Source organism: Aquabacterium sp. NJ1 (genome assembly GCF_000768065.1).
GTDB lineage: Bacteria > Pseudomonadota > Gammaproteobacteria > Burkholderiales > Burkholderiaceae_C > Aquabacterium.
Map to the genome: position 1 here is coordinate 3,712,060 of NZ_JRKM01000001.1, position 57,671 is coordinate 3,769,730.

Sequence of the window (57,671 nt, forward strand, 5' to 3'; positions counted from 1 at the left end):
GTCCATTCGAGACTTCTCGATTGATGCCAGCCATGTGAACTGGATCGCCACTGCCAACAGTGCGGACAACATTCCGGCGCCGCTGTTGTCACGCATGACGGTGCTGCAGGTGCAGGCCCCAACAACTGAGCACGCGGCTCACATTGCCCAACAGATTTATGGGCGCATGCGGGCGGAGAGCCCTTGGGGTTCGGCCTTCTCGCCGAGGCTGGATGAGCAGGTGGTGAACCAGTTGAAGAACTTGCCACCAAGAAGCGTGGGCTTGGCGATCAAGCGCGCGCTGGGGCGGGCTGCGCGGGAAGAGCGAGATTACATTCGAGTTGGAGACTTGCCATCCATGCCCAGCCCAACTCGCAATCCAATGGGATTCACGGCATGAGCCCATGCAGTGCAAAACAGAAAAATTCTTCAGCGGTCGCGCGGGATACGAAATGAAGCCAGATCTCTAACCTTTCGACTGTTGCCGATGTGCGCAACACAACCATTGAAAGGTCCAGTATGTCCAAGTCTTCTGCCAAGTCCACTCCCATGACCAGCCAAGCTGCTGCACGCATCCAGTCGTCAACCGCAAAGTCCAACGGCGGGCAGGTGGCTGCTGGTAGCTTCGCTTCGCGGGCACAGAGCTCGGCTGCCACGAATCAAGGTGGCTCCAAGGGCTCGAAGTAAGCTCAGTTGAGCCCGGCGCCAGTGATGGTGCCGGGCCCGAAACTGCCAATGAGATACAGCAACGACAAGACGGTGTCCGCCTTGGTGCGAACACGGGTCAGCTCAGGTTGGAAGTAGGTGAACGGGAAAACGCATGGCAAGCTTGTTGCGCCGAATGGCCGGAAGCTTGCAGTGCCCGGAACTCCAAGCGACTGGCGGGCCAGCCTGAATTTCCGCAGGGACATTCGCCGCATCGGCGCGATCAAATGACCATGACAAAACAATTACCCCCGTATCCGAGATTCGGCGAGTGCATCTCGGCCTTGGCCGGAGCAATAGATGCCAACAAGGCCGGAAGTGATGTGGGACGCTTGGCCAGAGAAGGCGATTTCGATTGGCGACGGCTGGATATGGTCATCGCCGAGGTACTCGTTGACAACAGCGCAACTGTCATTGGAGATATCGCTCATCAAATCTTCGCACGCTGGGTATCCTCAGTTCGGTCCGCCTATACCCATCTGGTGCTCGGCGTGTCACTGGATGCCCTGGGGCGAAACGAAGCACTTCCGGTCTTGGTTGAGCATTTCTTTGCCCCATTCGGCGGACAACTGCTGCTGCAAGTCAGCGCCGAGCTGCCAGGTCCTGACTTGCAGCGGTTGCTTGCTGACAGCGAGCAGCCGCTGCGGGTGACATTCGAATGGTTGGACGGAGCCGTCGGAGGCCCTGTAGAAAAACTGCTGTATCCGGGGAGCACAGGATCGGCTCGGTTTGAGCAGGAAAAAGTACGTAAGTGGCGTACCGGCACCGACATTCCTTCAGCGCAGAGCATCAAGCTGTTTTACCGAAAGCTGGTCGAGTGCTGGAAGCCTATCCCCGCTTGCCCTGTTTGGCTGCTGATTGCCTCTGCCCTGTCACGGCTAGAGAGGCAATGGCCGGGATCACTGCGGTCTTTGATGCTCCTTCAGGCGCGAGGGATTGCATCTCCAAGCAGACCTGTTGAGGATGTTCTCTCCGAGTTGGTCGTCCGCGCCGGACAGGCATGGCCCGAGCTCGCCCAAGCTGGCTGTTACCTGTGGCACGACTTGCGTCGAACGTCAGCAAAGCAACCCGGGGATCGGGACCGCACCTGGCAGCAAATCGAAGCACTGGAGCAACTGGCAAAACGCCTTGACCCAGAGGGACATACCGCCTACCACTACAGCTGGATGAAGGGCCGTTGGCATGCGCTGTCCGGGCAGTACCAAGAAGCACTCCCGCACTACAAGCAAGCCTTCGAGCAGGCATGCTACCGAGCGGGACACCAGATCAAAGACATTGTTTCCGAAGCGTCCTGCCTCTCGGCCTTTCTGCCGAAGGAGCGGGTGTTTCTGAAACAGCTCAAGCACGTCGGCATAGTCCTCGGGCTCTACCGCAAACCTGAAGCAGGAACGGTTCTTGAAGATTGGGAGCTTGATCAGCTTGCGCTGCAGTTGCCGGTCGAATTCCCAGCTTGCGGACGGTTCGTTGAATGTCAGCAAGATCTGACCGATGAGCCCATCCAAGGATGGCTTTTCCTTGACCGCGACGCCATCTCAAAGATGAAGCCCGATCTCAAGGCGCCGAGCCGCGTGCGGGCAGTGCACTCGGCGGATGGGCAGGTTCGGCGCTGGCCACAGTTGCGCCTCTTTGCTTCCTTCGGACTTTTTGAACAAGTCCAAGCGCTGCTTGACGCGGGCGCCTCGGTAGACGACCTGGACAGCTCAAACGCCTCCCCACTGCTCTGCGCAATTCAGCACGCAGAGCAGACGGGCAGGTGCGAGGTGCTGGACCTGCTTCTTGTCCACCCCCATCAACCAGCCACGATCAATGCGTTGACCCAGCGCAAGCGACTGACGCCATTGATGTGCGCGATCGATCTTGGTCTGCCTGATGTCGTGGCTGCCTTGGTCGAGCAAAACGCAGATGTTGAACAGCGAGCTCTGACCGACAACCAGTCGCCGCTGTACTACCTGGTGACCCAGTTGTCCGGGAGGGTCAACCCAACCCAGATGCTGTGCACGCTGACTGCTCGAATGATGCAAGAGCCCGATTCGGTGCTTAAAGACACGTTGCGTCGATTTGGTGTCGGGCTCGCAGGCGCATTCGGATCAAACACAACCGCTCTGGGCTCGCATCAAGAACTGGCCATTGCTGTGGCCAAAGCAATGGTTGACCGGCACGTTTCAAGGCACTCAGTTTCCAAGTTGATGAGGATCGCCGCAATACTTTTGGAGGCTGGTGCCAAGCCAAACGCAACTCACAGATACCCGGTTCCTGGCCGAACACCGCTGATGTTGGCGGCCGAGAGTGATTTGCCCGAGCTGCTTGATTTGATGATCCAACGTGGTGGTGATCCACTCATGCCAGATGCACACGGGCAAGACAGTTGGCAGATCGCACGTGCCTTTCATTCAAGGCGAGTACTGAGCTACCTGAGCCAAAGGTACCGTTGACGACAGGCCCGTGGCGTTTGTCCGTGCAGGCTTGCAACTGCAGCCGAGTGTTCATCAGGCGATTACGATAATTACTGTAATCGTCTCGTGCTCTCAGCCGCGTTGATGCGACTGACCACACCCATGGCAGAACCATGTCTTCCGCCACTGGTCTTTGGCAACGCTGTAGTCTTTGGCCTGGATGTGCCAGGCCTTCATCAGCAGCCATCCCACTGCAATGAGGCCCATGCCAGCAAGCGCCTCTTTCCAGTTGTGGGCGAGCATGGCGACCGCTGACATGTCCAGCCTGCAGCTCCGCTCGAATACGTCACAGCTTGTCGATGCATGGTAAACGACCGCGCAGCCAAGTCCGAGGCTCACCACAAAAGGCATAGGCGATGGTGGCGAGGGTGGCGCGCAATGCTGAGCAAGCAACGTGGCCTGTGAGCCGTGGCTGCTCCCTTGCGCAAACTGGCCATTCGACGTGAAGGCGATGTGCTCAGCTTGAAAGTGCTGTGTTCCATCAGCATGCGCCACAGTCATCCGCTGAATGTGGGGGCTGCCGCAACGAGGACATTGCATCGACATGTTCATCCCTCCGTTCCTTCTGTGTTGATGGTGCAGGTCAGCGTGGGATCGCGACCCTCCATATCAGCAGAGAGCACGCCGACTTTGGTCAATCGGCCATAGGTTCTGCCGTCCTTGCCCAGCTGCAGTGCGGCCGCCTTCACCACCTGCTGCAAGCTGACACCGGACATGAAGCTGCGATAGACGTGCTCGCCACCATCGCGAGAGACTGCGATCTTGTGCACGGTGAGCCCATGAACCCTGAGGGGCTGGGTCAAGGTGACCGGGGTGATGCCTTGGCCTGGTCGCCATCCCGACAACCTGAGTGCGGCCTCTGCTTGATCAAAGCGTTTGCTGATCGAGGCGCAAGACAGCGCCTGCTCAAGCTGGGTCTTGGCCTTACTTCTAACTGGCTGCGTAGTTGTGCTGGCGCCATAACCGACCAGCCACAGATTCGTTGGCGCGCCCGGTTGCCAGCCGGTGTCGCGCACCAGTTGCTGAATGAAGCCCTGGAAGGCGAGCTGTTGCCGCTCGCTGATCGGTTGCCTGTCGGGAATGGCCAGCATTGGCGGCTTGGGCCCGGATGTGCGCAGGTTGCCGCTGTGCTCAAGGGCGGTTTGCTGCATGAACAGATGCAGGTTGGCGGCGTTGTTCACCGCATAGCCGACCGATTGCCCCCAACACACGGAGAAGGCGGGCACAGCTTCCGACTTGCTCATGCTCCACCAGATCGTGGCAGTTGCCGACCAACAGTCGTTCCGGGCCCAGTCCGTCACTGTGACTGCCACACGGGGAAAGTACGTCTTTGCCGTCCCGTCGTAGGGATGCTTGCTGAAGACACCGGCCAAACGCGTCGTGCGGACGCTTGGCAAGGCGGCGCCTTCTTGGCGCTCGAAGTTGTTGAGGGTGGCGGTTTGAGCAGACTGGGCCTGGGCGCCCAGTGAGAGCCGCACCTTGGTTGATCCGTCCGGTTGCGCTTGGGTGGTTACGCACCCTGAAAGCGTCTGAATCAGAGCCAGTACGCAGATGGACGCCTTGCAATGACTGCGTGACGTCACGCAGCCTGTGGTGTGGAGTCGTCGCAAGCCTTCCATGATCTCATTTTCCTCTCGAATGTTATCTATAGACACGTGTCAATAGTGTACATATTCGGAAGACTCGCTGTCCATGAGACCGAGTCGAAACCAGTCGTTGATCGAAGCCTTGGGGGTGGAGATCAAGGTGCGCCGCTTAGAACTCGGCTTGTCGCAGGAGGACCTGGCTGGGCGCTGTGAGTTGGATCGGCCCTATATCACCTTGATCGAGAGCGGGCGCAAGCAGCCCACCATCAGCGTGCTGCACCGGCTGGCAGGAGCGTTGGAGTGGTCGCTTGCGGAAATGTGTGGCCGCGTCGAGGTGCGCTACCAGGCAATGGCAGCGTGATGGGCGTGACCAGACTGTGGCGCGATGGGTGGCGTCAGAGCTTGAGCAGCACGGCGTAGGCACCAATGGCGGCAAGGGATGCCGCGCATGCCACGGTCGCCAAGGTCACCTTGACCCTGTCGAGGATGGACACTGGTGAGTCATCGTCATCGGATTCAGACGATGTGGAGAGGGGCAGGTACAGAAGCCCCCCCAAGCCCAGTGCGGCCAACAGGTGCGTCTTGTATGGCCAGCCCGCGTGAAACATGCACGCCGTCAGAAGGCAAAGCCCAGCGCAGCAAGCAGCGATGATCGCCCAGGCCCGCAAACGCTCACCCTGTGAGGCGGGCGCGAGGGGAATATCGGACGTGAGGCGCATCGACATGATGATCGCTGCCACCATGGCAAAACCTTGGGTCGCGGCAATCACGGCAAGCTGATTCAATGCGCTGTCTCCGGCCAGAAGTAGTCAAACGAGGAGGATGCGCCTGTCGCCCCGACCGCAGCCCCCACGAACATCATGACACCGACCACCCAACCTGCTGGGTTGCTGACCATCGCGACAACACCGACCGTCGCCAACGCACCACCCGCTACGCCACCCGCAACCGTGGCGCCCTCTTTGGCTGCCTGACGAGGCTTGTCTTCAGCGGTGGCAACGTTGTAGACGGCGAAGGCGAGCGTCGCCACCAGGAAAACGCGCCCTGCAGCGCCGTACAGCTTCACGCGCATATTGACGCCATGATTGGACTTGCCTGCGCTATCGACGATCTGCACCCAAACCTTTTCTTTTTGCACGGAGGTCAGCGACTCGAACGGCCGTCCGAACATTTCATTGGCTTTCAGGCTCTGCATGTAGTCCAGTGGCCGTCCGGATGCTTTCATGTCTTTTGACAAGGCCAGGCCGAAGTCGGTGAGCTTTGCGCGTGTCAGCTCCATGATCTGATTGCGGATGGCATTGGCCGTCTTGGCCGCTTCGTGCGGGGTGATCTTGTCCTCTTTCACGAGCTGGATCAGTTCTGCTCTGGCGGCGGCTGTCTTGCGGGTGTAGTCGGCGCGCGCAGCTGGGTCTTTGATGATGCTCTCGGCAAACGCAGCAGAGGCCGTTTCCATGCCCTGAAGCGCCATTGCAAGCTCGTTGCCTTGTGCCTGCGCTGGCGTCGTGTCGCTCTTGACGGTGGACTGAGATTTTTGGGTCGTGATGACCCTGAGTGCTGGGCCGTTAGCCATCGATTGCTTCCCCGAGAATTTCACAAGTCACTTCGGCAGCGGAGCTGCCTGTGGGGATCGCGGAGGTTTGCCCCTTCTCATCGGTCACGCCCTCAACGACCTGATCCTTCCAACGCAGACGGTACGGCTGCTTGGTCAGGGGCATGTCGGTCAAATCGCACCTCAGCACAAAGCGATGGTCGAACAAGGCCTTGATCGCTTCGTTGACGGCTTCGGCAGCCGCCGCACCTGAGCTCGCAGTCACGGCTTGCGCACCATGGCTTGTGTTTGATGAGCCACTACCGTCACCCACACGAGAGACAACCTGGCTGGAGATCAGCACAGCGCCACATGCGCACAGATCGCCGTGTCGAGCCACTGGGGCACCATCCACGATCATGGTCGGGTCACCCGTCACGATGACGGTGGTGCCATGGCCCTTCTTCGGGCAAGTGACTTGGTCACCGACGCGAGCCAAGCGCTTGCCATGGGTGTCTGTGGTTTGCGTGGACCCGATGACCACGCCACCATGGCTGGTCTGGTCGCCCATCACGATGAATGGCCTCATTGCTTCCCCTGTGATTTTTGGGAGCGAATCTAGCAGGCCCGACTACCGCCTCAACGTCTTGCCGAGTAACAAAGCGTTGCCCAACTGCCGCCATTTCGCTGTCCTGTGGCTTGTCCACAGAAGTGGCCCCACCCACTACCAGTTGAGCTATCTGAACGCTATCAGAACCCCTATCTGTACAGAGCAGGGGCGATCTATCGAACACGATCGGGGTGATCTATCGAGGAAAGGCTGCCGTCAGCAGGGGTGATCTATCGAGATCTGGCAGGGGCGATTTATCGTGGACAACTTCGGCTGTCCACGACCTTGTCCACATCAACCGAGCTTCTTGGCCAGATCTTCGGCGCGGGGGTGGTAGTAACGCTTGAGCATGCGCAGGTCTTTGTGGCCAGTGACCGCCGACAGCTCCAGGACGTTCGTCAGCTTCTCGGCCAAGCGCGAGGCGGCCTCATGGCGCGTGTCGTGGAAATGAACGTCTTCGAGGAAGCCTACAACAGGGCGACGCTTGGCTTGTTTGCAGTCGGCACGGTATTGCTCTTGAGCGCGCTCAATGGCTCGGGCAAAGCCCTTGCGTAATGCCAATGCAGTGGTTGGAAAGACGGGGCCGGTCCGTTGGGGGGCTTCGATGTCGCTGTCCTCTTCGTCGACCTCAGGCAGTGGCAGCGCCTGAAGGATTGCGACGGCGCGCGTGGATAAGGGCACCGTTCTCGGGTCACCGTTCTTGGTGTCTGGCAAGTGGGCGGTCTGGCGCTTGAGGTCCACGTTCTCCCAAGTGAGCGACAACAACTCACCACGTCGCATGGCGGTCTCGATTGCCAGTTTGACCAATGGCAGCAGCCAGGGGTTGCGGGCGCCCTTGCTGAACGTGCCATCGGCCAAGCGCTCACCACCTGTCAGGGCGGCTAGGAGGTAGGTTTCTTCCTCGGCTGAAAACCGGCGATCACGAGCCCGCGCCTTCTCGGGGCGCTTGATCAGTGGGATCGGGTTTTCGACATGCACATCCCATTCACGGCGGGCATGGTTGAACACGGCAGACAGCACATCGATTTCGCGATTGACGGTGGCGCCACTGACCTGCTTGAGACGCCGATCTCGCCAACTGGCCACCGCACTGCTGGTGACCGCCGACATCTTGAGCTTGGGCAGGGTCGCATCCTTCAGGATGACGTCGATCTTCACGGATTCGATGTCGGCCGATTTCTTGGATGGCGTGACCTCCGTTTGATAGCGGCGCAGAATGGCTCCCAGCGTGTTTTTCTCAGCCTCGCGCCGATCCACCACACCGCCCGTGTCGGCCGCCCGCTCCAAGTCACGAACCCACTTCTCGGCATCCTCCTTGTAGGAGAACGTGCGTGACTGAGCGGGGTAGCCCTTGCGCCGGACCTTGGCCTGCCACTGCAGCTCGCCTCGTTTCGTGATGGTGCCCATGCGTCTTGTGTCCCAAATTTGTCCCAATTAATGATGGGACAGCTTAGAGCACCAGCAAACACGGCACAAGAGCTAAGCGTTCGGGACGTAGAGGCCGGAGGTTCGAATCCTCTCACCCCGACCAACAGATTCAAGCAAAAAGGCCGCAAGGAATATGTCCTGGCGGCCTTTTGCTTTTATCGCTGACGCTGCCTGCGTCTTGCCCACATCATCGACACCAGCCCCAGCGCTTCGAGATACAGCGCGCCCGGCTCCGGCACCGCCTGCACCGCGCTGGCAAATGCCTGCCCCAGGATCCAATGCCCCGTGTTGGTCGGGTGGACGTTGTCCCAGAACAGGTATTGCTCCTGGAAGCTGCACACGGATTCCAGCTTGGTGTCGTAGCAGGCGTCTGTCACGTCCAGGCCTGCGGCAGCCAGTGTGGGCACTGTTTTTTGCATGAAGGCCGGGGTGTCGAACACCACGATGTTGGCGCCGGTCAGGCTGCTGCTCAGTGACTGCAGGCCGGCACTGAGCGCGCCGTTGTACTCCTGGGTGCGGGCCAGCGCGGCGCTTTGGTAGCTGGCCGTGCCATTCAACGCCTCGGGTGTCTGGCTCAGATCCGGCATCAGGGGGACGAAGAAATCGCGCGCACCATGGTTGTACAGGTTGCGGATGTTGCTCAACATGTTCGACGATGACGTGAGGTACGTGGTGGTCGAGTAGATGTTGTTGCCGGTGTAGAAGTCGTTGGCACCCGCCCACAGGAAGTACAGCGCGTTGGTGTCCAGCCTGTTGTGGCTGGCCTCGTAGCGCTGGATCTGGCCGCTCACGCCGGTGCCGTACAGCACGGCGCCGCCTTCGTTGCCCGGGCCGGTCTGGGCGCCGCCGATGGCCTGGCTGGTGAGCGACAAGCCCAATGCCGACGCCATGGATTCGACGGCGACAAGGCCATTCGAAAAGCGACCCTGGTAGTAAGGCGCGCCGGGTATGCCGCCGGTTGGCAGGAACGAGGTCAGCTTGAACAGGTTGCCTGTATCAGACAGGCTGTCGCCAAAGGCGATGATCTGTGAGTAACTGGCCGCCGCCGGTGCGGCCAGGCAGGCCAGCAGCATGGCGCCAATCAGCGAGCGAAATCCGGTAATGCGATTTGCCAAGGTCAGACCTTTCACATGGCGATATCGCCAATCATAGCCAGCTTGTGGCCATTCAGCGTGCGCTGGCCCGCAGCGTTTGCCCCAGTTGCATGCGCTGGCCCAACAGGCGCGCGCCATCCTGACTATAGTGCCCGAAGTCTCGGTAGAGCGGCACCTGGTCGATGACGGTGACGCAGCGCCGGGCATCGCAGTTGAAGGCGGCCAGATCGATCATGTCGATGTTGGCCAGTTGCATGGCTTCAGACAGCATCGCTTGCACGATGGCCTGCCGCGCGTCGAGTTGCGCCCGATCGAAGGCGCAATCGGTCTGAAGCGCGCTCATCACGGTCAGCAAACCTTGTGCCGCACGCTGGCCACACAAACCCAGGTCGACATCGGGGCCCAGCAAGGCGGGCGGTGACACGAGCACAACCCGTTTGTGCATGGCTTGCAGTTGCCGGACGACGCGGGCGAACGAAGCCGCGATCGCATGGGCATCAGGGTGAATGAAACGCCCTTGCGCATCGACCACCGGGTCGTCGACATAGTATTGCCAGCGGCCGGACAAGGCGACCACGTCGATCTCGGGATGCTGGCTCAGGTAGGCCAGCACCGACCGGTTGAACGCGATGCACTGCTGGCCCCGATCCGGCGGATCCTTGGGCGATTGGCGGGCCATGTCGAGCGACGGGCCGCAGGCACTGCGTGTCGCCTGGATCACACCGCCTTCAGGCGGCGAAGCCTGCAGCGCGGGGATGAGGTGCATGGCGTAGCTGTCACCCCAGACCATGGTGAGTGGCCTGGGTGCATTTCTGCAGGCGGGCAGCGGCTCGAAGTCGTGATCCTGGTCGCAGCGCGCATCAAAGCCGTAGACGGGCGCATGGCGTTGCGCCGCGCCACCTGCCTGCGCGTGCCGGTGCATGTGCAGGGCCAGGGCGCCCATGGCCAGCAGCAACGGGATCAGCAGCCATGCCAGTTGCTTGAACAAGGCCCCTGGTGTGGCCAGCGTGCGGTAGCGTTGTTCGACGTATCGGTAAGACAACTGGGCCAGCACGAAAGCCAGCGCCAGCAAGGCCCACAGCACGTGGCCGGGCACCGCCTGCAGCCAGATGTTCTTGGCCAGCGCGATCAAGGGCCAGTGCACCAGGTACAGCGAATAGGAGATGTCACCGATCCATTGCAGCGGGCGCATCCACGGGCGCGTGGACTGCAGCATGGCCGAGGGCTGCAGGATCAGGCCGGCCGTGCTCAGGCAGACCAGCAGGGCATCGGTGCGCGGGTGCGTGCTGTCCACGCCGCGCAGCAGGCACCAGCCCATGATCGGCAGCCATAACCAGCCACTGTCGAAGCCCTTGTTGGGCGCGTGCTCCTGGCCTTGCTTCAAACCTGACTTCAAACGCGCAGACAGCCCAGGCAGGGCGCATACCGAGCCCAGCAGCAATTCCCAGGCGCGGGTGGGCAAGAGGTAGAACGCGCCGGATGGATCCCGTACCAGCCACCATTGGCAAGCCATCAGGCTGGCCAGCAACAGGCCGACCAGCCCCACCGCGCGCCAGCGGCGCCCGATCAAGGCCAGTACCAGGGGCAGCACGAAGTAGTACTGTTCCTCCAGCGCCAGCGACCAGGTGTGCAACAAGGGCTTGAGCGTGGCCTGCCCATCGAAATAGCCGCTTTGTGCCCACAGCACCAGGTTGGCGCTGAAGGCCAGGGCCCCCAGCAGTTGCTGGACGTAGTCATGCAGGGCGCCCATGGTCAGCGCGAAGGGCACCACGGCCGTGACCACAGCGAACATGGCCATGGCGGCCGGCAGCAGGCGGCGTGCGCGGCGGAAGTAAAACGAGGCCGGGCTGAAGCGCCCTGCGTCCATCTCGTCGATGATGACCCGCGACATCAGGTAACCCGAGATCACGAAGAAGATGTCGACGCCCAGGAAGCCTTTTTGCAGGCCCGGCAAATCAAAGTGGAAGACCAGCACGGACAGGACCGCAATGGCCCTCAGAATCTGGATGTCTGTTCTCAAGATGCGCATCGGCGGGATTATCCCAATGGGGGCGGGTCTGCCCGAGGGCATAGTCGAACACCTTCAGATAAACGACATTCATTCAATCGGAGAGCCCCATGCGTGCACGCCCCTTGTCCTTGAGTCGCCTGGCCAGTCTGGCCGGTTTGATGCTGTTCAGCCAGGTGGGGTGCGCGGTCACGCCCGTGCCGCCAGGCGTGCCCTCGGCCGATGGTGAGGTGATCCCGGCAGGCGAGGCGGCGGCCACGGCCAGCATCGTCACGGCCATCCAGACCTCGGTGCAGGCTGGCTTCGACAAGAACGGGCATGCGTTCCGTGATGCCCATCGCAAGTCGCATGGTTGTGTGCAGGCTACCTTCAGCGTGCTCGACCAGTTGCCGCCCAAGCTGGCGCAAGGGCTGTTTGCCACGCCCAAGTCCTACAACGCCGTGGTGCGTTTCTCCAACGGCTCCGGCTCATCGCAGGACGACCACACCAACGATGCGCGTGGCATGGCCGTCAAGGTGATGGGCGTGCCAGGCCTGAAGCTGCTGGATGACGAGCAGACCGCCAGCACGCAGGACTTCCTGATGACCAATCACCCGGTGTTCTTCATCCGCAACGCGGTGGACTATGGCGCCTTCCAGAAGGCGGTCAGTGGCGGTGGCTTGAGCCTGGCGGGCTGGCTGACCACGCACCTGTTCCACGAGACGTCCATCATCCTGGCCTTCACCGGGCACAAGCTGCTCAACCCCTTGAACTCACGTTACTGGAGCACCACGCCTTCCAAGCTGGGCACGGAGCAGATGAAGTTTTCGGCCCGGCCTTGTGCGGGCAGCAGCTTCTATGAACAGTCCGACACGGCCGATCGCCTGGGCGAGAACCTGCGTGCCCAACTGGCACAAGGTGGGGCCTGCTTCGATTTCATGGTGCAGACACGCACTGTGCCCGCCAAGATGCCGATCGAAGATGCCACCGTGGAATGGCAGGAGGCCCAGTCACCTTTTGTGCCTGTGGCCCGCATCACCATCCCGGCGCAGACGCCCGAGGCCGCGGAGGTGTGCGAGGCGCGCTCCTTCACGCCTTGGCACAGCATCCCCGAGCATCGTCCGCTGGGTGGCATTTCCCGGGTGCGCAAGGATGTGTACCTGACCGTCTCCAAGTTGCGCCATGAACTCAACGCACAGCCGCGTATCGAGCCTTGAGCCGCCCAGCCCGCCCGCGCCCGTCGGCTTCTGGGAGGCCTTTGCCTTCTGGCTGAAGTTGGGCTTCATCAGCTTTGGTGGGCCCGCCGGGCAGATCGCGATCATGCACCAGGAGCTCGTGGAGCGCCGCCGCTGGATCTCTGAAAAGCGCTTCCTGCATGCGCTGAACTACTGCATGGTCCTGCCTGGCCCCGAGGCGCAGCAACTGGCGACCTACATCGGCTGGCTCTTGCACCGGACATGGGGCGGCCTGGTTGCGGGTGGCCTGTTCGTGCTGCCCTCGCTGTTCATCCTCATCGCGCTGTCATGGGTCTACATGGCCTTTGGCGAGGTGCCCGTGGTGGCAGGCCTGTTTTACGGGATCAAGCCTGCGGTGGCCGCCATCGTCGCGCAAGCCGCGCACCGCATTGGCTCGCGCGCCCTCAAGAACCGGGTGCTGTGGGGCATCGCCGCCGCATCGTTCGTGGCGATCTTCGCCCTGAACCTGCCGTTCCCGCTGATCGTGCTGGGTGCGGCCGCCGTGGGTTATGTGGGCGGGCGGGTGTCCCCTCAGTGGTTCAAGCTGGGCGGTGGGCATGGCGGGGCGGACAAGTCCTATGGTGCGGCCTTGATCGATGACCACACGCCCACGCCCGAACACGCCCGGTTTCGCTGGTCTGGGCTGATGGCCATCGTGCTGGTCAGCGGGCTCTTGTGGCTCGTGCCCATGGGCTTGCTGACAGCCTTTTATGGCTGGACGCACCCTTTGACGCAGATGGGCTGGTTCTTCACCAAGGCGGCGCTGCTGACCTTTGGCGGCGCGTATGCCGTGCTGCCCTATGTGTACCAAGGCGCGGTGGTGCATCACGGTTGGCTGACGCCCACGCAGATGATGGATGGCCTGGCACTGGGTGAGACCACGCCCGGGCCGTTGATCATGGTGGTGGCCTTTGTGGGCTTCGTGGGCGGCTACGTCAAGGCGCTGTTCGGGCCCGAGAGCCTGTTCCTGGCCGGCGCCGTGGCAGCCAGCCTGGTGACCTGGTTCACCTTCCTGCCGTCCTTCACCTTCATCCTGGCGGGCGGGCCGCTGGTGGAGTCCACCCACAACGAGTTGCATTTCACCGCACCGTTGACGGCCATCACCGCGGCGGTGGTGGGTGTGATCCTGAACCTGGCGCTGTTCTTTGGCTACCACGTGCTGTGGCCGCAGGGCTTGGCGGGGCGCTTTGACGTGGCTTCTGCCGTGATCGCCGTGGGGGCCGCAGCGGCCTTGTTCCACTACAAGCGCAATGTGATTCACGTGATCGCGGCTTGCGCGCTGGTGGGGCTGGGGCTCAAGCTGCTGGGGCAGGCCCTGGCCTGAAAAAAGAAAAGCGCCAAGCCTCTTGCAAGACTTGGCGCTGTTCGGGGGTGTGGTGGAGCCGGGGGGAATTGAACCCCCGTCCGTAAGCCATCATCGAGCAGATCTACATGTGTAGCTGTCTGATTTGAATCTCACCGACCTGATCGCGCAGCAGCACGCTACCAGGCCAGCCAGTCACTTAATCTCGATCCCTACCGAGTGACCCGGCAGGAACCCAGCCAATGTGAATGACCTCGCAGCTATCGTCTTGCGACTACAGCCCAGCCCATCGGCCAACTGTTGCGAGGCTCACCGGTATTAAGCGGCGAGTGCGAACGATTCGTCGTTTGCAGTTAGTTTTTTTCCAGATGGATTTACGAGGTGCCTGGCCCTCGACATGCCCTGTCCCGAATCCGCACCCACGTCGAAACCAGGTCGGCCCCAGGAAAGTCTGGCCATTGTAGGTGTTCTTGCGAATCCGCGCTGGCCTTGTTGATCGATATGCGGACGCCTGGCGGGTTTTCAAGTCCCCCCATGCATCCATTCAGCGCTTAGATGGAGCCGGGGGGAATCGAACCCCCGTCCCCAAGCCGCCTCAGCTGCGGTAATCCGCGTTGATCGTCACGTACTCGTGCGACAGGTCGCAGGTCCACACCGTGGCGGTGGCGGTGCCGCGGGCCAGGCCCACGCGGATGGTGATCTCGCTTTGCTTCATCACGCGCTGGCCGTCTTCTTCGCGGTACTCGGGGCGGCGGCCACCCTTGGTCACCACGTGCACGTCGTCCAGGTGCAGCTCGATCAGGCTCTGGTCCAGGTCGTCGATGCCGGCGTAGCCCACCGCAGCCAGGATGCGGCCCAGGTTGGGGTCGCTGGCGAAGAAGGCGGTCTTGACCAGGGGCGAGTGGGCGATGGCGTAGGCGGCCTTCGCGCACTCTTCTTCGTTGCGGCCACCTTCGATGGTGATGGTGATGAACTTGGTGGCGCCTTCGCCGTCACGCACGATGGCCTGGGCCAGTTGCTGCGACACGGCGATCACGGCGGCGCGCAGGGCCTGGCCGTCGGCGCTGTTCAGATCGGTGATCTCGGCATGCTGGGCCTTGCGGGTGGCGATCAGCACAAACGAATCGTTGGTGGACGTATCGCCATCAATGGTGATGCGGTTGAACGAGGCATTGGCCGCTTCGGTCACCAGGGCCTGCAGCAGACCGGGGGCGATGTTGGCATCGGTGGCCACATAGCCCAGCATGGTGGCCATGTTCGGCTTGATCATGCCGGCACCCTTGCTGATGCCGGTGATGGTCACGGTTTGCCCGCCGATGCTGATCTGCTTCGAGGCAGCCTTGGGCAGCGTGTCCGTGGTCATGATGCCTTCGGCAGCCACGGCCCAGTTGTCGGCCTTGAGGTCGGCAATCGCGCCTGCCAGGCCGGCTTCGATGCGCTCGACCGGCAGCGTTTCCATGATCACACCGGTCGAAAACGGCAGGATCTGTTCGGGCGACACATGCAGCTGGCGGGCCAGGGCGATGGTGCTGGCGCGGGCGCGCACCAGGCCGTCTTCGCCCGTGCCGGCGTTGGCGTTGCCCGTGTTGATCAGCAGGGCGCGGATCTCGTTGCTGGCGGCCAGGCGCTCGCGGCACAGTTGCACGGGGGCGGCGCAGAAGCGGTTCTTGGTGAACACACCGGCCACGGCGCTGCCTTCATCCAGTGTGATGACGGTCAGGTCGCGGCGGTTGACCTTGCGGATGCCCGCCATGGTGATGCCCAGCTTGACGCCGGGCACGGGGTGCAGATCGGATGGGTTGGGGGCGGTCAGGTTGACGGGCATGTTGTGTAGGCTCCGGGTGGGCTTCAGCCGTGAAGCCCGATCAAGGAGCCAGATTGTGCCGCAGCATGCGCTTTCGCCCCGCGGAAAATCGCGTGTCAGGCCATGGATTCGCTGGTTTGCGGGATGGTGGCTGGTACGCCGGGCATGGGCAGGCCGAACGCGGTCACGAAACCATGCCAGGCGAAGAAGCCCCAGCTCAGGGTGAGCATCCCGGTGGTGATGGTGTCGGCCGGCCAGCCCGTGAAGGCCAGGCCCAGCGCATACGGCAGCCACACAGCCGGCGTGAGCCCGTTCATCAGGCCCAGGATGCGCCAGTTGGTCTGCTCGCGGCTGGCGCCTCGCCACAGCATGCCGGCGATGCTCCAGGCCAGGCTGCAGGCCCCGAAGGCGGCCCAGTAGAAGCGGTGCCCGATCTGGTTGAGGCTGTGGCCCTGGATCTGGCCGGCGATCAACAGGGCTCCACAGGCCGCAGTGGCCATGAGCAGCAGCGTGCGGGCCTGCATGGGGCGGCCTCGCAGCACCTCCGGCAATTCGCTCAGCAAGCTGGGCAGCAGCAAGGCGCTGCTCACGGCCCAGATGCCGGCGATGCCGGGCAGGCGCACCTCGGCACCGCGCCAATGGGCCAGCGCATCCAGGCCCCAGGGTGCCAGCAGGCCTTCGTGCAGCACGGCGGCCACGCCCACCCACACCAGGGCACGCAAGGCTCCGGGCAACATGCTCAGCTGGGGTGGCAGCAGGGGCATGTCGTGTCGGCCCACGCGCTGCATCCACCAGGCCATCAGCAACACGGCTTGCGGCATCAGGATCACGGCCAGCCCGGCGGTGGTCTGGGTCAGGTTCAAGGGCAGCAACCAGCCAACGATGACATCCCCGATGCGCAGCAGCGGTGCGGTCATCAGGCTGGCCATCATCAAGGCCATCCAGCCCATATGGGCCCGGATCTCTCTGCGGCGGATGCTCGCCACCGCCAGGCCCAGCGCGAGCAGGGTGGTCACCGCTTGCAGCCACAAGGCCGCTGCGAATGCTGCACCCGATACCGTGTCAGTCGCCGGCGTGATCCACAAATACGCCATGGCGCCCACCATGGCGCCAGCGGTGCTGGTCACCGCCACCATGCCCACGGCGCGGTGCACCCGCGGGTGGCGGCGTCGCAAACTGGGGATGAATTGCAGCGAGCAGGCGCTCAAGGCCAGCCCACCCAGCGCGGTGTGCGCGCTGATGCCCAGGAAGCCGCGCGTGTAGTTGTGGATGACCTGCTGCATGGTCTGCGGGTCGCCTATGACGAAGTCGCGAGAGAGCAGCGCGGCCATCAGCCGGCTGACCAGTGGCCACTGCCCCTGCAGCATGTTGATCGGGTAGACCATGCTGGCCAGCCCGAACAGGGCGGCCACGAGCAGGGCCAGCATGGCCAGCAGGCGTACGGGGGTGTGGGGCGCAGTGCGCATGAGCGGCTCCTGTTTTGGTAGATGCCGCCATCTTGGAAAGCGCGCGAGGCCCTGGCAAGGCGGGTGAGACGAATGGCTGTGTGCCTTGCGCCAGTGGCCGGATACGGTCGCGAATGACGGAGGGCTCAGCCGCGTCTTCGGTGGCTCACATGGCCTTGAACAGGTGCGCGTACATGCGGCTCACATCCAGCGTTTCGCGCCGGCCGCGCAGGTGCACGCGCAAACGCTGCTGCTGGCGGCTGACACGTTCAATGGCCCGCACATTGACCACATGGCTGCGGTGGATCTGCCAGAAGAGGCCTTGGTCCAGCCGTGGCAGCAGTTCCCGCAAAGGTGTGCGGATCAGCATCTCCGGGCCACCGGCTTCCTTGTCGAACGTGATGATGCGCACGTACTTGTCGGCCGCCTCGAAGTACAGGACGTCTTCCACGGGGATGACGTAGACCGAGTTGCCCACGGCCGCCTGCAGCACGCGCAAGGGCTCTTGTTGCGCCACCGCTGACGTGCGCAGCGACAGCATCTTGCCGATGGTGGCCTCGTCATCCTCCATGGGCCCGGGGCCCGAGCCTTGCCGCGCGGCCAGTTGCGTCTGCAGGCGCAGGCAGGTGATGGCCAGGCGCTCGGGGCGGATGGGCTTGAGCACGTAGTCCACGGCGGCGCGCTCGAATGCGGCCACGGCGTACTCGTCAAAGGCCGTGATGTAGACGATCAGGGGCAGCGGCTGCTCGATGGGCCACTCGTCGATCACCTGTTCGGCCACTTCCAGGCCGTTGGCGCCGGGCATGTGGATGTCCAGGAAGAGGATGTCCGGGTGCATCGTCAGGGCCGATTCACGGGCCTGGATGCCGTTGCTGGTCACGCCACGAACCTGCAGCTCGGGCCACAGCTTGTGCAACTGGCGCAGCAGCGCATCGGCCAGCACGGGCTCATCTTCGGCGATCAGGGCGGTGGGCTGCGCGTTCATGGGGTGATCAAGGGTGACGAGGTGGGCAGCGTGTGAACCAGCGCAGGCATCTGCACCGGCAGGCGCAGGATGGCCACGGTGCCGGGGCGCAGGTGGGCCATCCTTGCGCCAGGGCCTTGGCTGCCCGGCTCCAGAATCAGCCGCGCATCCGGGCCATAGCTGGTCTGCAGGCGCGCTTGCACGCAGCTCAGGCCAAAGCCACTGTTGCTGGGCGTGGCCCGGGCGGCATCCAACCCCTGCCCATCGTCGCGCACCGTGATCTCCAGCATGTCGCGATCGCGTTGGACGAGCACGTGCAGGGTGCCACCGTCAGGCAGCGGGTCCAGGCCGTGCTTGATGGCGTTCTCCACCAGCGGCTGGATCAGCATGGGCGGTAGGGCCACGTCACGCAGGTCGGCCGGCACGTCCGTGATGACGCGCAGGCGCTCGCCCATGCGGATCTGCATCAGCGCCAGGTAGTCCTGCACGCGGGCCATCTCGTCACGCAAGGGCACGGCGCCCGTCCGGCTGGCGCTCAAGGTGGCGCGCAGGTAGTCGATCAGGTGCGACAGCATGTCCTGCGCCTTGCCAGGCTGCGTCTCGATCAAGGCATGCAGATTGGCCAGCGTGTTGAACAGCATGTGCGGCTCCATCTGCGCTTGCAGGCGCTGCAACTGCGCCTCCACATGCAGGCGCTGGGCCGTCTCCATGCGGATGCGCAGCATGGCCGCGCGCACCCTGAAGTAGTCGATCGAGAAGATGCCGGTGGAGTACAGCAGTGATATCAGCAGGTTGCCGCCCAGGTTCATCTGTTTGCGCATGGTGGCCCACTCATTGGTGCGTGCCATCAAGGCTGACCAGGCCTCGTAGGTCAAGGCACTGCCAATCAAGCTCAAGCCGATCATCAGGGGCAGGAAGAGCTTCCAGGGCAGCAGGGCGTACATGCCTTCGGTGGCATAGCGCTGGCGCGCGTCTTCGTGCTTCAGCCACCACCGGCTGGCGACGGCATACCAGCCCGTCAGGAGGACGACATAGTTGATCAGGCCACCGCCCAGGTTGCCGCTCAAATAGAGCCACAAGCCGTATTGATGGGCGACCTCGAGCCCTTGCTCTTCCATGAGGCGCGAATACACCGCCATCAACACGGCCCACACCACCATGGTGACGAAGATCCGCCGGGCGTTGGGGACCAGCAAAGTGCGAAGCAGGTGGCCTTTGTCCTGGCAGGCTGGCGAACCCGGTGGTGCCTGGTGCGGGGGCGGATCAAGGGATGGGTTCGGCGACATGGAAAGGGCAGCCCCGTCTGGCTGGCGGACTTCAAAGCGGCCACGATCATGGGCTGATCAGTGGCCAGCGTCAATCCGGGTGTGATGGGCGGTGTTGGGCCGGCGCCAGTGGTTGCGCACGTTCGCGGGCGGCAAAAAAAGAGAGCCCGCTCGGGGCTCTCTCGGATAGGGCGTCAGGGCCCGCTGTCAGGCCCACCCTACTGGGTGGCCAGGGCTCAGTGGAACAGGTGCGCAATGGGCTTGAAGAAGTCCACGCGCTGCACCAGCAGCGGGCCATACGCCACGATGGCCAGGCTGATGGACATCACCAGGCAGGGCAGGATCCAGCGTTCGTAGCGGCGGTAGAAGGTTGCCCCCGCGACCTCCGCATCGGACTTGTCGATCTCTGCCTCACCCACCACCTGCCGCGTCAGCAACTGGTTCAGGGCCACAGGCGGCAGCAGGTAACCCAGCTCGAAGGCCACCAGCACCATCATCCAGAAGTGCACCGGCTCGATGCCGTTGGCATAGGCCATCGGGGCCAGGGTGCTGGACACCAGCACGATGGCGCCCAACGGCTCCATCACCATGCCCAGGAGCACCTTGGCGATCACCAGGAAGGTCATCGCCCACCAGACGTTGGGGAAGACCTGCGGGGCCATGTTCATGACCTCGGAGCGCTCGACCACACCGCTGACCAACTGCGTGAACAACATCAGGCTGATGTAAGCCCCCACGTGTTCGACCGTCTCGATGGTGGCGGCGCGGATGGCGCCCGAGGCCGTCTTCTGACGCTGCGCGGCGTAAGCGGGCTCCACATGAGTGGGCTCGCCAACCGGCTCGGACATGGGCATGGCCTGCACGGCGGCGGCACCCACCGGTGCGAAGTTGCGCGCGGCGACATCACGGGCCTGCAGCTTCTTGTCGAACACCAGCACCAGCACCATCATGATGGGCAGGATGCTGGGGGCCGAGATCTCGTTGAAGGGCGTGTCCAGCACATGGCTGTAGAACATGGCGATGGCGCCCACCACCAGCACGTAAGGGATCACGGCCTTCATCTCGCGCAGCATGGCTGGCACGGCCACCAGGGGCGAAGCCACGGCCGCACGCTGATGGCGGTTGTGGCGGTGGATCTGCGAGGCGATGAAGAAGGCTGTGGACGTCAGGGCGAACACGAAGAAGCCCCAGTAGAACAACTGGGACGTGGTGACCTGGCGGTTCAAGGCCGCGATGCCCACCACCAGCAGGCTGGGGCTGAGCACCACGCCCAGCGAGCCCGACATGGCCGTGGCGGCCAGCGCGTACTGGCTGGTGCCGCCCACCGCGCGCACCTCGTGGTACACGATGGCGCCCGCTGCGATCACGAACACGCTGGACACACCGGCATAGGCCGTGGGCAGGCCTGCGGCCAGCAAGATGATGTAGGTCAGGGCCTCAGGCGAGAGCTTCCAGGGCCGCAGGATGTTCATGAACAGGTCGACCATGCGGCTCTGCTTGAACAACATGCCGGCCCAGATGTGCAGGGCCAGCGCCAGCGGCAGGCTGATGAAGTCCAGGATCTTGTTGGCGTAGATGGCCGGGCCTGACGGGTGATCGTGCAGGAAGAAGTACACGCTGGTGAAGATGCCCAGGTTGGCAATCAGCGGAACGGCCTCCAGCGCGTGCAGCCAGCTGCCCTTGGTGGGCTCTTGTGATTGCGGCGGGCGCACGATGCGGAAGGCGCTGACGGCCGACATCACCGCGAACAACACGATCCACATGTAATAGACGCGCGGGTCTTCCAGCGGCACACCCGAGTCGACCGAGATCTGGTAGTAGCGCACCGACGAGTACATCATCATGCCGCTGCAGATCAGCATGGCCCAGGCCTGGGCCTGGTAGTCGCGCAGGTAGCGGGCCGGGCGCAGGCTGATGTGGTGGAAGCCCAGCGTGGTGTAGCCCGCCGTGATCGTCAGCAGGATCAGCAGCGTCAAGGCGCGGTTGTCGGCGCCGAACTTGAACAGGGTGAAGAAGCTGGTTTCCAGCCCGCGGTAGAACCTCAACTGCGGCGTGATGTGCGCGCGGATGTGGTCGTACATCACATAGCGTTCTGCGCAGTTCTTGACCGTGGCCGTCAGCGATTCGCGCACGGCCTCGGCGTTGAACTTGCGGGCACCGAACAGGTCGTCGATGTCATCGCTGGCGCCGCTTGAAGGGGTGCCTTTGGCGGCCTCGGCTTCCTGGCGCGCCACTTCCTGCTCCACATTGAGGTGGGCATCGCAGGTGGGCTTTTCAGGGTCGGCGCGCAGCAGGAAGTACTGCACCTGTTGCTGCGGGTCGCTGAACAGTACTTCGCCAAACTTGAGCAGCTGGCCATGCATCATCTCGCCGGTGCTGATCACCAGAATCATGATGAGCAGGAACAAGGTGGAGATGTGGGCAAACCAGCCCACCAGGCCGCGACCTGGTGATGAGGCGTTTGACGAGGTGCTCAAGGGTGTCTCCTGTTGCGGCGCATCAATGCGCCGTCATGACATGTGTGCAAAAGTGACGCCACGCTAGGTGGCTACCCTCGCATTGTCAATTCGTGCGCGATGGGATGTGCTTAGGGTTCGCCATTGGGTTCCTGCATTCGTGGGTGAATTTGCGGCGCCTTTTGCGCCCCCTTGGGCAGCTTGTGCGACAAAAGGATTCCCAAATGACAGAAGGCCCCGAGGGGCCTTCTTTTGGTGCATCCCGTGATGCGGCTTCAGCGGGGCTGAATCAGGCCAGCTTGCCGTGGCAGTTCTTGTACTTCTGGCCACTGCCGCAAGGGCAGGGGTCGTTGCGGCCCACGCGGGGCACTTCGGCGGCCACGGTGGCCGGGTCGGTTTCCTGCGCCACGCTGCCATCCTCGTTGGGGTGCGTGTAGGTCACGTTCATGAAGCTCTCGCCCTGGTTCTCGATGGCCTGGGCGGCCTGCTCGGCCTCTTCCTGTGACTTGATCTGAACCGTCATCAGCACGCGGGTGACGTCCATCTTGACCACGTCCAGCAACTGGCCGAACAGCTCGAAGGCTTCGCGCTTGTATTCCTGCTTGGGGTTCTTCTGGGCGTAGCCGCGCAGGTGGATGCCCTGGCGCAGGTAGTCCAGCGAAGCCAGGTGCTCGCGCCAGTGTGTGTCGATGGACTGCAGCAGCACCATGCGCTCGAAAGAGGCGAACTGCTCGCGGCCCACCACGCTGGTCTTGTCCTGGTAGCGCTGGTTGGCGGCTTCGATCACGCGGTTGAGCACGTCTTCGTCGTCGGCGGCCGTCTGGCCTTCCACCCACTTGACGAGGTCCACCTCCAGCTGCCATTCGTCCTTGAGCACCTTCTCCAGTGTGACCAGGTCCCACTGCTCTTCCAGGCTCTCGGCTGGCACGAAGGTGCGCACGACGTCGGTCATGGCGCCCTTGCGCAGGTTGGTGATGGCTTCCACCACGTCCACGGTTTCGAGGATCTCGTTGCGCTGCTGGTAGATGACCTTGCGCTGGTCGTTCGACACGTCGTCGTACTCCAGCAACTGCTTGCGCATGTCGAAGTTGTGGCCTTCGACCTTGCGCTGGGCGCTTTCGATCGAGCGGGTCACGATGCCGGCTTCGATGGCTTCGCCTTCGGGCATCTTCAGGCGGTCCATGATGGCGCGCACGCGGTCACCCGCGAAGATGCGCATCAGCGGGTCGTCCAGCGACAGGTAGAAGCGCGAGGAGCCCGGGTCACCCTGGCGGCCGGCACGGCCACGCAGCTGGTTGTCGATGCGGCGGGATTCGTGGCGCTCGGTGGCGATGATGCGCAGGCCGCCTGCGGCCTTGACCTGCTCGTTCAGCGCAGCCTGCTCGGCCTTCATGGCGGCGATCCTGGCTTCCTTGGCGGCGTGGTCCAGCGTCTCATCGGCTTCGACGGCCTGGATGTCCTTCTCGATGTTGCCGCCCAGCACGATGTCGGTACCGCGGCCGGCCATGTTGGTGGCAATGGTGATCACACCGGGGCGGCCTGCCTGGGCCACGATCTCGGCTTCACGGGCGTGCTGCTTGGCGTTGAGCACCTGGTGCGGCAAGCCTTCGCGCGTCAGCAACTGGGCGATCAGTTCAGAGTTCTCGATGCTGGTGGTGCCCACGAGGGTAGGCTGGCCACGCTCGTGGCATTCCTTGATGTCCGCAGCGATAGCTTGATACTTTTCCTTGGCGGTCTTGTAGACCAGGTCGAGCTGGTCTTTGCGCGCAAGGATGCGGTTGGGCGGGATGACGATCGTTTCCAGACCGTAGATTTCCTGGAATTCATAGGCTTCCGTGTCGGCCGTACCGGTCATGCCGGACAGCTTGTTGTACATGCGGAAGTAGTTCTGGAAGGTGATCGAGGCCAGGGTCTGGTTCTCAGCCTGGATCTCGACGCCTTCCTTGGCTTCAACTGCCTGGTGCAGGCCATCGGACCAGCGGCGACCGGCCATCAGGCGGCCGGTGAATTCGTCCACGATGATGACTTCACCGTTCTGGACCACGTAATGCTGGTCCTTGTTGAACAGGTGGTGCGCGCGCAGGGCGGCGTACACGTGGTGCATCAAGGTGATGTTGGCCGCGTCGTACAGCGAGGCGCCTTCCGCCAGCAGGCCCGCTTCAGACAGCAGGCGCTCGGCGTTCTCGTGGCCATCTTCAGTCAGGAAGATCTGGCGGGATTTTTCATCGGCGGTGAAGTCACCAGGCTCGATCACGCCTTCACCGGTGCGCGGGTCAGCTTCACCGATCTGCTTCTTGAGTTGCGGCACCACGGCGTTGATGCGCACGTACATCTCGGTGTGGTCTTCTGCCTGGCCGGAGATGATCAGCGGTGTGCGGGCTTCGTCGATCAGGATGGAGTCCACCTCGTCGACGATGGCGTAGTTCAGGCCACGCTGCACGCGGTCTTCCACCTCGTAGACCATGTTGTCGCGCAGGTAGTCGAAGCCGTATTCGTTGTTGGTGCCGTAGGTGATGTCGGCGGCATAGGCGGCCTGCTTTTCTTCACGGGGCATCTGGGGCAGGTTGATGCCCACGCTCAGGCCCAGGAAGTTGTAGAGCTTGCCCATCCACTCCGCGTCGCGGCGTGCCAGGTAGTCGTTGACGGTGACCAGGTGCACGCCCTTGCCGGTCAGGGCATTGAGGTAGACGGGCAGGGTGGCGGTCAGCGTCTTGCCTTCGCCCGTGCGCATTTCGGCGATCTTGCCGTTGTGCAGGGCCATGCCGCCCAGCATCTGCACGTCGAAGTGGCGCATCTTGAAGACGCGCTTGGAGCCTTCACGCACCACCGCAAACGCTTCAGGCAGGAGGGCGTCGAGCGATTCGCCCTTGGCGATGCGTTGCTTGAACTCTTCGGTCTTGGCGCGCAGCTGGTCGTCGCTCAAGGGCTCGAAAGTGGGCTCCAGCGCGTTGATCTTGGCCACCGTGCGCCGGTACTCTTTGAGCAGGCGTTCGTTACGGCTACCAAAAATCGAAGTCAGTATCTTGGGCAACATGGAGCGATCAATCCAATCGGAGGCAAGCGGGGGCTCAGGCACCAGGGACACTTTCCCCAGTCAACCAAAGCCAAAAAGTGTAGCACCCGGGGGTGACGCTTCCGCGACGCGGTTGCGCCCACCCTAGGAGGGGCTTTCCCCGCCCTTATTCAAGGGAGGCGGCGGGGGCAGGTGTGTCAAGGCGTTTCCGGGTCAGGCTGCTCAGGGTGACGCAAACCAGCGCCATCATCAGCACCACCACGGCGCCGGAGGGCATGTCCAGCATGGCGGACAAGGCCAGGCCCCCCGCGTAGGCCAAGGCGCCCGCGCCCCAGGCCAGCGGCAACTGCCGCCCGGGTGGCGCGTTGCGCACAGCCAGCGCCGGCATGATCAGGCTGCTGAACACCAGGTAGACCCCGACGAGTTGAACGGAGGCCGTCACGGCCAGCGCGAACAGCAGGTAAAAGCCCGCGCGGCCCAGGCGCTGGCCCAGACCGAACCACAAGGCCAGTACCAGCGCCGACAAGCCTGCCACCGCCCACAACTGCCCCGGTGTCACCCACAGGATCTGGCCAACCAGCAAATCCTTGAGGTGCTCGCCGCCATGCGGGTTGCCGGCCAGCAGCAGGATGCCCACGCACGATGCCAGCACGAACAGCGCGCCGATCAGGGCCTCCTGGATGTCGGGCCAGCGCTTTTCCGTCCAGGTCAGCAAGGCGGCCCCGGCCAGGGCGGCCAGCACGGCGGCACCTTGTACGGCCCAGCCCTGCGGCTCCCAGCCCAGCGCGTCAGCGGCGATCACGCCCAGCCCCGCGATCTGCGCAATGGCCAGGTCGATGAAGACGATGCCTTTGCGCAGCACTTGGAGGCCCAGCGGCACGTGGGTGGCCAGCACCAGGAGGCCGGCGATAAGCGCCGGCCCGACGATGGACCAGTCCACCGCGTGCAGCGTCAGGCTGGTGATCAGGTTGTGGCTCATTTGCTGGCCTTCAGCAGTTGCGCAAGCGTGTCGTCGAACAGCCCGAACAGGTCTTGCGCCTTGTCGCTGCCGCCCACGGTGAAAGGCAGCACCGCCACCGGGATGTGCGCGCGTTCAGACAGCCATTGCGAGCCACGGCCATCGTTGTAGGCTGCGCGCAGGATCATCTTGGCGGGCTGTTTCTGCAATTGCGTCAACACCGTGGACAGGTAGGCGCTGCTGGGCTCCACGCCCGGCTTGGGCTCCAGCGAGATCACCTCGTTGAGGCCCAGCCAGTTCTCCAGGTACGGAAAGCCCTTGTGCTGCACCACGATGGGCATGCCCTTGAGCGGCGCGGCCAGCTTGTCCCAGCGCTGCATGGCCTGGGCCCAGCGGATGTTGAAGTCCGCCAGGCGGTTGTGGTACAGGCTGGCGTGGGCCGCGTCCACTTCAGTCAGCCGTTTGCTCAAGGCCTGGGCCACTGCCGCGATGTTGCGCGGGTCGGTCTGGATGTGCGGGTTGCCGGAGGCATGGACGTCACCATCGGCGCGGTCCAGCCGGGTGGGCACTTCCAGCTTCTTGACGTAGTCCGCGGCGTTGAACTGGCCAGGCTGGCCTGACTGCACGGCCGGGTTGCCAGCCTGCCGCAGCAGCACAGGCAGCCAGCCAATCTCCAGTTCGGCGCCTGTGCACACGAGTAAATCGGCATTGCGCACAGCCGCGATCAGGCTGGGCTTGGCCTGTACCTGATGCGGGTCCTGCAAGGCATTGGTGGCGGTGTAGATGCTGGCCTGGTCGCCGGCCAGCTCTTTGGTCAGGGCAGCCCATTCGGGCTCGCAGGCAAAGACCTTGAGGGCATGCGCGGGCGTGCTCAAGGCGCTCAGCAGGGTCAAGGCGGGCAGGGCGATGAAACGCAAGGTGGTGGTGTTCATGTTCGGGTTCCTTGGTCGGCTTGATCAGTAGCTGTGCGCGCCATGGGCGCCCAGGCTCATCTGGTATTGCAGGAAGAGTTGGCGGTCATTGACGCCCACACGCGAACGGTCGTTGTTCAACTGCAGCCGCACGCGGCTGAACTCGCTGGGTGACCAGTCCAGCATCACGCTGTCGCGCTGGGGCTTGTAGCCGGTGGCGATGAAGTTGATGGCATTGCCGGCGTAGTCCACGTTGCCGCTGTCGAGCCGGTCATGGCGCAGGCCCACGCGCCAGGCCGGCATGAACTGGTAGATGCCTTGCAGGTACCAGCCCGATTGGGCGCTGCGGTAGGCGTCGGTGTTGGCGATCAAGCCAAGCTGGTCCGGGTCTGCGTACGCATAAGTCAGCTGGCCGGTTTCGGTGCGCCTGAAGTACTCGCCTTGCAACTTGAAGTTGGTGCGTGTGCCGTTGCCGTGCGGTGCCCACTTCCACACGCCATCAAGCGCCCAGATGCGGCTCTGGCCGGTGAAGGCATTGGTCACGTTCTGGTCGGCGCTGTTGGTGTCATCCCAGGTGCGAAGGCTGGCTTGCGTGCGCAACCAGGATGCGCCAGCGCGCCAGCTGTGGCTGTCCCCGATGTCGCCGCCCGTGTGGGCAAACAGGGCCACGGAGCCCGCTGAATTGCGGTTGCGGTCATTGCCAGGGAAGCCGTGGCCATTGCCCAGTTCGGCGCCCAGCTCGATGAAGCGGTCCGTGGGCAGCAGCCACTTGGCCTGCAGCCCTTCCTGCTTGTACTGGCCGCCGAGAAAGGCTTGGTAAACCAGCGGTGCGTCGACAAAGTCCCACGTATGGGCATGCTGCTCGTTGAGGTAGCCCAGGCCCGAGAAGAAGCGCCCGGCCTTGACTTTCAGGCCGTCGGGCAGGGCGGTGGTCTGCACAAAGGCTTCTTCGGCGGAGACCTTGTCGTCCGGGGCCACCGACATGGTCAAGGCGCCATAAAACCAGGGGTCGATGTTGGCGCTCAGGCCCAGTTCGGATTCGCCCAGGCTGAAGCCGCGGCCGCCCGGGCCGATCTCATCGCCACTGGGCACGAAACCACTGAGCTTCCAGGTGGTCGGGTCTTTGGACAGGCTGGCATACGTGCCGCTGAGGATCACGGACACGGCAGGGTTGAAGCCGTTGACGCTGACCTGGGTGTCGCCAACAGGGCCTGCTGTGGCGACTTCGGCGGCGGGCACGGGCGCAGCAGGTGAGTCGGTCGCGGTGCGGGCGGAGGCTTCTGGCGTGGACGATGCTGGTGCCGGTTGAGCGGGCTGGGCCTGCCGGTCCTGCTGCAGCTGTGCCAGCTTGCTTTCCAGCTCCTTGAGCCGCGCCTCGTACTGCGCGCGCATGTCATCGAGCTGCTGGCGCATCTCGCGGAGCGCGGCCTGCTCGGGCCTGGTTGCGGGCGCCTTGCCTGCCGCATGGGCTGAAGGCAAGGCGCTTACCGCCATCAAGAGGCTCAAAGTCAGCAGCCGAGGGCGGGCGATGCTGTTTGGCGGTGGGGTGAAGTCGGAGATGGCGCAGCCAGCACGGCGTGCGCCCAGGCCACTGCGGCCGGACGACGGAGTCAACATGGTGAAGCTTTCTTGCCGGGCCCGCACAGGCGAGGGCGGGCCGTTTGATGGGGGCTCAGTGCTGGCCGTGCCACTGCGCGCAGGCAGGAGCAGGCCAGTCAGGGATGTGAGTCAAGCGGCAAGGGCCAGAGGTGGCGCACGGGACAGGTAAACACAGGCCACACCTTGACCACATTGCGGCCGAGCGGCGTCCGCAGTCAGCACGTGGTCAAAGGTGGCCTGAGGCAGGACGGGCACCGTGGGTGCCACCCCACTGTCGCTGGCATGGTGTGCCAGACATTCCACACAGACCGTGTGGGCGGGCGCGCCGTCATCTCGGGCGGCGTGTTGCAGGGCGTGCCGCAAGCCGGCCTGCTGCATCAGCAGCATGACCAGGGCCAGCAACAAGTGCCAGCCCATGCCGCGGGTGGCGCGGCGGGCGTTGCAGTAGGTACGACCCGACATGGGAGCTTACTTTAGCGAAGCCGTGTTGCTCTTTTGTGAAGCGGTTGAAACAGCCCCCGGGCTGGACAGGAATTTCGCTGGATTCTGCTGCACGCCTTCCACCAACACCTCAAAGTGCAGATGCGGCCCCGTGGAGCGGCCGGTGCTGCCCACTTCGGCAATCTTCTGGCCGCGTTTGACCAGGTCGCCCTGCTTGACCAGCATGCGCGAGGTGTGCGCGTACCGTGTCACCAGGCCATTGCCGTGGTCGAGCTCCACCAGTTGCCCATACTGCGGATGCGGCCCGGCAGACAACACCACGCCACCCGCTGCGGCGAAGATGGGCGTGCCCGGGTCAGCAGGGAAGTCCAGCCCAGTGTGCAGGGCGGGGCGATGGGTGAAGGGGTCGGTGCGAAAGCCGAAGCCCGAGCCAATGGGCCCGTCAACCGGCGCGCTGCTGGGCACCATCAAGGCCTCCAGCCGCTTCTCGAACAGGTGGGATTCGATCAGCGTGAACAGGTCGCTGTCGCGCTCGCTCATGGCCTGCAGGCTGCTCATCTGGTTGTCGAGCTCGTCCAGCGTCCTGGCAGAGGGGCGTGTCTCCAGCATGCTGACCAGCGGGCCACCGCTGGCGCCCTTGGGCTCGGCCTCGATCTTCTTGAGCTCATCGGGCTTCATGCCTGCCATGCCGGCCACGCGTTCGCTCACGGCTTCCAGGTGCAGCAGCTTGGCTTGCAGATCGCCCACTTTCTCGGCCATGGCGTCGAGGTTCTCGCGCATGTAGCGGTCGCGCTGAGCGAGCTCCTGCTTCTCCACGTAGCGCACAGCCTGCGAGATGATGGGCCAGTGTTCATGGGCCGCCTTGAGCACCACCGCGTGGTAGAGCATCAGGCTGAGCACCATCATGGGCAGGGCCATGGCCAGCGCCGTCAGCACCAGGGTGAGGGGCGTAAACTGCAACACCCGGGTTCGCGACAGAACGCCGGTCGTGATCAAAATCTGCATGCAAGAACCTTCCGCATCAAACCTGACGTCTTGAATACGCAACCATGAGCGCAGGCCGCTACACCCGCACCGCCACCTACAAGCCCATGACACCTGATGTGCCTCAGGTGACGCAGGCCATGGGGCGCTCGAACCAGCTGGGCAGCCTGTTGAAACGGCTGAAGCTGTCTCAAGACTGCCTGGAGGCCATCAAGCCCAGCCTGCCGCCTGCCATGGCCGCCTACGTGAAAGCAGGCCCGGTGGACGATGAAGGCTGGACCCTGCTGGCGGCCAACTCGGCCGTGTCAGCCAAGCTGCGTCAGCTTCAGCCGCGCCTGATCGAGGTGCTGGCCAAAAAGGGGCTCAAGGTTAACGCAATCCGCGTGAGGGTTCAAACCGGGCGTTGATCAGTTTCAGGCCACGGTTGGCGGGATGCAGGGTGCTCAGGCCAGAACGGCCGGCACCAGGGCAGCCATGGCCTGACGTTGCGTCACGGCCTTGCCTTGCAGGGCGAAGCCCAGCAACTGTTCCGGGTTGTCGGCGGCGGTGAAGCGCGCCTCAACCGATTCGTCATCGGCCTTGACCGTCCAGTTGCCGGCGGCGTTGGCGGGCGGCGGGCACACCACGGTGGGCCAGGCCGGCGTCTTCACCACCACGGGCATGGCGGGGTAGGCCACAGGCGTGGGCTTGCCAGCCAGTGTGGCGGCCAGGGCGCGGGCTTGGGCCATCAGCGGCAGCACATAGGGCAGCAGGTGGCCATCCACCTCGGCGCAATCGCCCACGGCGTAGACGTGCGGCACATTGGTGGCCAGCTCGCGGTTGACCATCACGCCACGGCCGGTGAGCACGCCGGCTTCGGTGGCCAGGTGGGTGCGCGGCTTGAGGCCAATCGCCGACAAGACCAGATCCGTCTGCATCGTGCTGCCATCGCTGAGCGTGAGCTTCAGGCCGCCATCGGCCTTGTCCACGCTTTGCACACCCACGCCAAAGCGGAAGGTCGTACCACCGGCCTGCAGCTTGTCTTGCAGGCGGGCGCTGGCTTCCGCAGGCAGCAGGCGGGCCAGGGCGCGGTCGGCCAGGTCCAGCACGGTGGGCTCGATGCCGCGGTGCAGCAGGTCATTGGCAAACTCGCAACCAATCAGGCCCGCACCCAGGATGGCCACGCGCTTGACCGGCTGGCCGCCAGCAGCGGTGTCCAGCGCCTCGGCGAACCGGGCAAAGTCGTCCAGGTCGTTGACGGACAGCACCGTGTCGGCCGCATCGCCCTTCAAAGGCAGGCGGATCGGGTCGGCGCCCAGGGCCAGCACCAGGTCACGGTAGGTCAGCACTTCGCCGCTGGCCAACGTCACGGTGCGCGCCTGGGTGTCGATGCCGGTGACCGCGCTGTTGGCGATCACACGGCCCTTGATGTCTTCCGACATCTTCTCGGCGGGCTTCATCACCAGCGTGGCGGCCGTCTTCTTGCCGGCCAGCGCGTTGGACAACATGGGCTTGGAATAAAAACCCGCGTGGTCCCGGCTGACGACGACGATGGGCACGTTCGCGTCGGCCTTGCGCAGTTCACGCGCCACGTTGTAGCCGGCCAGGCCGGAGCCGATGATGACGACCGCTTCGCTCATATCAGATCTCGATCATTTCGAAGTCGGACTTGCCCACGCCGCAGTCCGGGCATTCCCAGTCGGCAGGCACGTCTTCCCACTTGGTGCCGGGGGCGATACCGTCTTCGGGCAGCCCTTTGGACTCGTCATACACAAAGCCGCACACAACACATTGATAGGTTTTCATGAGAGATATCTTCCAAAAACGGGGGTGGATTCTGATGCAAGTTAAGGCTGCGCCCAGGGCTTGCAAGCGTCAAAAAGGGGGTTTCGGCGCCACGCACAACGATGTCGGCGTTTAACGTGGGCGCCCTGCCAAGGGCTCGCGAGGCAATCAGGCCGAGATCTTGTCCAGCACCGCCTGGTAGGCGTTGGCGTGCTTTTCCTCGACCTTGGCCAGCGCGGCAAAGCGCTTGGCCGCCTTTTCGAGCACAGCCTTGAATTGTGCCGCGTGCTCCTTGGACTCGGCGATCTGCTCGTCGATTTCCTTGACCGCATCCGTGCGGCCTTCCTCAACTGCGGCGTTTCTGAAACTCGGGTACATGGTCGTGTACTCGTAGGTTTCACCCTCGATGGCGAACTGCAGGGCCTTGGCCGGCGTCATATTGGCCTTGGGGAAGAGCAGGTCCAGGTGGCCGAAGGCGTGCAGGATTTCCTGATCGGCGGTGTGCTCGAAGTGCTTCGCGGTTTCCTCGTCGCCCATTTCGCGGCACAGCTTGGCGAAGTAGCGGTACTTGATGTGGGCCATCGATTCGCCGGCGAAAGCAGCTTCGAGGTTCTGGATGGTGACCGACTTGGGATCGTGGAAGGGGGTGCTCATGTCGTGGCTCCTTTGGGTGTCGTGGGGCAGTTGGGGCTGCGATGGAGTCACTGTAGGTCTGCCGTGAATATTTTGGAAGTCAATCAATTTGATTCTGATGATAGCGATTGGCTATGAGGCAAGGGCGCACCAGGAAAAACTGCCATTGAGTGCGGTTTGCCCGACGGCGGTCGCATCAGCGCAACGCCCGGATTCGCGCTGGCCTGCCCCCTACAATGCGGCGAGCTTTTCAGATCAGATGAAAGAATTGGGGTCATGACACAGCGTCGTTTGCATCCGGTCAGCCGAATCCTCGTCTTGTTGTTGTCTTTGTCGGTATTCGTGTCGCCTTCTCATGCGCAGATAGCGAGCTCGAGTGGGCTGTCTACTTCAGACGCTGAAAAGCTCAACGCCTTGATGGGGCGTGGCGGCAATTCGTCCAGCGGCTTGACCTTGCGTTCTGACATGGGCATGCCCACGGGCCCTGGCCTGCCCTTGCTGCCTGCTGCGTCGCCCCGCATTGATGGCGCTGACACGCCAGCATCGGGCCGCAATGCTTTGGCCCTGATGCCGCCACCTCCGCCGCCGCCGCTTCCGCCCAACGATTTCCAGCGTTTCGTTCTCGAAACAACGGGGCAGGCATTGCCTTTGTTTGGCTCGGGGTTCTTCGATCAGACGAGTTACGTGCCGCTGGCCAACACACCGGTCTCGCCGGACTACCGCATCGGGCCGGGCGATGAAATCCAGATCCGGGGATGGGGCTCGATCGACATGGACGTGCGCGCCGTCGTTGACCGCGATGGCCTGGTCCATATCCCAAAGATCGGTGCCGTCAACCTGGCTGGCGTGCGCAGTGCACAGGCCGAAGAAGCGGTTCGCACTGCCGTGGGCAAGTACTACAAGGACTTCAAGCTGAATGTGACCCTGGGGCAGTTGCACGGGATCACGGTCTACCTTGTCGGGCAGGCCCGCAAGCCGGGTGCCTATCAACTCAGCAGTGCGTCCACCCTGATTTCCGCCCTTTTTGCCAGCGGCGGGCCCAATCAGATGGGGAGCATGCGCCATGTCCTGGTCAAGCGCGCCGAAAAAGTCGTTGCCGAGCTCGATCTCTACGCGTTCCTGTCCAAAGGAGACAAGTCGTCCGACGTTCGCTTGCAAGACGGCGACACCATTGTCATTCCTGCTGCGGCGGGCTACATGGCGCTGAGCGGCAAAGTGTCGCAACCGGCGGTGTATGAACTCAAAAACGACAAAGAAACAGTTGGCAGCATTCTGACGCTGGCTGGCGGCTTACCCGTGATGGCCGACCCGCGTCGCGCCCAGCTGGAGCGTCTGGACCCTGGAGCCAAATCGCCGCGCAGCGTGGAAGTCTTCGCGCTGGACGCTGCAGGATTCCAGCGCACCTTGAAGCGCGGCGACCTGTTGACGGTGGCTGCGGTGGTGCCCGAGTTCGTCAACGCCGTCACCCTGCGAGGCAATGTCGCCACACCCATTCGCAGCCCCTGGTTCAAGGGTATGACCGTCCATGATTTGATCCCTGGCCGTGGCTATCTGGTGTCCCGGGCGTCGATCAGAAGGCAAAACGATGTCCTGCTCAGCGATGACGATAAGCGCAACGCACGCAGCAACGCCTTCGAAACCGACCCGGCCAAGCAGCAGGGAGGGACTGTTACCCCGCCTGCGAGCAACCAGGCGATCAACGCGGTAAGTGGTCAGACGACGGCACCGCCATCGCAAACAGACGACAAGGTTGTTGGTGACAGCGCTGACAGCCTGGCGCAGCGCATTGGCAATCTCGTGGACGAAGTGAACTTCGAGTACGCCGTCATCGAACGCGTTGATACCAACCAGATCAAGGTCCAACTGTTGCCGTTCAATCTCGGGCAGGCATTGGACGACGCCCGAAGCCCGGAGAACCTGGCACTTCAACCGGGTGACATCGTGACGGTGTTCTCCGTCAACGATGTGCGTGTGCCGCAGGCAAAGCGTCAGGTCTTTGTGCGCGTAGAGGGCGAAGTCCGCCGGCCAGGCATCTACCAGATGACGCCTGGTGCAAGCCTGGTTGACCTGGTGAACAAGGCGGGTGGCCCGACACCGGATGCCTACCTTTTTGGTGCCTCGTTCTACCGCGAGGACGTCAAGCGCATGCAGCAAGACAACCTGGAGCAGTTGGTCCGCAGACTGGAGTCCCAGGTCGATACCCGGCTGAGCAGCGCGGCAGCCAGCGTGTCCGGATCAGACTCTGCGGGGGTTGCGCAGTTGCGCATACAGGCAGAGGCCAACGCACAAAAGCAGGCTCTTCAGCGTTTGCGCAACCTCAAACCCACGGGTCGCATCATGCTGGGGTTCCAGTCTGATCATCCCGATTTCAAACAAATGCCGCCGCTGAAACTCGAAAATCAGGACAGGTTGGTGATCCCCTCAAGGCCAGATTTTGTGTACGTGCTGGGCTCGGTCAACACCGAGTCGGCCCACATCTGGGAGGAAGGCAAGAGCGTTCAGGCGTATCTTGACCAATCTGGTTTGACCAGCGGGGCGGATACCGACGAGCTTTTCGTGATCAGGGCCGATGGCGGCGTGATCTCCAACAGCGGCCGCTGGTTCTCCAGCGTTCGCAGTGCAAAGGTCTTGCCGGGTGATGTCATCGTCCTGCCCGAGAAGACCGACCACGAGAGCGCATGGAGCGTGTTCACACGCAATGCCAAGGACATCACGCAGATTGTTTACCAGTTCAGTCTGGGGGCTGCGGCGATCAAGACGTTGAGGAACTGATCGATGGGCGCTCCTAAGACGGCTTTGGGCGATGATGTGCGTGGGGAACTGACGCCGCAGGACATCGTCGATTTGATCGCAAGTAATCGGAGGATGTTGGTTGCCGTTCCCCTGGCCGCAGGCCTGTTGGCTGGTGTTGCCAGTTTTGCGGTTCCGAAGCAGTATGCGGCCGAGACTGCATTCATGGCGCCTCAATCCCAAACCGGCGTTGCAGCGTCGATGTTGCAGTCTCTTGGCGCTTTGAGTGGTCTGGCCAGTTCTGTCGCCGACGTGCAAAATCCGTTGGATCAATATGTGGCTTTGTTGAAAAGCAGGACGATTGCTGATGCTCTTATCAAGCAATTCGACCTCAAAACTCGATACGAAGTCACGCTGAATGACGACGCCCGTCTTGAACTGGCCAGTCGTACGACGGTCATTTCTGGAAAGGACTCAATTGTCAGAGTTGCGGTCGAGGATCGCGATCCTGTGTTTTCGGCAAAACTGACCAATGCTTATGTTGATCAGCTGCGGGTACTCCTTGGCAGGCTGGCCATTACCGAAGCTCAGCAGCGGCGAGCATTTTTCGAGCAACAGTTGCAAAAGACTCGTGCAAACCTGGATGCGTCCGAAAATAAGCTCAGAAATGCAGGTATTGATCCAGCCACATTGAAGGTGGATCCATCCTCAGCTGTTCGCTTCGCCGCCGACTTGGCCGTCCAAATCGCTCAAGCCAAAGTGCAACTGGATGTTCTTGGCCGAACGCTAACCCCGACAGCGTCGGAATACCGATCGGCTCAAGCTCAGCTTGATTCCATGCTGAAAATGCAATCGAGCTACGCTAAAGGCGGTGAAGGCGGCAGCGATGCGCAGAAGAACTACATTAATAGCTATCGAGAATATAAGTATCAGGAGACGCTCTTTCAAATGTATGCGCAGCAGTATGAGTTGGCGCGAATTGATGAAGCCAAAGAAGGGTCAGGCGTGTTGCAGGTCTTAGATGCGGCGGCGCCTCCTGAACGCAAATCGAAGCCCAGGCGACTTGTCTGGGTTATCGCAGGAATCCTGTTGGGCTTCTCTGCGGTTGTTGGGACGGTTTTCGGACGTGATTGGTCTCGGCGACAAGGATTGCGGTGGAAAGGGCGGGGGCAGGCATGACTCATTGCAGCAATGATTCCATGCGCGCTCAGTCCCTGAGGTTGGACCTGGGTTGTGGGCGCTATAAAAAATCTGGTTATATCGGCGTTGATAAGTTTGCAGCGGTGTCGCCAGATATCGTGTGTGACATTGAAAGAGAGCAATTGCCGTATCCAGATGGCAGTGTTGATGAAATCTATTCTTCCCAAGTATTTGAGCATTTGCGTGATTTGAATGCGGTGATGGAAGAATGCCATCGGGTTCTTCGGCCGCAAGGGCTGTTGCATGTCACCGTGCCGTACTGGAGTTCTGAGGGGGCATTTCGGGATCCAACGCATGTCAGGTTCTTTTCGGAAAAGTCCTTTGATTACTGGGAGGCCGGTAATGAGTGCGCATACTATGCATCAGTGTCTCCATACAAGATTGAGTCGGTGGATTACCTCCTCCACCCGTCTGTTTTCGTGCATTGGGCGCGCAGGCTGTTTGGCATCCGCTTCCTGAAAGCCTTCAACAACATGATTGTGTCGGTGGAGTTCAAGCTTCGGGCGGTCAAGTGATGCTGAGCATTGGTGTTGTCGTTTTGAACTTTCGCTCTCATGCAAAAGTGGAACGTCTGTTGGCGTCAATTGATTCATTTGAAGACATTTGCGTTTGTATTGTCGACAACAGCGTGGATTCAGTGGAATTGGCGGCCTTGCATGAACTGGCGCACAGGTACCCTGCTGTCGAGGTCCTGGACACGGGCCGCAATGGCGGTTTTTCCTTCGGCACCAACGCGGGCATACGCCACCTGTTGGATCGATGCACGTCCGTGTTGATCCTCAACCCGGATACGACACTTGAGCGAGACTTTTTCTCGCGGCTGAAAGCATTGCACACCGGGCTACCGGATGTCGCCATTTCCCCGCATGGCATTCGGATGTCGGACGGTTCCGTGTGGTCGGCGGGTGGGGAGTTTTACTGGTTGAAGGGGCGCGCCGATGTTTTGCCTCACGCACGGCGAAGCGTGTGCACCCCATTTGGCACGTGCGCGTGCCTCCTGGTTCCCAGTGATGCAATACGCGACGTTGGTTTGCTGGATGAAGACTTCTTTCTTGGTGGGGAAGAGTGGGACCTCAGTCGTCGCCTGACGCGTTCAGGCTGGTCCATCGTTTACGCACGGGCCGTGCGTTACCAGCATGAGGTCAGTGGCACGCACGAGAAATATGGCCACAAATTTTTTTACATGGGCATGCGAACCAAAGTGCTTTTTGCGAGGAAGCACTACGGCCTGTGGTTCTGGGGCTGGCTTGTTGTCTGTTTTTTGCCGGCAGTGCCCATGCTGCTCCTCAGGCACACCCGCATCAACAAGACTGGACCGCTGGCCCTGATGCGTTCCATCGTGACAGCGGCCTGGCGTTCGGCTCGAGCCGCCACCATCACTGAGACTGAGTTTTTGAGCGCAGGCCGAACGCGATGAAAGCGGTGATCGCGAGGGCCGTGGTGATCAAGATTGGCGCGGTACTGTCCTCGTTCGTGCTCACCATGGTTTTGACCAGGGTGATGGACCAAGAACAGTTTGGCCAGTATTCATTGGCAATCACGTGGGTCACACTGCTATCGATCATTGCCCCCTTGGGGTTTCCTCAGCTCATTCTGCGTGAACGTGCAGGCACAGGTGGTGTTCAGCGGGCCACCTTGTTGCTGACAACAGGGACGATTCTGGCGTTTGGCGTCGTCGGCTTGGCTGCGGCGTGGTCGGCCACACTGTGGTTGGCTTCCGACTGGGGCGATCTGGTACCGGTGGCCACATTGATGTTGCCGACATGGGGCGTGATCCGAGTGTCTTCCGGGATTATTTCGGGGGCGGGGCTGATCAATCTCGGACAGGCTGTTGACACCTTGGCGCGACCATTGCTGCTGCTCGCCGCGGTTGGTGGAGTTTGGTGGCGTGGACGCCAGTCCTTGGATGCCAAGACCGTATTGGAGCTAAGCCTGGTGACCATGGCTGGGCTTGCGGTATTCGTGATTTGGCAGGGATGGGCAAATCGCGGGAAAGTCCAATCGGCGCAGTGGAAAGCGAACACGCTGTACTCGTCGAGCCTATGGGCGTCGGTTGTGATTGCGGCGGTGTCAGCCGCCCAGTTGGCAATGAGTTCCTTGGACACCTTGATCATCGGTTGGACGATGTCCGTCAAAGATGTGGCTCTTTATCGATCAGCAGTGCTGCAATGTCTCGCCTTCACTTCTATTTCTGAGGTTCTGAATGTCTTTCTGCGACCTAAAATACCTGCACACCTCGCCGCTGGACGGGCGCGCGAGCTTGAAACCCTGATTGCTCGCGCCACGCAATGGGCGACCATGTTCGCATTTGCTGGGTGGTTAACGTATGCCGCCGTCGGTGCTCCGCTGAGCGCGTGGATTTTTGGTGAGAAATATCGCGAAGCGTTTGCCGCTGCTTTGATTCTCATGGGAGGTCAGGTGGCAATGATTGCGATCGGTCCCGTGGACACCGTGCTCATCATGGGAGAAAAGGAGCGCGTCATGTTGCGCATACTTTTGGCCGGAATTGCTCCTTTCGCTCTCCTTGCCTGGACTTTTGGACAAAGGTGGGGCATTGAGGGCGTGGCAGTCGCTTGTGTGGCGGTCAATGTAGCTCAACGCCTTGCTGGTAGTTTGGCCGCGTTCAAACTCCTAGGAATGCGTGTTGGCCTATTTTTGAGTTGGAGGTGACACGTGCGTGCCCTAAAGTTTTGTGCAATATTGGTAAATTACTATGGAGTGTCCGACACCATCGCATGCATTCAGTCATTGATTAAATCGGCTGAGCACTCTGAATGCAGTTTGGTTGTGTTGGTCGTGGACAATTCAGGCGATTTTCCTGATCAGTATGATGGGCCAGTGACCGTATTGAAGACGGGATTCAATGTCGGCCTGGCTGGGGCATGGTACATCGCGCAATACCATCATATTGCTCAGGCGTCCGACTATCTGATCTTTCTAAACAATGATACACAAGCAGATTTGGCATTCTTTGATGGCATAAGCAAGGGTGTGCAGAAGTGGGGAGGGCAATGCGCGTTTGGCCCACGAATTCACTTTTCAAGTGATCCTCAAAAAATATGGTCTCGCGGCGGCAGAATAAAGAGATTTTCTGCATCAGTGGTGCATGCAGGGGAAGGGGTCCCTGTTTCAAAGGTCGAAACGGGTGATTTTGAGACAGGTCACCTTTCAGGGTGCTGCATGATCATAAATACCGAAAGCATGAATGATATCGGTGGGGCCGATACAAATTTCTTCTTTCGTGGTGAAGAGTGGGATATCAACTATAGACTCGCCCAGCGTGGTGTGAAGTTGGTGATCCTTGATGAGGTCCGATTGTTCCATCATGTCAACGGCAGTCACGATCGTTTCGATTTGAAAATGCTCTACTTGGCGTATCGGTCAAAAATGCTGTTCGCCAAAAAAATCCAACCCTTTTGGTATTTCCCTGTCTGGCTTGGGTTGAGTTATTTTTATATTATTTTTGTTGCCGCGAATAAATTCGCGAAGCTGTCGGGGCGCGATGCTCTGGATATAAAGCCAGTTCTGCTTAAAGCCTTCAAGGATGGCCTTGCCAGAGATAAAATTCGCATTGAGGACTATGAGCGTTAAAAGGGTTCTGCACGTCGTCCGTCGAATGGACGTCAGCGGTGGGGCAGAGCGCTTGATCTCTGAGCTTGTGCGCCATGAGCCTGGACACCAAGTCTTGGTGTATGACGGTGGAGAGAGCTTTTATGATCTTGGTCAGCCACTCATGCGTGCTCAAGGGATTTTGGGTGCTCTATGGTGGATACTGACCCATAAGCGGCGATTTGATGTCGTCCATTTGCACTTGTTTCCGTCCATCTATTTCTCGATGATTTTGGGGCGGAGTTGTGTCGTTCATGAGCACAACACCGGGAACAGGCGCCGGGCATACCAAATCTTTCGACCAGTGGAGTGGCTGGTGTACCGCCGTGCGCGTGCGGTTATCGCGATCAGTCAAGCCGCGGCAGATGCCTTGGTGCAGTGGGTGGGGGGGCTACCTAGACTATGTGTTCTTCCTAATTTTGTGCCGGACCTTGCGGTCGGGCAACCCTCAGAGCCTGCGGCTTGCATTCACGACTGCCAGGAGACCCGGCATGAGATCCGGTTACTGATGGTGGCGTCCCTCACGCCTAAGAAGAATCACGCTTTCATGTTGCAAGTCCTTGCAGCTCTTCCAACGGCTTTTGTGCTTCACTTGGTCGGCGAAGGTCCTTTACGTGATGAGCTTGTCAGGCAGGCGGGGGAGTTGGGGGTGATGGATCGCATTCATTTTCATGGGGCGGAGCGGGATGTCGCGAGACACTACCGCACGGCAGATTTGTGCGTGCTTACTTCGAACTGGGAGGGGTTTGGACTTGTCGCAATAGAAGCAGCGCAATTTGGCATTCCAACCGTTGTGCCAAATGTACCTGGCCTGCGGGATTTTGTGCCTGATAAGCGATTCCTTATCCAGGAGCGAGAGCCAGCGGTTTGGGCGAAGCGAATCTTGGAGTTGCGCTCGGTGGCGTCAGACGACACCGTGCAAAGCACTTACAGGGAAGCGGCCAAGGCCTTTTCCCTTCAAGCCTATTTGGTGAAGCTTGATGCAGCCTACGCGTGATTTAACTCGCGCAGCGCTTGGAGTCAGCGCTGCGCTATTGATCGCGACGCCGAATGTGACTTGGGTGTTGTACTTGCCGAGTTTGCTTTTGTGGCTACTGTGTGCGTATTTACAAAAACCAAGACACGATTTGGCAATATTGGGGAGTATGTATCTCGGCGCTTTTTGTGTGCCGACTTACTTCCTAGATCCCGCTACTTTGCCTTATAACGCCCTCTTTTTTTCCTGCCTTTTATTTGCGTTACTGACATTTGGTCCTCAGGCAGACGATGTCCTGTACGAGGAAATGATTCGTAGCGCGCCATACATCTTGCTGTTTGCAACACTGTTGCCAATGGTTGTGCCGGTTGGCTCGTTACTACAATCAAGACCAGAAGGGGTGCAGTTGATCGATGGTCTTTTGCGCCAAAGAGGGTTGTATTCTGAACCTGGTTTCCTAGGACATTGGGCCACCCTATTTTTATACCTGAACCTACGTCGAGGCAGAACCTGGCAGGTGCTCATGTCTATGGCTGTTTTGGGGCTTAGCGCGAGTGCCGGTGCAATGTTGTTTTTGCTCTTGCTGGTCGCGGCCACGGGACTGCGCGTAACAAAGAGGCAACTGGTCATGGCGTTGCTCATAAGTGCAGGACTGATAGCGCTATTTTTTGACCAGATTATGGTTAAGTTGAGTTCTGGTTCGATGGTGGACAGGGTATCAAACTTTGCTCAAACGATCGATTTTCTGCATGCTCACAATTTTGTGCCACTCGGGTTTGGGCCAATGAATATTGACGGTGCGCCGGTTGGAGTCCTGTCATTTGGATTGGGCCTGCTTAAAGCGATGGGTTGGCTGGCTCTGCCCATGATTGCCTGGATTTTCTGGAGAGTCGGCTTTGGGTTCAAGTTGTTGGCAATATTGGTGCCATGGATATTTCTCGGGAATTACTGGGAGACGCCGGTGTTGGTGTTGCCACTTCTGTTTCTTCGGAGTTCGCGTGCCGAAGCCAGCCCGGGCAACGAGCTTAAAGGTACGCAGTAATGCCCCGAAAATTGTCGGTTAAGCCAATGAAGGGCACTGTGTTGCTGTCGGTGAATGCCGCTTGGAATGCGGTCAACTTCAGAATGGGGTTGATTCATGCATTGCAAGACGCGGGTTGGGATGTTGTGGTGGCTGCTGGTGCTGATCGCTATGTGTCTGTATTGGAAGGACTGGGTATCTCATTTGAGCCTATCCCAATCTCTCCGAGAGGGGTGAACCCAATATCTGATATCAAGTTGTTATTCGCATATCTTGATATTTTTAGACGGCATCGTCCAAAAGCGTATCTTGGCTTTACCGTTAAGCCCAATGTGTACGGGTCAATCGCTGCCTGGTGGTGCGGCGTTCGTACGCTTAACAATATTGCTGGACTGGGGTTGGTTTTTTCTGGCGCTGGCCTTCTGGTATGGCTAGTAACGCGCTTGTACAAGTTTGCTCTTCGAAAGTCTGCGGTGGTGTACTTTCAAAATGATGAGGATTTGCTTTTGTTTTTGAAGGCAGGGATCATTCGTCAGGGGCAAGCTCAGAGATTGCCTGGCTCTGGTGTGGATCTTGGTAAATTTGAATTCACAGAACTGAATGACTCCCCAACAGAGCCATTCAAATTTTTACTGGTCGGACGACTACTGTGGGAAAAGGGCGTTGGCGAGTACGTGGAGGCGGCCAAAAGGATACGTTCTAAATATCCAGGGAGAGTTGAGTTTTACCTGCTCGGATTTTTAGGTAATGGATCGGACGGTGCTGTCACTGAGTCTGATGTTGCTCAGTGGGAGAAAGATGAGTCCGTACACTATTTGGGCGTAAGTGATGAGGTCGCTCAAAGGCTTGCAGTTTGTGATTGCGTGGTTTTGCCATCCTATTACCGTGAAGGTGTGCCCAGAGCGCTATTGGAGGCTGCTGCGGTTGGTCGCCCGATCGTGACGACTGACTGGGTTGGGTGCAGAGAAACCGTCGTCGACGGGGAAACAGGATTTCTCTGTCGACCAAGAGATGTCGACGATTTGACGGAGAAAATGGAGACCATGTTGATGCTGGATTTCGATCAGCGCGCAAAGATGGGGCGGCTGGCTCGAAAGCACGTTGAGAATTTTTTTGACCAAAATATCATTTTGCAATGCTACGTGAGCGATCTGGAAAAGGTGGTCACGTGACAAACGATGTTGCTTATGTGGTCGCGATATTTGTTGCAATCATTTTCATATCGGAAATTATTGCTCGCGTAGGGCGCTTGACTTATCCCAGTGGACGATTCCAGTCCATTGATGGGCTCAGGGGGTGCTTGGCACTCCTAGTCTTTTTTCATCATGCAGTCATTTGGCGGAAATTTCTGACAGCCGGGGTTTGGGTGTCACCTGAAAGCCCTGTGCTCTACCAGTTTGGTGAAGGTAGCGTGGCGGTCTTCTTTATGGTCACCAGTTTTCTCTTTGGCGCGAAGATCCTGGAAAGCAACGGCCGGCAAGATTGGTTGCGGCTGTATATTTCTCGAGCGTTACGCTTGTGGCCGGTCTACCTGGTGGTGATCGTTGCGATGTTGCTTGAGGTTGGTTATCTCACAAATTGGACGCTGCAAGAGCCTCTGCGTATGCTGATTGTTCATGTGGTGAAATTGGTATTCTTTTTCAAGGCGGATGTGAATGGGTTGGCCAATACAGACATGTTGTTGGCGGGAGTCACCTGGTCCTTACGCTATGAATGGTTCTTCTATTTCATGCTGCCCATCATGTCGATGATGGGTGGAGGAGCGTTTCGCGTCTGGAAGTTTCTGCTTACTGCATTTGCCTTAGTGTTTGCCTGGTTTGCTCATATCCGCTTGGATTTGCTGGTGGCGTTTTGCGGTGGTTTTGCGGCACTTTTCCTTTTACGGTTTGGGGATCAATTTCAAAAGAAGTCAGATATGGTTCTTTCGATTGGCGCAATATTGATGTTTGCGTTAAGTGTTTTGGTCCCGTCGCGTCCTGGCTTTTCGCTGACTTCTTTAGGATTTCTTGCTGTCGGCTTCTCTTGCATTGCCGCTGGTGCCACCGTATTCGGACTTTTGAATTTGAGGGCAATTAAAATGTTGGGGGCCGCGTCTTATGGGCTTTACCTCATCCATGGTTTCTTCTTGCACTTGGTGATCAGTGTGATGGTGGGTCGCCCGCAAGCAGCATCGATGTCCAATGCCGCCTACTGGGGAATGGTGGCCGGCATTGGCTTGATTTCTGTCGGATTTTCTGTGTTGCTTCACCATCTGGTGGAGATGCCCTGTATGGCGGCCACACTCAAATTCTTGCGGCGTCTGCGTCCTAGCGTCGTCACCCTTCGCGGTAAGGCATGAGTGTCTTCAGATGGGGCAGTGATCTCAACCAGACTTGTGAACAGGTAGGCTTCGGCATGAAGGGAGCCGATTCATTGTGCCGGACTGATGAGCTAGTCGATGAGGTTTGGTATAGGCCTAAGCATTGGCAACGTGAGCAACTTGACGCAGATTTTCGCCGTTGGCGTTCAATTGCCGATACACCCAGACATACCCAGCCGCATAAGTCCATACCGCCAAACAAGTGATGGCCGTGCTTTCGCTGGCGAGTACCGCGATGATCTGGCACCCCAGCACCGTTGCCCAGATGGTGGCGCTGGCCAGGCCGTGCCTGAGCCATTCCTGGCTTGGTTTGCCCTGGCCTCGATTCTTGATGCGCAGGTTTCGATACAGCAGTTGATGCATGTGCCCCAGGTCCGCCTGGCCTGTGGCGATCCCATCCCGAACGCGGCGCCGGTACATGGAGAACACCGTTTCCCACACAGGGTAGATCCAGACCAGCATCAAGGCCCAGGCTGACATGCGGGGGTTTCTTTCAAGCAGCATGACGCCGCACTGGGCCAGCCAGAAGCCAGCGAGGTAGGCGCCACCATCACCCAGAAAGATCCGGCCGAACGGGTAGTTGAACAACAGGAAGCCGCCCATGGAGGCGATGCCCCACAGACACAGCTTCATGACCAGCATGTCACCATGCATCCAGGCCAGGGTAGCCAGCCCGGCCAGCATGATCGACACCGTGCCGGCGGCCAAGCCATTCAAGCCGTCCACGATGTTGATGGAGTGGGTGACGCCACCCACGGCAAAAACGGTGAACAAAACTGAGACCACGGGGTGGCGGATCAACGAATCGAGCAGGACCGTATCCAAGTCCGTATACCGGATGTCCAGTACCCAGATGGCAAGGGCGGCAGACGCGAACGACGCCAGCAACCGTGTGCGAACCCGAACGGTCTTGGTCAGATCTTCCGCAAGCCCGGTGAGAAAGACTGGCGTGGCGCAGGCCAGCAGCACCAGCGTGGTGGGGTAGGTGGTGCCGCCAGTCAGGTAACCAGCCAGAACAGCGATGATCAGCCCAAAAGCCAGGCCCAGCCCACCAACGCGGGGCACGGGTTTGGCGTGGATTTTCTGAACGCCGGCGAGATCGTGGTCAAGCGAGAGCCTGCCGTGCCAGCGCTGGGTCAGCACCAGCAGGGCGCAGATCACAAAGCTGCCAGCAAAGATGGCAGCCAGCCGCCATGTCAGTATTGTGGACACGATCACTCCCGTTATTGTTGCGCCTTGGCCTTACGTGGGCATTGCAGCGTTATGGTTACCAGTGTAACGGCGGAAAACAGGCTTGGTGGGTGACGCCGGGGCAAGGAAGAGGGGGGAGATTTTGCGCTGCAGCATTCGCACATCGTAGTGCTTTCAGGCCATCAGGCAAGCTGAGAATGCCCTGCATGCCTGTGGCTTTTTTGCCGTTCGTGCCGACCTTGTGCAGCCTTGTTGATGCAGCGCAGCATCAGGCATCCGGGGCATCGTTCAGATCCTCGGTCGTTGGCTTGGCCTCGACCCGGTATTGCTCGCTTGCCCACGCACCCAGGTCAATGGCCTTGCAGCCCTTGCTGCAGAAGGGGCGGTAGGGGTTGTCGGTGCTGTAGGTGTGCATGACCCCGCAGGAGGGGCAGCGCACTTGCAGGTTCTTTTTGCCTTGGGCCGGCGAGGGGGCGTCGCGCTCGGTGCTCATCGAGAGACCCTCCGTTCACGCGCAAAGTGTCAACTCGAACCCCGCGTCCAGATCTGACGCGATCTTGAGCTTTCCGTCGGCATCTGCACGCATCAGGCGGATTGACACCATCAGGCGGTTGCAGCTGATTTCGGGGATCAGGCCCAGTGCCGGGTCGATGCGCAGGCGCAGCAGCAGGTAGCTGCGGTTGTCCTTGAGGTTCTGCTGGTACTGGCCGCAGGGGGCCGCCACCATGTGCGGGTGCCCTGCATCGCGCAGCAGGCCCAGCATCACGTTGAGCGCTTCGGCCAGCGGCGTGAGCGTGCTGACCCATTGCTGCAGGTCGGCCTGCCGTTTGGCGGCTGGCTCCTGTTGCCAGGCGTAGTAGGAGGGCAGGTCAAACTCGCAGGTGCCACCCGGGATGCTGATGCGGCTGCGGATGCTCATCAACCAGTCGTTGCTGGACAGCGATTGGCCCGCCTTGCCAGGCAACTGGTTCAGGTTGTTGTAGACGCGGTCGATGCGCGCCAGCACGTCATCGAGTGCACTTTCCTGGATGGCCGGGTTGCCGCGGTAGCTTTGAAACTGGAGCTTGTAGCGGTCCAGATCACGCAGCAGGTCGCTTTTGAGATCGGCGCGCGAGGCGACGTCCATGATCTCGAAGATGGTCGACAAGGCGTAGTGGTGGTCCACCGGGGCCTCGCGCCACATCAGGATGCCCAGGCGGTTGAAGAGGTGTTCCAACCGTAGCATCGTGCGGATGCTTTCGCCGAAAGGGTATTCGTAGAGGATCAATGCGCCACCTGATGAAAGCCGTTCAAACGCGATCAGACGCCATTGTTCCACAGACGCCAGAGCTTCTCGACCTCGGTGCGCAACTCTTGCAGGCTCAAGCCTTCATTGAGGATCACGTGATCGGCCAGCGCCAGCCGCATTTCGCGCGTGGCCTGCTTGGCCAGCACCTTTTCAACGGCCTCGCGGGGCCAGCCGGATCGGGCCATGACGCGGGTGATCTGGGTCTCGGGTTCGCAGTCCACGACCAGGATGCGGTCGACCTTGTCGCGCCAGACGCGGCCTGATTCCGCCAGCAAAGGCACGTCATAGACGATGTGCTGGCCGGCTTGGGCCAGGCTGGCGCGGGCTGCGGCCTGCTGGCCAATCAAGGGGTGCAGGATGCCCTCCAGGCGGGCCATGGCGCCGGGATCGGCAAAGGCCAGTTCGCGCATGCGGGTGCGGTCCATGGCGCCGGAAGCGTCGATGAATTGCGGGCCGAAGTGTTGGGCAATGGCATCAATGGCGCCGCCGCCGGGTGCGGTCAGCGAGCGCGAGATGGCGTCCATGTCGACCAGGTGGGCACCCAGGCCCACCAGCATCTGGCTGACCGTGGATTTGCCGCTGCCAATGCCGCCGGTCAGGCCAATGGTCAGGCGCTGCGGCGCTTGGGTCAGGCCCAGCCCAGCCATTGCAGGACACGCTGGGAGCCCGCCATGGTCACGACCAGGCCGGCGCCGGCCAGAAAGGGGCCGTACGGGACATAGACGCCTTCGCGCAATTGCCCGCTCACCTTCATGCCGATGCCGATGATGGCGCCGATGACCGATGAGGCCAGCACGATGGGCAGGATCATGGGCCAGCCGAGCCAGGCGCCCAGTGCAGCCAGCAGTTTGAAGTCCCCGTAGCCCATGCCTTCCTTGCCGGTGGTCAGCTTGAACAGCCAGTAGACCGACCACAAGGCGAGGTAGCCCGCCACGGCGCCCCACAAGGCGTCCTTGAGTGGCAGGTTCCAGCCCAGCCCGGCGGCGACCAGGCCGGCCCACATCAGGGGCAGGGTGAGGTCATCGGGCAGCAGGGTGGTGTCCCAGTCAATGAGGGCGGCAGCCACGAGCACGGCCACGAAGCCGCACCACAGCAGGGTGGTGGGCTGGGGCCCGAAGCGCCAGCTGCAGGCGGCAAACAGGGCGGCGGTGGCCAGCTCAACCAGGGGGTAGCGAACGGAGATGGCGGTGCCGCAGGCAGAGCACTTGCCGCGCAGCACGAGCCAGCTCACCAGGGGGATGTTTTCGTACCAGCGGATCTGGTGGCCGCATTTGGGGCAGCGCGACGCGGGCTTGGACAGTGTCAGCGCTTCGGAGGGCTGACTGCCTGGCGCTGGCTCGGGCAGTTCGAGCATGGCGCGGGCATCGGTCTGCCATTGACGCTCGAGCATCAGCGGCATGCGATGGATGACCACGTTGAGGAAGCTGCCCACGCACAGGCCCAGCACAGCCAGGCCCCAGGGCGTCAGCACGATGTCGGTGAGAACCGGCAGCAGGTTGTCAGGCATGAATACAGCTTGCTTGGGCGCGGATCACACAACCTGGCCGAGCTTGAAGATGGGCAGGTACATGGACACCACGATGCCGCCGATGATGGTGCCCAGGATCACGATGATGAAGGGCTCCATCAGGCTGGACAGGGCTTTGACCGCCTCGTCAACCTCTTCTTCATAGAAGTCGGCGGCTTTGCCCAGCATCTGGTCGAGCGAGCCGGATTCTTCACCAATGGCACCCATCTGCAGAACCATGACCGGAAACAGGTTGGTGGATTGCATGGCCACGGTGAGGCTGGTGCCGGTGGACACGTCTTTCTGGATCTGCTCGGTGGCTTCAGAGAAAACAGCGTTGCCAGCAGCGCCCCCAACGGAATCCAGTGCTTCCACCAGCGGCACGCCAGCGGCAAACATGGTGGAAAGGGTGCGCGTCCAGCGTGCGACGGCGGACTTGAAAAGCAGATCGCCAAAAATGGGCATCTTCAACAGGAGGCGGTCCATGCGTTTTTGCATGGCTTCGGAGCGCTTCCAGGTTTGAAGGAAAAAGTAGATGCCGCCGCCAATGGCGCCAAAAATCGCCCACCAGTATTTGACGAATATCTCTGACATCGCCATCACGAACAGCGTGGGGGCGGGCAGGTCGGCGCCAAACGAGGTGAACACTTCCTTGAAGGCGGGGATCACGAAAATCATGATGACCGCCACGACCACGAAGGCCACCACCAGCACCGCGATCGGGTAGGTCAGCGCCGACTTGATTTTCTGTTTGATGGCGATCGTTTTTTCCTGGTAGGTGGCCAGGCGATCCAGCAGGGTTTCCAGAATACCGGCGGCTTCACCTGCTTCCACCAGGTTGCAGTAGAGCGCATCAAAGTACATCGGGTGCTTGCGGAACGACGCCGACAAGCTGGTGCCGGTTTCAACGTCACCGCGGATGTCGTTGAGCAGCTTGGTCACCCGCGGGTTGGTCGAGCCACGCGCCACGATGTCGAAGGATTGCAGCAGCGGGACGCCGGCTTTCATCATGGTGGCCAGCTGGCGCGTGAAAACCGCGATGTCCTTGGCCTTGATCGAGCTGCCACCGCTGACGCGGCGCTTCTTGACCTTTTGCACCAGGATGCCTTGACGGCGCAGGGTCGCACCGACCATGGCTTCGCCGCCCGCACGCATTTCACCGCGAACGAGCTTGCCGTTGCGGTCCTTGCCTTCCCATTCGTAGACAAATTCTTGCGGTTTGTTGGCTGCTGCCGTGGCCATGTGTCGGAACTCCGTGACGATGCGTCGCTACTTACTCGTTGGTCACTGCGATGATTTCTTCCAGTGAAGTCAGGCCTGCCTTGACTTTGACCAGGCCGGACTCGCGCAAGTCTCGCACGCCTTCGCGTTTGGCCTGGGCAGCAATATCCATAGCTGTGCCCTGAGTGAGAATGATGCGTTGTATTTCTTCACTGATGGGCATGACTTGGTAAATGCCCAGGCGGCCTTTGTAACCGTTGTTGCAAGAAGAGCAACCGATTGCTTTATATGGTTTCCAGCGACCGTCCAGGTCTTCTTCCTTGAAGCCGGCGCGCAGCAGGGCCTCGCGGGGGTAGTCGGCCGGGGCTTTGCAGTTTTCGCACAAACGGCGGGCCAGGCGCTGGGCCGTGATCAGGATGACGCTGGAGGCGATGTTGAACGGGGCCACCCCCATGTTCATCATCCGGGTCAGGGTGGTGGGCGCGTCATTGGTGTGCAGCGTGGACATCACCATGTGGCCGGTCTGGGCGGCCTTGATGGCGATGTCAGCGGTTTCCAGGTCACGGATTTCACCCACCATGATCACGTCAGGATCCTGGCGCAGGAAGGCTTTCAGCGCCGTGGCGAAGTTCATGCCCGCCTTGTCGTTGACGTTGACCTGGTTGATGCCGGGCAGGTTGATTTCAGCCGGGTCTTCAACCGTGGAAATGTTCACGCCTGGCTGGTTGAGGATGTTCAGGCAGGTATACAGCGACACGGTCTTGCCGGAGCCAGTAGGCCCCGTGACCAGCACCATGCCGTAGGGGCGCTGGATGCACCTCATCAGGCGTTCTTTTTCTTCGGGCTCATAACCCAGGGCCTCGATGCCCAGTTTGGCGCTGGACGGATCCAGGATACGGATCACGATCTTTTCGCCAAACAGGGTGGGCAGGGTGCTGACCCGGAAATCGATGGCCTTGTTGCCGAATTTCAGCTTCATGCGGCCGTCCTGCGGCACGCGTTTTTCGGCAATATCGAGTTTGGAAATCACCTTGATGCGCGAGGCCAGTTTGTCCTTGATGGCAACCGGCGGCTGGGTGATTTCGCGCAGTTCGCCGTCAACGCGGAAGCGAACGCGGTAGTTGTATTCGTAAGGCTCGAAGTGCAGGTCGGACGCGCGGGCGTTGATGGCGTCGATCAGCATCTTCTGCAGGAAACGCACGACCGGGGCGTCTTCGACGTCGGTGGCGCCGGCATCGGCTTCAGGTGCAGGGGACGCGTCGTCGGTGACGTCGAATTCAAAATCAGACGAGGCCAGGGCCGAAAGCTGATCCTCGGCGGTGGCGGTGATGCCTTCCAGCAGTTTGCTGAGCTTGTCCTGCTCGACGATGACCCATTCCGGTGTGAGCTGCGTGGCGAACTTGATGCGCTCGATGGCTTCCTGGTCGGTGGGGTCGGCGCCAGCAACGAACAGGCGGTTGCCGCGCTTGGACAGCACCAGCACCTGGTACTGGGCGGACAGCTTGTTGTCGATGACGCCTTTGGGCAGGCGCTGGACGTCCACGGCGGACAGATCCATGACAGGCACGGCCAAGGCTTTGGACAGGGTGTGGGCCAGGTCGTCCGCGCCGATGGCGCCGCTGCTGACCAGCATCGTCACGAAGCTGCGCTTTTGCTCGCGTGCGGCGCGGGTGATGGATTCCGCTGCCTTGGCGTCCAGCTTGCCGGCGTTGACCAGCACGCGTGCGACGCCAGACAGGGATCCTGGTGCTTCAGCCAGTGTCGGGTCAGCCATGTAAATTCACTGCAGAAATGGCAATTCTTGAATATCAAAAGTAAATCATTACCTATTCAAGCGAGCCTGTAAACCGTATTAATGCCCGGATAAGGGCGCAAATTCGGCGTTGAAAAGCATGGTTGCGCCGCCGTCAATGGGCGGACTGGATGCGAACCATGCCTGCGTAGAGCCCCCCTTGGGCCATGAGTTCCGCATGGGTGCCTTTCTCGGCCACCTTGCCTTCGGACATGACGTAAATGCAATCGGCGTTGCGGATGGTGCTCAGGCGGTGGGCGATCAGGATCAGGGTCTTGCTGCCGCGCAGGTCTTCGATGGAGCGCTGCACCACGGCTTCGGATTCGGAGTCCAGCGCGGAAGTGGCTTCGTCGAAGATCCAGACGGCGGCATCCCGGTACAGGGCGCGGGCAATGGCCAGACGCTGGCGTTGGCCACCCGAGAGCTTGCTGCCGTTGGTGCCGATGTCGGCGTCCATGCCGCCGGGCATGATCTGAACGTGGGTCCAGAGGTTGGCGGCGCGCAGGCAGCGCTCGACCTTGTCGCGGTCGACGCCGTTGGGGCTGGCGTAGGCGATGTTCTGGGCGACCGAGCCTTCGAACAGCACGATGTCTTGAGAGACGACGGCGAAATGGCGGCGCAGGCTGGCCAGTTTCAGGGTGTCGATGGGGATGTCATCCAGCGTGATCTGGCCGGACTGAGGGTAGGCAAACCGCAGCAGGGTGCTGACCACGGTGCTCTTGCCGGCGCCGGAAGAACCCACCAGGGCGATGGTCTGGCCGGCCTGGATGTCGAGGTTGAGACCGTCAAGGGCGGGTTGGGTGGCGCCTTCGTACTGCAGGCGGACGTCGTGGAAGGCGACGTTACCGCTGCAGGCGTCAAGTGTACGCGTGCCGTGGTCTGGCTCCTCCGGTGAATCGAGCAATTCGAATGCGCCACGCAAAGTAACTAGTGCCCCACTGATCGGTGTGTAGATGTCGGTCAGATGGCGCATGGGCGAAATTGTCATCAGCAGTGCAGTGATGAATGAGACGAATTCACCCACGGTAGAGTTACCTTGACTAGCTTGCCAGATGGCTAAGGTGAGGATAATTGACACTCCCACTGCAGCCACTACCTGGGTCACTGGGGTGACCAAGGCGCTCGCGGACACTTGCTTCATTTTCAGCCAGCGGTGATTTGCAGCTTCGCGATCAAAGCGCTGCAGCTCAAAATCCACGGCGTCGAAGGTGCGTACTACTCGCCACGCGCGTGCGTTGTCATCTACCGCTGCAACCATCTTCAAGGCCGCTTGGTATTGAGCTTCGCCGACTTTGTTGAGGCGCTTGCGGATTTTGTTGACGCTGAGCCCAAGAAGGGGCATGGAAATGAACGCAAGTAACGTGAGCTCCAAGTTCAGGTAAAGCAGGTAGCTCACCAGAAAGAGCAATGTGGATGAGTCTCGGATTAATGAAATGGCTGACGAGCCGATAGCTGTCGCAGCGACCTGAGGGTCATTGATGATCTTGCTGACAGCGACCCCGGGGCTGACGGATGTGAATAGCTTTGCATCGGCTTTCAATAGGGCTTTCATGAGCTCTCTGCGCAAGTCCAGTACGATTGCGGACGTCGCATAGCTCATGACATATGTGCCGGCGAAATTGAACAGCCCTCGCGCCATAAACAGCCCGATGACGACCAAAGGTACGATCCATAGCGGGTACTTGAGCCCCTCTTTGAAGCCCGAGTCAATCAACTTCTTGAACAGGGCAGGGACGATGGGCTCTACCGCGGAACTTACCAAAAAGAAGACGACTGCTGTAGTCAGCAGCCGCCATTTTGGTTTCACGTATTGCAGCAGGCGTTGCCGGGTGTCTGTGTAATCCATGTCGGCTTGGTGGGGCTTGTGAGGTGTCAGACCAGTCTCCCGATCTTGTTTTGACTTGCTATGACGCTTTCCAGTGCCTGGAGAACGTCCAGCCTAGCGGGAACGATGCCTTTCCCTCCGAGGCTGATGACCGGGCCGGAGCCCTTGAGTCCCGCCAATCCAGGCTCATGGTCGCAGTAGATGCCCACAACAGGCCGCCCATGTGCGGCGGCCAAGTGGCTCATGCCGGTGTCCAATCCAACTACGGCTTGCGCCTTGGACAACGTGTCGGCGACTTGCGCAACGGTCAGGAAAGGTGGAACGACTGCGCCTATCTTTTCAGCCAGGCGTTGAGCAAGGCTGAGTTCATCGGGGCTGCCCCACATGATGGCGACTTGCCAGCCATGCGATCTCATTCGTGTCCCGATCGCGACCCAGTCATCCTCAGGCCAGAGTTTTTCCGGTCGACTTGCGCACGGGATCAGGACCCCGAATGGTGCGTGAGGGCTGGGGGTCCATCCATCTGGCTTGGCGCGCAGGCCGAAGTCGGGGGGGGTGTTTGGCGCGGTGTACCCCAGTACTTGTGCCGCTAGACGCCTGCATCGGTCAACGGCATGTAGCTCGAGGGAAATGGACGCGCGACGTCGATAAAACAGGGATGCAAGGGGCTCACGAATGCTGTGGAAATCATATCCAGCAACGGGGCCACGAGCGAAGCAGGCGAATAGGGCACTCTTGAGTAGCCCTTGCATGTCAATGATCAAGTCGTATGGCTCGCGAGCCATCTCCATACGCCAGGTGCGGATCGCTGCTCGGGTCTCGGGAGATCGTAGAGACTTACGCCATTTGCGCCACTGCAATGGGATCACCCGATTAACAGCTCGATGCTGCAAAGGGATCGAGGCGAAGCTCTTCTCTACAACCCAATCGACCTGGGCGTCAGGCAGCGCATTTGCTATGTCACTGATGGCCGGCATGGCGTGCACCACATCGCCCATGGAGCTGGTCTTGACAATAAGGATGCGCATCAACTCTTGCGCTGGGCTGCTTGTTCTGCGACCAGGGCTGGATTGAAGCGAGCGTCGTTGTACATTTTGAACTGGCGATAGACCTTAAAATATGCGCGTCCATGCAACGAGTCTGACAACAACGCATCTAGGCAGCTAGCTAGATCGTTGCGTTGCTCAATCAGCTTGTCGACTTTGACCTTGCTGCTGCTGCGATGGGCTGCATCCACGTCAGTTCGTTCCACTTGTAGGCGCATGGCGTGAATCTTCAGCGCCATGATGGACATACGGTCAATGATGCTGCCTGCTGTTTCGCTATTCAGCCGCGCGTGGGGTGGGGCTTTGGATACTGGGGCGTCCGTATGCGCAGAGGCCGCGTCTACCAAGTGTAGCTCTGTCAGCAGGATCTCATCCACGCGCTCAGTAGCGTCATTGCGCGCTTGGTTGTATTTGTCGATAGCTCGCTTATTGGCCGCAATTTCACTGTCGCTAACCGTTGTTCTGCGTGCCAGGTCTTCCTCTGCCCAAAGTTTGCTATTGAAGTGATGGTTGGTCCCAATCCAAAACATGAGTCTGTGCAGCATCACCTCGGAGTCCGCAGCGGGGTCCGGGGCGGCGACAGGCGGAGCGTCCGCGCGCGCCAAGGACGCGTCGTGGTAGGAAATAATGGGCTGACTTAAAGGGTGCGGCAGAGGCATGGGATCGTGCTTTCTAAGATCGCAGACGCGCGCAAAGTCGAGAATTATCTGATGACTAGCGCGGTGTAGGCGAAACCGATGCTGTGGTGTCAGGCTGTTGCGTTGCCCAAGCATTCTTGTCGCTCTGAACATGAGCGCTGTTTCAAGAGGAGCGGCGATGGCGCAATGATACATTGCGACTTTTCGTTCGTAAAATCGGTGCACCGGAATGGTGAAATGGGAACAAGCCTGCGTGTGGATTGTCCGTGAAGGGGGGGCGCTGTCGTGGCGCATGAACGGCCAATGCTATGAGGTGATGTGGTGAGGGTATTAGTCAGCGGCGCATTCGATGCGTCGGTTTGGCGAAATCCACTTTTCCCGTCAATCGCTGAGGCGATGGCTGGGTTGGGTCACGACGTTCGTCGCCTGGATGTTTCGTTTCAAGATCGTCCAACGCATTGCCAGAAAGTGATGGAACGATCATTGACTGTGCCGCTTCGACTGCTTGGGGGGCGCAAGAGTTGGATCAAGCCCCACTTGCCTTGGGCGGCTGTTTACCAGCAAGAACGTGCTTTGCTCGACGCTGTGCAAGAGACGCGACCGGATGTCTTGCTTGTGATGAGTTACGTGCGGTACAGGCCGCAGGTGTTGGCTCGATGCCGTAAGTTGGGTGTGAAGCGGCTCGTTGGATGGTTCATCGAGGGGCCAGAGCACGACTTTCGGGCAGAGTCTGAGGCGCCGCTCTATGACCGATATTTCTGCATACACCGCCACTTGGCGCCAGATTCATTGGCGCGTATTTCTTGGCTGCCAACATTGCTGTTGGATACCAGACATTTTTTTCCGCTTCCTGGCGTGGTCAAGCGGAACAAGGTTGTATTTGTGGGAGGAAAGACGGCCAGGAGGGTGCGATTTCTGAGTGCTTTGATCGATCTGCCACTTGAAATTTGGGGGCCGGGAGGGTGGGGTGATGTGCCTGAACTTGCGGGGGCCTTTCGAGGGGAGTTCATCTGGGGCGAACGACTTAACCAGCTTTATAACGAAGCGGCGTTGGTGGTTAATCTTTCAACTTGGGAGCCCTCATTGGGGGGGCTGACTCAGCGTGTGATGGACGTCCCAGCCACGGGAACCTTGCTGATGACGGATGCATGCGAAGATTTGTTGGATTTCTTTAAACCCGGGGTGGAGGTTATTACTTTCTCTTCACCGCAGGAGTTGGCTGACCAATGTAGGTATTTTCTGGCTCACCCCGGGGCACGGGACGCAATAGCTCGGGCCGGATTGCGCCGGGCTCACCGTGGCGCGACTGGTCTTGATATAGCGAGACAACTGTTGTCGTAAAGTTCGGATTCAACATGAATGAATTTTTGCAAGATCGTGCACCGTTGCTGTCGCTGCTATTGATCACATACAACCAGCAGGATACTGTTCGAGATGCATTGGCTGCCGCCTTGTCTCAAACCTATCAGCCGCTCGAAATCGTGGTTTCCGATGATGCATCGACAGATGGGTCCTTTGAAATCATGCGTCGTCTGTTGTCGGACTATGATGGCCCGCACAAAGTGATTCTGCATCGTAACGAGACCAACCAAGGTATTGGAGCGAATATCAGCACTGCGGTGAAACTATCATCCGGTGAGTTGTTGGTGATTGCTGCTGGGGACGATGTATCCGTGCCGCAAAGGTGTCAACGGATGGCAGAAGTGTGGTTGGCCAGTGGATGCAAGCTGGACCTGATCGCGTCCAATTTGGCTGATATGGATGTAGATGGCTCCTTGCTTGGTGTCATGGCACCCTCAGATCTGAGTGCTTACCGGTCGCCCTCGGATTGGCTTGCAGGTCGCCCCTACGTGATAGGTGCGGCTCAATGCTGGACGCGGCGTTTGTTTGATCATTTTGGCCCTTTGCCGAGGGGAGTGGTGGCCGAGGACTTGATCATGGTGTTTCGGGCGATATGCTTAGGGGGAGGCGCTTCTGTCCCTGAGCCATTGGTGAAATATCGGCGAGGCGGCTTATCTCGCAGAGTCAGAAGCTATTCCGCGCAAGACACCATCCGCCGACTGCTATCGAACAATCGGCATGCACTGGTGGAGGTAGATCTCCTCAAGCGTGACGCACAGAAGGCAGGTTGCGCCCCTCTGATGCGCGCTTGGCTGGATGCTGAATGGGCTTTGGCTGTTTATATTCGGGATCTGTTTGGTGCCTCTGGGCGTTTATCTAAAGTAGGCATAGCTTTGCGAGCCGGTGGGGTCCCCTATCTCAAGCGCTTGCGGCTGCTCGCTTATGCCGCTGTCCCTGAGTTGCTTGCGCCGTGGTTTTGGCTTAAGCGAATGAGTGCGGGTAAATCCAGGTAGAGGCGACTCTGATTCAAGTGCGCGAATAAGAGATCACGGTATTTTTATCAGGGCGTCAAACGTGAAAGAGGACTTTGCATCACGTTGCTCACAACGGCTTTTGCGCAGTAATGTGATATCGGTCACCGTCGTCTGTCAAAGATTTGATGTGCACGGTGCGGCCAGCGAGGTAATTTAGCCAAATGTTGCTGGCCAAACCAGTAACGTTTTGACTGGGGCGCCAATTGTATTTGTCCTCAAGGCGATAGGCCCAACTGCGTACGATGTCTTTTGGATGGGTGTCGTAGATGAAGCGTACATTCGTGAAGCCGCGGGCCTCCAGCAGCGCTTTGCAGGTATGTGGTGGTAGTAGCATGATGTGCCTTGGGCAGTCCAGACCGAACCAGTTTTCGCGGTACTTGCGAGCACTGTTTCCCATTGGGTTCGGTGTTGCGATGTGCAGAAACCCTCCCGGCTTGAGTGCGGAGAAAATGTGACTAAGGGTGTCGATTGGGTCGTAGAGGTGCTCAATCACATGATTCATGCGAAAGAACCCCACCTGATTGCTTCCAAGTGTTTGCCAAGTCGCGGTGGACACGGGGAGCGCCTGGAAGCCCTTCGCTTGAACTTCAGCAAGGGCATTTGGCGAGAAGTCAATCCCGATGGCGTGGCATCCCATCTTGCGTGCTTTAACCAAGTATGTGCCGGAGCCGCAGCCAAAATCCGCCATGGTGCCCGCATTGCTGAGCTTGGAGTCGATGGTCGCCAGCTCACTCTCAAGCTCGGCATT

51 protein-coding genes, 1 other RNA gene and 1 pseudogene (2 of these 53 only partly in view) are annotated in these 57,671 nt (G+C 60.5%); 18 read left to right on the forward strand and 35 right to left on the reverse strand.

The genetic code is table 11. The annotated features are described in order from the left end of the window. Positions 1–379, forward strand: the 3' end of a protein-coding gene (locus JY96_RS15910; protein ID WP_052162616.1) for an AAA family ATPase. The gene continues 1,208 nt to the left of window position 1, outside the view; the window shows 379 of its 1,587 coding nt (coding positions 1,209–1,587); its start codon lies off the left edge, out of view; the stop codon is at positions 377–379. Here JY96_RS15910 and JY96_RS23635 read toward each other — a convergent pair. Further along, positions 369–635: a hypothetical protein gene (locus JY96_RS23635; RefSeq protein ID WP_035038917.1), complete on the reverse strand. Its 267-nt coding sequence runs from the start codon at positions 633–635 to the stop codon at positions 369–371. The genes JY96_RS15910 and JY96_RS23635 overlap by 11 nt on opposite strands. A gap of 276 nt (positions 636–911) precedes the next feature. Here JY96_RS23635 and JY96_RS15925 point away from each other — a divergent pair, with 276 nt between their 5' ends. After that, entirely contained in the window at positions 912–3,116 is a 2,205-nt protein-coding gene (locus JY96_RS15925; protein ID WP_035038922.1) for an ankyrin repeat domain-containing protein, read from the forward strand. Between the two features lie 93 nt (positions 3,117–3,209). Here the strand turns inward: JY96_RS15925 and JY96_RS23305 are convergent, their stop codons facing one another. Together JY96_RS23305 and JY96_RS15935 are read right to left on the reverse strand one after the other, a co-directional pair. Further along, positions 3,210–3,689, reverse strand: a complete 480-nt coding sequence (locus tag JY96_RS23305) for a hypothetical protein (protein WP_152606538.1) — start codon at positions 3,687–3,689, stop codon at positions 3,210–3,212. After that, positions 3,686–4,756 (reverse strand): hypothetical protein, encoded by a 1,071-nt coding sequence (locus tag JY96_RS15935; protein WP_035043215.1) that lies wholly within the window; start codon positions 4,754–4,756, stop codon positions 3,686–3,688. Before JY96_RS15935 ends, JY96_RS23305 begins: the two co-directional genes overlap by 4 nt. A 97-nt stretch (positions 4,757–4,853) precedes the next feature. Between JY96_RS15935 and JY96_RS15940 the strand changes: the two genes are divergently transcribed. Then, positions 4,854–5,084, forward strand: a complete 231-nt coding sequence (locus JY96_RS15940; RefSeq protein WP_235333949.1) for a helix-turn-helix domain-containing protein — start codon at positions 4,854–4,856, stop codon at positions 5,082–5,084. A gap of 34 nt (positions 5,085–5,118) precedes the next feature. Here the strand turns inward: JY96_RS15940 and JY96_RS15945 are convergent, their stop codons facing one another. The 6 genes and pseudogenes from JY96_RS15945 to JY96_RS15970 form a co-directional block, all read right to left on the reverse strand. After that, positions 5,119–5,508: a hypothetical protein gene (locus JY96_RS15945; RefSeq protein WP_035038930.1), complete on the reverse strand. Its 390-nt coding sequence runs from the start codon at positions 5,506–5,508 to the stop codon at positions 5,119–5,121. Beyond that, the gene (locus JY96_RS15950) at positions 5,505–6,293 is read right to left on the reverse strand and encodes a hypothetical protein (RefSeq protein ID WP_152606539.1); all 789 of its coding nucleotides are present in this window, start codon (positions 6,291–6,293) and stop codon (positions 5,505–5,507) included. The genes JY96_RS15945 and JY96_RS15950 overlap by 4 nt, the downstream gene beginning before the upstream one ends. 304 nt (positions 6,294–6,597) lie before the next feature. Next, a pseudogene (locus JY96_RS24050) lies at positions 6,598–6,840 on the reverse strand (PAAR domain-containing protein); the annotation flags it as partial. 315 nt (positions 6,841–7,155) lie between these two features. After that, positions 7,156–8,268, reverse strand: a complete 1,113-nt coding sequence (locus JY96_RS15960; protein ID WP_035038933.1) for a site-specific integrase — start codon at positions 8,266–8,268, stop codon at positions 7,156–7,158. 176 nt (positions 8,269–8,444) lie between these two features. Beyond that, a complete protein-coding gene (locus tag JY96_RS15965; RefSeq protein WP_161784344.1) occupies positions 8,445–9,404 on the reverse strand; it encodes an SGNH/GDSL hydrolase family protein in 960 nt (319 codons plus the stop codon). Positions 9,405–9,456: 52 nt separating this feature from the next. Beyond that, positions 9,457–11,412, reverse strand: a complete 1,956-nt coding sequence (locus JY96_RS15970) for an acyltransferase family protein (RefSeq protein WP_035038938.1) — start codon at positions 11,410–11,412, stop codon at positions 9,457–9,459. An 89-nt stretch (positions 11,413–11,501) separates the two neighbouring features. Here JY96_RS15970 and JY96_RS15975 point away from each other — a divergent pair, with 89 nt between their 5' ends. Then, positions 11,502–12,587 carry a catalase family protein gene (locus JY96_RS15975; RefSeq protein ID WP_052162618.1) on the forward strand — a complete coding sequence of 362 codons (1,086 nt, stop codon included), beginning with the start codon at positions 11,502–11,504 and terminating at the stop codon, positions 12,585–12,587. Continuing rightward, complete coding sequence (chrA, locus tag JY96_RS15980) at positions 12,553–13,929, forward strand: chromate efflux transporter (protein ID WP_035038940.1); 1,377 nt, start codon at positions 12,553–12,555, stop codon at positions 13,927–13,929. The genes JY96_RS15975 and chrA overlap by 35 nt, the downstream gene beginning before the upstream one ends. A gap of 50 nt (positions 13,930–13,979) precedes the next feature. On the opposite strand, the gene ssrA is transcribed toward chrA, so the two are convergent. From ssrA to JY96_RS16035, 12 genes are all read right to left on the reverse strand, one after another. After that, positions 13,980–14,351: a transfer-messenger RNA gene (gene ssrA / locus JY96_RS22920) on the reverse strand. Positions 14,352–14,503: 152 nt separating this feature from the next. Next, the gene (gene argJ, locus JY96_RS15985) at positions 14,504–15,733 is read right to left on the reverse strand and encodes a bifunctional glutamate N-acetyltransferase/amino-acid acetyltransferase ArgJ (protein WP_035038943.1); all 1,230 of its coding nucleotides are present in this window, start codon (positions 15,731–15,733) and stop codon (positions 14,504–14,506) included. 95 nt (positions 15,734–15,828) lie between these two features. Then, positions 15,829–17,178: a DUF2306 domain-containing protein gene (locus tag JY96_RS22445; RefSeq protein WP_052162619.1), complete on the reverse strand. Its 1,350-nt coding sequence runs from the start codon at positions 17,176–17,178 to the stop codon at positions 15,829–15,831. Between the two features lie 145 nt (positions 17,179–17,323). Next, positions 17,324–18,142, reverse strand: a complete 819-nt coding sequence (locus tag JY96_RS15995) for a LytTR family DNA-binding domain-containing protein (RefSeq protein WP_035038946.1) — start codon at positions 18,140–18,142, stop codon at positions 17,324–17,326. Continuing rightward, on the reverse strand, positions 18,139–19,407 hold the full coding sequence (locus JY96_RS22450; RefSeq protein ID WP_052162620.1) for a sensor histidine kinase: 1,269 nt from the start codon (positions 19,405–19,407) through the stop codon (positions 18,139–18,141). Before JY96_RS22450 ends, JY96_RS15995 begins: the two co-directional genes overlap by 4 nt. A gap of 215 nt (positions 19,408–19,622) precedes the next feature. Beyond that, positions 19,623–21,863 carry a TRAP transporter large permease subunit gene (locus JY96_RS16005; RefSeq protein ID WP_035038948.1) on the reverse strand — a complete coding sequence of 747 codons (2,241 nt, stop codon included), beginning with the start codon at positions 21,861–21,863 and terminating at the stop codon, positions 19,623–19,625. 268 nt (positions 21,864–22,131) lie between these two features. After that, a complete protein-coding gene (secA, locus tag JY96_RS16010) occupies positions 22,132–24,876 on the reverse strand; it encodes a preprotein translocase subunit SecA (RefSeq protein ID WP_035038951.1) in 2,745 nt (914 codons plus the stop codon). Between the two features lie 145 nt (positions 24,877–25,021). After that, positions 25,022–25,834, reverse strand: coding sequence for a metal ABC transporter permease (locus tag JY96_RS16015; protein ID WP_052162621.1), 813 nt, complete (start codon positions 25,832–25,834; stop codon positions 25,022–25,024). Continuing rightward, positions 25,831–26,745 carry a metal ABC transporter solute-binding protein, Zn/Mn family gene (locus JY96_RS16020; protein WP_035038954.1) on the reverse strand — a complete coding sequence of 305 codons (915 nt, stop codon included), beginning with the start codon at positions 26,743–26,745 and terminating at the stop codon, positions 25,831–25,833. Before JY96_RS16020 ends, JY96_RS16015 begins: the two co-directional genes overlap by 4 nt. A gap of 24 nt (positions 26,746–26,769) precedes the next feature. Beyond that, a complete protein-coding gene (locus tag JY96_RS16025) occupies positions 26,770–28,341 on the reverse strand; it encodes a hypothetical protein (RefSeq protein WP_161784345.1) in 1,572 nt (523 codons plus the stop codon). 111 nt (positions 28,342–28,452) lie between these two features. Next, positions 28,453–28,785 carry a hypothetical protein gene (locus JY96_RS16030; protein WP_035038958.1) on the reverse strand — a complete coding sequence of 111 codons (333 nt, stop codon included), beginning with the start codon at positions 28,783–28,785 and terminating at the stop codon, positions 28,453–28,455. Positions 28,786–28,791: 6 nt separating this feature from the next. Continuing rightward, the gene (locus JY96_RS16035) at positions 28,792–29,769 is read right to left on the reverse strand and encodes a M23 family metallopeptidase (RefSeq protein WP_035038960.1); all 978 of its coding nucleotides are present in this window, start codon (positions 29,767–29,769) and stop codon (positions 28,792–28,794) included. Positions 29,770–29,813: 44 nt separating this feature from the next. On the opposite strand from JY96_RS16035, the gene JY96_RS16040 reads away from it, so the two are divergent. Beyond that, positions 29,814–30,155 carry a DciA family protein gene (locus JY96_RS16040; protein ID WP_235333951.1) on the forward strand — a complete coding sequence of 114 codons (342 nt, stop codon included), beginning with the start codon at positions 29,814–29,816 and terminating at the stop codon, positions 30,153–30,155. Between the two features lie 36 nt (positions 30,156–30,191). On the opposite strand, the gene JY96_RS16045 is transcribed toward JY96_RS16040, so the two are convergent. From JY96_RS16045 to JY96_RS16055, 3 genes are all read right to left on the reverse strand, one after another. Beyond that, positions 30,192–31,367: an NAD(P)/FAD-dependent oxidoreductase gene (locus JY96_RS16045; protein ID WP_035038973.1), complete on the reverse strand. Its 1,176-nt coding sequence runs from the start codon at positions 31,365–31,367 to the stop codon at positions 30,192–30,194. 1 nt (position 31,368) lies between these two features. Further along, positions 31,369–31,533, reverse strand: coding sequence for a rubredoxin (locus JY96_RS16050; RefSeq protein WP_035038975.1), 165 nt, complete (start codon positions 31,531–31,533; stop codon positions 31,369–31,371). Positions 31,534–31,680: 147 nt separating this feature from the next. Further along, positions 31,681–32,166, reverse strand: coding sequence for a rubrerythrin family protein (locus tag JY96_RS16055; RefSeq protein WP_035038978.1), 486 nt, complete (start codon positions 32,164–32,166; stop codon positions 31,681–31,683). Positions 32,167–32,712: 546 nt separating this feature from the next. Here JY96_RS16055 and JY96_RS16060 point away from each other — a divergent pair. Genes JY96_RS16060 through JY96_RS16100 form a run of 10 tightly spaced genes read left to right on the forward strand, consistent with a single transcriptional unit; the run spans position 32,713 to position 44,019 of the window. Further along, on the forward strand, positions 32,713–34,917 hold the full coding sequence (locus JY96_RS16060) for an SLBB domain-containing protein (protein ID WP_035043242.1): 2,205 nt from the start codon (positions 32,713–32,715) through the stop codon (positions 34,915–34,917). Positions 34,918–34,920: 3 nt separating this feature from the next. Further along, positions 34,921–36,054: a Wzz/FepE/Etk N-terminal domain-containing protein gene (locus tag JY96_RS16065; RefSeq protein ID WP_052162622.1), complete on the forward strand. Its 1,134-nt coding sequence runs from the start codon at positions 34,921–34,923 to the stop codon at positions 36,052–36,054. Between the two features lie 20 nt (positions 36,055–36,074). Continuing rightward, on the forward strand, positions 36,075–36,590 hold the full coding sequence (locus JY96_RS22925; RefSeq protein WP_161784346.1) for a class I SAM-dependent methyltransferase: 516 nt from the start codon (positions 36,075–36,077) through the stop codon (positions 36,588–36,590). Further along, a complete protein-coding gene (locus JY96_RS16075) occupies positions 36,590–37,492 on the forward strand; it encodes a glycosyltransferase family 2 protein (RefSeq protein WP_035038981.1) in 903 nt (300 codons plus the stop codon). The genes JY96_RS22925 and JY96_RS16075 overlap by 1 nt, the downstream gene beginning before the upstream one ends. Beyond that, on the forward strand, positions 37,489–38,745 hold the full coding sequence (locus JY96_RS16080) for a lipopolysaccharide biosynthesis protein (protein ID WP_035038983.1): 1,257 nt from the start codon (positions 37,489–37,491) through the stop codon (positions 38,743–38,745). The genes JY96_RS16075 and JY96_RS16080 overlap by 4 nt, the downstream gene beginning before the upstream one ends. 48 nt (positions 38,746–38,793) lie before the next feature. Further along, on the forward strand, positions 38,794–39,666 hold the full coding sequence (locus tag JY96_RS23315; RefSeq protein WP_152606541.1) for a glycosyltransferase family 2 protein: 873 nt from the start codon (positions 38,794–38,796) through the stop codon (positions 39,664–39,666). A 25-nt stretch (positions 39,667–39,691) separates the two neighbouring features. Beyond that, positions 39,692–40,681, forward strand: coding sequence for a glycosyltransferase (locus tag JY96_RS24295; protein ID WP_035038988.1), 990 nt, complete (start codon positions 39,692–39,694; stop codon positions 40,679–40,681). Next, positions 40,665–41,702, forward strand: a complete 1,038-nt coding sequence (locus JY96_RS23320) for a hypothetical protein (protein WP_152606542.1) — start codon at positions 40,665–40,667, stop codon at positions 41,700–41,702. The genes JY96_RS24295 and JY96_RS23320 overlap by 17 nt, the downstream gene beginning before the upstream one ends. A gap of 26 nt (positions 41,703–41,728) precedes the next feature. Then, a complete protein-coding gene (locus JY96_RS22930) occupies positions 41,729–42,853 on the forward strand; it encodes a glycosyltransferase family 4 protein (RefSeq protein ID WP_161784348.1) in 1,125 nt (374 codons plus the stop codon). Then, the gene (locus JY96_RS16100; RefSeq protein ID WP_161784349.1) at positions 42,850–44,019 is read left to right on the forward strand and encodes an acyltransferase; all 1,170 of its coding nucleotides are present in this window, start codon (positions 42,850–42,852) and stop codon (positions 44,017–44,019) included. Before JY96_RS22930 ends, JY96_RS16100 begins: the two co-directional genes overlap by 4 nt. Positions 44,020–44,136: 117 nt before the next feature. Here JY96_RS16100 and JY96_RS16105 read toward each other — a convergent pair whose 3' ends face one another. The 10 genes from JY96_RS16105 to JY96_RS16150 all read right to left on the reverse strand — a co-directional run bounded on the left by JY96_RS16105 (position 44,137) and on the right by JY96_RS16150 (position 54,842). Further along, complete coding sequence (locus tag JY96_RS16105; protein WP_161784350.1) at positions 44,137–45,252, reverse strand: glycosyltransferase; 1,116 nt, start codon at positions 45,250–45,252, stop codon at positions 44,137–44,139. A 247-nt stretch (positions 45,253–45,499) separates the two neighbouring features. After that, positions 45,500–45,724, reverse strand: coding sequence for a DNA gyrase inhibitor YacG (locus JY96_RS16110; protein ID WP_035038997.1), 225 nt, complete (start codon positions 45,722–45,724; stop codon positions 45,500–45,502). A gap of 15 nt (positions 45,725–45,739) precedes the next feature. Beyond that, positions 45,740–46,498, reverse strand: coding sequence for a cell division protein ZapD (gene zapD / locus JY96_RS16115; RefSeq protein ID WP_035039000.1), 759 nt, complete (start codon positions 46,496–46,498; stop codon positions 45,740–45,742). Positions 46,499–46,530: 32 nt separating this feature from the next. Beyond that, positions 46,531–47,166 (reverse strand): dephospho-CoA kinase, encoded by a 636-nt coding sequence (gene coaE, locus JY96_RS16120; RefSeq protein WP_035039002.1) that lies wholly within the window; start codon positions 47,164–47,166, stop codon positions 46,531–46,533. Next, complete coding sequence (locus tag JY96_RS16125) at positions 47,148–48,026, reverse strand: A24 family peptidase (RefSeq protein ID WP_052162625.1); 879 nt, start codon at positions 48,024–48,026, stop codon at positions 47,148–47,150. Before JY96_RS16125 ends, coaE begins: the two co-directional genes overlap by 19 nt. 24 nt (positions 48,027–48,050) lie before the next feature. Further along, positions 48,051–49,268, reverse strand: coding sequence for a type II secretion system F family protein (locus JY96_RS16130; protein ID WP_035039005.1), 1,218 nt, complete (start codon positions 49,266–49,268; stop codon positions 48,051–48,053). 31 nt (positions 49,269–49,299) lie between these two features. After that, positions 49,300–51,021, reverse strand: a complete 1,722-nt coding sequence (gene pilB / locus JY96_RS16135; RefSeq protein ID WP_035039008.1) for a type IV-A pilus assembly ATPase PilB — start codon at positions 51,019–51,021, stop codon at positions 49,300–49,302. Between the two features lie 133 nt (positions 51,022–51,154). After that, positions 51,155–52,885: an ABC transporter ATP-binding protein gene (locus tag JY96_RS16140; RefSeq protein WP_035039011.1), complete on the reverse strand. Its 1,731-nt coding sequence runs from the start codon at positions 52,883–52,885 to the stop codon at positions 51,155–51,157. A 26-nt stretch (positions 52,886–52,911) separates the two neighbouring features. Then, positions 52,912–53,892, reverse strand: coding sequence for a lipopolysaccharide heptosyltransferase I (gene waaC, locus JY96_RS16145; protein WP_035039014.1), 981 nt, complete (start codon positions 53,890–53,892; stop codon positions 52,912–52,914). Next, the gene (locus JY96_RS16150; protein ID WP_235333954.1) at positions 53,892–54,842 is read right to left on the reverse strand and encodes a DUF4254 domain-containing protein; all 951 of its coding nucleotides are present in this window, start codon (positions 54,840–54,842) and stop codon (positions 53,892–53,894) included. The genes waaC and JY96_RS16150 overlap by 1 nt, the downstream gene beginning before the upstream one ends. 27 nt (positions 54,843–54,869) lie before the next feature. Here JY96_RS16150 and JY96_RS16155 point away from each other — a divergent pair, with 27 nt between their 5' ends. Continuing rightward, positions 54,870–55,889: a glycosyltransferase gene (locus tag JY96_RS16155; protein ID WP_152606543.1), complete on the forward strand. Its 1,020-nt coding sequence runs from the start codon at positions 54,870–54,872 to the stop codon at positions 55,887–55,889. A gap of 14 nt (positions 55,890–55,903) precedes the next feature. Then, positions 55,904–56,902 carry a glycosyltransferase gene (locus tag JY96_RS22935; RefSeq protein WP_081961331.1) on the forward strand — a complete coding sequence of 333 codons (999 nt, stop codon included), beginning with the start codon at positions 55,904–55,906 and terminating at the stop codon, positions 56,900–56,902. An 88-nt stretch (positions 56,903–56,990) separates the two neighbouring features. Here JY96_RS22935 and JY96_RS16160 read toward each other — a convergent pair whose 3' ends face one another. Further along, positions 56,991–57,671, reverse strand: partial view of a class I SAM-dependent methyltransferase gene (locus tag JY96_RS16160; protein WP_081961332.1) — the 3' portion only. Its footprint extends 318 nt past the window's final position; 681 of the gene's 999 nt are visible here — the last part of the coding sequence; its start codon lies off the right edge, out of view — the gene reads right to left on this strand; it ends in the stop codon at positions 56,991–56,993.

Excerpts from the sequence above, each read along its gene's own strand:
- JY96_RS15925 (WP_035038922.1), top strand. The coding sequence starts at position 912 with ATGACCATGACAAAACAATTACCCCCGTATCCGAGATTCGGCGAGTGC.
- JY96_RS23305 (WP_152606538.1), bottom strand. The coding sequence starts at position 3,689 with ATGAACATGTCGATGCAATGTCCTCGTTGCGGCAGCCCCCACATTCAG.
- JY96_RS15935 (WP_035043215.1), bottom strand. The coding sequence starts at position 4,756 with ATGGAAGGCTTGCGACGACTCCACACCACAGGCTGCGTGACGTCACGC.
- JY96_RS15950 (WP_152606539.1), bottom strand. The coding sequence starts at position 6,293 with ATGGCTAACGGCCCAGCACTCAGGGTCATCACGACCCAAAAATCTCAG.
- JY96_RS15960 (WP_035038933.1), bottom strand. The coding sequence starts at position 8,268 with ATGGGCACCATCACGAAACGAGGCGAGCTGCAGTGGCAGGCCAAGGTC.
- JY96_RS15970 (WP_035038938.1), bottom strand. The coding sequence starts at position 11,412 with ATGCGCATCTTGAGAACAGACATCCAGATTCTGAGGGCCATTGCGGTC.
- JY96_RS15975 (WP_052162618.1), top strand. The coding sequence starts at position 11,502 with ATGCGTGCACGCCCCTTGTCCTTGAGTCGCCTGGCCAGTCTGGCCGGT.
- chrA (WP_035038940.1), top strand. The coding sequence starts at position 12,553 with ATGAACTCAACGCACAGCCGCGTATCGAGCCTTGAGCCGCCCAGCCCG.
- argJ (WP_035038943.1), bottom strand. The coding sequence starts at position 15,733 with ATGCCCGTCAACCTGACCGCCCCCAACCCATCCGATCTGCACCCCGTG.
- JY96_RS22445 (WP_052162619.1), bottom strand. The coding sequence starts at position 17,178 with ATGCGCACTGCGCCCCACACCCCCGTACGCCTGCTGGCCATGCTGGCC.
- JY96_RS15995 (WP_035038946.1), bottom strand. The coding sequence starts at position 18,142 with ATGAACGCGCAGCCCACCGCCCTGATCGCCGAAGATGAGCCCGTGCTG.
- JY96_RS22450 (WP_052162620.1), bottom strand. The coding sequence starts at position 19,407 with ATGTCGCCGAACCCATCCCTTGATCCGCCCCCGCACCAGGCACCACCG.
- secA (WP_035038951.1), bottom strand. The coding sequence starts at position 24,876 with ATGTTGCCCAAGATACTGACTTCGATTTTTGGTAGCCGTAACGAACGC.
- JY96_RS16015 (WP_052162621.1), bottom strand. The coding sequence starts at position 25,834 with ATGAGCCACAACCTGATCACCAGCCTGACGCTGCACGCGGTGGACTGG.
- JY96_RS16020 (WP_035038954.1), bottom strand. The coding sequence starts at position 26,745 with ATGAACACCACCACCTTGCGTTTCATCGCCCTGCCCGCCTTGACCCTG.
- JY96_RS16025 (WP_161784345.1), bottom strand. The coding sequence starts at position 28,341 with ATGTTGACTCCGTCGTCCGGCCGCAGTGGCCTGGGCGCACGCCGTGCT.
- JY96_RS16030 (WP_035038958.1), bottom strand. The coding sequence starts at position 28,785 with ATGTCGGGTCGTACCTACTGCAACGCCCGCCGCGCCACCCGCGGCATG.
- JY96_RS16035 (WP_035038960.1), bottom strand. The coding sequence starts at position 29,769 with ATGCAGATTTTGATCACGACCGGCGTTCTGTCGCGAACCCGGGTGTTG.
- JY96_RS16040 (WP_235333951.1), top strand. The coding sequence starts at position 29,814 with ATGAGCGCAGGCCGCTACACCCGCACCGCCACCTACAAGCCCATGACA.
- JY96_RS16045 (WP_035038973.1), bottom strand. The coding sequence starts at position 31,367 with ATGAGCGAAGCGGTCGTCATCATCGGCTCCGGCCTGGCCGGCTACAAC.
- JY96_RS16050 (WP_035038975.1), bottom strand. The coding sequence starts at position 31,533 with ATGAAAACCTATCAATGTGTTGTGTGCGGCTTTGTGTATGACGAGTCC.
- JY96_RS16055 (WP_035038978.1), bottom strand. The coding sequence starts at position 32,166 with ATGAGCACCCCCTTCCACGATCCCAAGTCGGTCACCATCCAGAACCTC.
- JY96_RS16060 (WP_035043242.1), top strand. The coding sequence starts at position 32,713 with ATGCCGCCACCTCCGCCGCCGCCGCTTCCGCCCAACGATTTCCAGCGT.
- JY96_RS16065 (WP_052162622.1), top strand. The coding sequence starts at position 34,921 with ATGGGCGCTCCTAAGACGGCTTTGGGCGATGATGTGCGTGGGGAACTG.
- JY96_RS22925 (WP_161784346.1), top strand. The coding sequence starts at position 36,075 with ATGCGCGCTCAGTCCCTGAGGTTGGACCTGGGTTGTGGGCGCTATAAA.
- JY96_RS16075 (WP_035038981.1), top strand. The coding sequence starts at position 36,590 with ATGCTGAGCATTGGTGTTGTCGTTTTGAACTTTCGCTCTCATGCAAAA.
- JY96_RS16080 (WP_035038983.1), top strand. The coding sequence starts at position 37,489 with ATGAAAGCGGTGATCGCGAGGGCCGTGGTGATCAAGATTGGCGCGGTA.
- JY96_RS24295 (WP_035038988.1), top strand. The coding sequence starts at position 39,692 with ATGGACGTCAGCGGTGGGGCAGAGCGCTTGATCTCTGAGCTTGTGCGC.
- JY96_RS23320 (WP_152606542.1), top strand. The coding sequence starts at position 40,665 with ATGCAGCCTACGCGTGATTTAACTCGCGCAGCGCTTGGAGTCAGCGCT.
- JY96_RS22930 (WP_161784348.1), top strand. The coding sequence starts at position 41,729 with ATGAAGGGCACTGTGTTGCTGTCGGTGAATGCCGCTTGGAATGCGGTC.
- JY96_RS16110 (WP_035038997.1), bottom strand. The coding sequence starts at position 45,724 with ATGAGCACCGAGCGCGACGCCCCCTCGCCGGCCCAAGGCAAAAAGAAC.
- coaE (WP_035039002.1), bottom strand. The coding sequence starts at position 47,166 with ATGGCTGGGCTGGGCCTGACCCAAGCGCCGCAGCGCCTGACCATTGGC.
- JY96_RS16125 (WP_052162625.1), bottom strand. The coding sequence starts at position 48,026 with ATGCCTGACAACCTGCTGCCGGTTCTCACCGACATCGTGCTGACGCCC.
- JY96_RS16130 (WP_035039005.1), bottom strand. The coding sequence starts at position 49,268 with ATGGCCACGGCAGCAGCCAACAAACCGCAAGAATTTGTCTACGAATGG.
- pilB (WP_035039008.1), bottom strand. The coding sequence starts at position 51,021 with ATGGCTGACCCGACACTGGCTGAAGCACCAGGATCCCTGTCTGGCGTC.
- JY96_RS16140 (WP_035039011.1), bottom strand. The coding sequence starts at position 52,885 with ATGGATTACACAGACACCCGGCAACGCCTGCTGCAATACGTGAAACCA.
- waaC (WP_035039014.1), bottom strand. The coding sequence starts at position 53,892 with ATGCGCATCCTTATTGTCAAGACCAGCTCCATGGGCGATGTGGTGCAC.
- JY96_RS16150 (WP_235333954.1), bottom strand. The coding sequence starts at position 54,842 with ATGCGCCACGACAGCGCCCCCCCTTCACGGACAATCCACACGCAGGCT.
- JY96_RS22935 (WP_081961331.1), top strand. The coding sequence starts at position 55,904 with ATGAATGAATTTTTGCAAGATCGTGCACCGTTGCTGTCGCTGCTATTG.